This is a genomic window from Candidatus Allofournierella merdavium (genome assembly GCF_944382735.1).
Taxonomy (GTDB): Bacteria; Bacillota; Clostridia; order Oscillospirales; family Ruminococcaceae; genus Allofournierella_A; species Allofournierella_A merdavium.
This window is the reverse complement of sequence record NZ_CALWND010000008.1, coordinates 114,155-169,032: the sequence shown is the minus strand read 5'-3', so window position 1 is coordinate 169,032 and position 54,878 is coordinate 114,155. Positions and strand designations below refer to the sequence as shown.

The 54,878-nt window shown below is 65.3% G+C and carries 56 protein-coding genes, 4 tRNA genes and 1 pseudogene (2 of these 61 running past the window's edge); 39 read left to right on the top strand and 22 right to left on the bottom strand.

Going from position 1 to position 54,878, the window contains the following annotated elements; genetic code table 11:
- Positions 1–398, top strand: partial view of a hypothetical protein gene (locus tag ACH2A7_RS08650; protein ID WP_394961397.1) — the 3' portion only. The gene continues 286 nt to the left of window position 1, outside the view; only the last 398 of its 684 coding nucleotides appear in the window; its start codon lies off the left edge, out of view; its stop codon occupies positions 396–398.
- A 117-nt stretch (positions 399–515) separates the two neighbouring features.
- Complete coding sequence (locus tag ACH2A7_RS08645; RefSeq protein ID WP_394961396.1) at positions 516–1,799, top strand: hypothetical protein; 1,284 nt, start codon at positions 516–518, stop codon at positions 1,797–1,799.
- A 59-nt stretch (positions 1,800–1,858) separates the two neighbouring features.
- Here ACH2A7_RS08645 and ACH2A7_RS08640 read toward each other — a convergent pair whose 3' ends face one another.
- From ACH2A7_RS08640 to ACH2A7_RS08625, 4 genes are read right to left on the bottom strand one after another with little or no spacing between them, the layout of a single operon-like run.
- A complete protein-coding gene (locus ACH2A7_RS08640; protein ID WP_394961416.1) occupies positions 1,859–3,232 on the bottom strand; it encodes an aldehyde dehydrogenase in 1,374 nt (457 codons plus the stop codon).
- Positions 3,233–3,237: 5 nt separating this feature from the next.
- On the bottom strand, positions 3,238–4,422 hold the full coding sequence (locus tag ACH2A7_RS08635) for an iron-containing alcohol dehydrogenase (RefSeq protein WP_394961395.1): 1,185 nt from the start codon (positions 4,420–4,422) through the stop codon (positions 3,238–3,240).
- A 13-nt stretch (positions 4,423–4,435) separates the two neighbouring features.
- On the bottom strand, positions 4,436–4,933 hold the full coding sequence (locus tag ACH2A7_RS08630) for a hypothetical protein (protein ID WP_394961394.1): 498 nt from the start codon (positions 4,931–4,933) through the stop codon (positions 4,436–4,438).
- A 37-nt stretch (positions 4,934–4,970) separates the two neighbouring features.
- A complete protein-coding gene (locus ACH2A7_RS08625) occupies positions 4,971–5,348 on the bottom strand; it encodes a hypothetical protein (RefSeq protein WP_394961393.1) in 378 nt (125 codons plus the stop codon).
- Positions 5,349–5,569: 221 nt separating this feature from the next.
- Here ACH2A7_RS08625 and ACH2A7_RS08620 point away from each other — a divergent pair, with 221 nt between their 5' ends.
- The 5 genes from ACH2A7_RS08620 to ACH2A7_RS08600 are packed head-to-tail and all read left to right on the top strand — an operon-like array spanning position 5,570 to position 9,232.
- Complete coding sequence (locus ACH2A7_RS08620; RefSeq protein ID WP_394961392.1) at positions 5,570–6,268, top strand: L-ribulose-5-phosphate 4-epimerase; 699 nt, start codon at positions 5,570–5,572, stop codon at positions 6,266–6,268.
- Positions 6,269–6,281: 13 nt separating this feature from the next.
- Positions 6,282–6,941 carry a fructose-6-phosphate aldolase gene (fsa, locus tag ACH2A7_RS08615; protein ID WP_394961391.1) on the top strand — a complete coding sequence of 220 codons (660 nt, stop codon included), beginning with the start codon at positions 6,282–6,284 and terminating at the stop codon, positions 6,939–6,941.
- A gap of 1 nt (position 6,942) precedes the next feature.
- Positions 6,943–7,794, top strand: a complete 852-nt coding sequence (locus ACH2A7_RS08610; RefSeq protein ID WP_394961389.1) for a transketolase — start codon at positions 6,943–6,945, stop codon at positions 7,792–7,794.
- On the top strand, positions 7,791–8,729 hold the full coding sequence (locus ACH2A7_RS08605) for a transketolase family protein (protein WP_394961388.1): 939 nt from the start codon (positions 7,791–7,793) through the stop codon (positions 8,727–8,729). The genes ACH2A7_RS08610 and ACH2A7_RS08605 overlap by 4 nt, the downstream gene beginning before the upstream one ends.
- Positions 8,730–8,752: 23 nt before the next feature.
- Positions 8,753–9,232, top strand: a complete 480-nt coding sequence (locus ACH2A7_RS08600; RefSeq protein ID WP_394961387.1) for a YbaK/EbsC family protein — start codon at positions 8,753–8,755, stop codon at positions 9,230–9,232.
- 69 nt (positions 9,233–9,301) lie between these two features.
- Here the strand turns inward: ACH2A7_RS08600 and ACH2A7_RS08595 are convergent, their stop codons facing one another.
- Positions 9,302–10,330: an aldose epimerase family protein gene (locus tag ACH2A7_RS08595; RefSeq protein WP_394961386.1), complete on the bottom strand. Its 1,029-nt coding sequence runs from the start codon at positions 10,328–10,330 to the stop codon at positions 9,302–9,304.
- Between the two features lie 21 nt (positions 10,331–10,351).
- The gene (locus tag ACH2A7_RS08590; RefSeq protein WP_394961385.1) at positions 10,352–11,653 is read right to left on the bottom strand and encodes a galactokinase; all 1,302 of its coding nucleotides are present in this window, start codon (positions 11,651–11,653) and stop codon (positions 10,352–10,354) included.
- 142 nt (positions 11,654–11,795) lie between these two features.
- Between ACH2A7_RS08590 and ACH2A7_RS08585 the strand changes: the two genes are divergently transcribed.
- The 8 genes from ACH2A7_RS08585 to ACH2A7_RS08550 all read left to right on the top strand — a co-directional run bounded on the left by ACH2A7_RS08585 (position 11,796) and on the right by ACH2A7_RS08550 (position 19,643).
- Complete coding sequence (locus ACH2A7_RS08585) at positions 11,796–12,176, top strand: PH domain-containing protein (RefSeq protein WP_394961384.1); 381 nt, start codon at positions 11,796–11,798, stop codon at positions 12,174–12,176.
- Between the two features lie 223 nt (positions 12,177–12,399).
- Complete coding sequence (locus ACH2A7_RS08580) at positions 12,400–13,149, top strand: TIGR00268 family protein (protein WP_394961383.1); 750 nt, start codon at positions 12,400–12,402, stop codon at positions 13,147–13,149.
- Between the two features lie 3 nt (positions 13,150–13,152).
- Entirely contained in the window at positions 13,153–13,914 is a 762-nt protein-coding gene (larB, locus tag ACH2A7_RS08575; RefSeq protein WP_394961382.1) for a nickel pincer cofactor biosynthesis protein LarB, read from the top strand.
- Positions 13,915–13,918: 4 nt separating this feature from the next.
- Positions 13,919–15,271, top strand: a complete 1,353-nt coding sequence (larC, locus tag ACH2A7_RS08570) for a nickel pincer cofactor biosynthesis protein LarC (RefSeq protein ID WP_394961381.1) — start codon at positions 13,919–13,921, stop codon at positions 15,269–15,271.
- Positions 15,272–15,624: 353 nt separating this feature from the next.
- The gene (gene potA / locus ACH2A7_RS08565) at positions 15,625–16,665 is read left to right on the top strand and encodes a spermidine/putrescine ABC transporter ATP-binding protein (RefSeq protein ID WP_394961380.1); all 1,041 of its coding nucleotides are present in this window, start codon (positions 15,625–15,627) and stop codon (positions 16,663–16,665) included.
- Between the two features lie 3 nt (positions 16,666–16,668).
- On the top strand, positions 16,669–17,484 hold the full coding sequence (locus tag ACH2A7_RS08560) for an ABC transporter permease (protein WP_394961379.1): 816 nt from the start codon (positions 16,669–16,671) through the stop codon (positions 17,482–17,484).
- Positions 17,484–18,320 carry an ABC transporter permease gene (locus ACH2A7_RS08555; RefSeq protein ID WP_394961378.1) on the top strand — a complete coding sequence of 279 codons (837 nt, stop codon included), beginning with the start codon at positions 17,484–17,486 and terminating at the stop codon, positions 18,318–18,320. Before ACH2A7_RS08560 ends, ACH2A7_RS08555 begins: the two co-directional genes overlap by 1 nt.
- A gap of 81 nt (positions 18,321–18,401) precedes the next feature.
- On the top strand, positions 18,402–19,643 hold the full coding sequence (locus tag ACH2A7_RS08550) for a PotD/PotF family extracellular solute-binding protein (protein ID WP_394961377.1): 1,242 nt from the start codon (positions 18,402–18,404) through the stop codon (positions 19,641–19,643).
- Between the two features lie 184 nt (positions 19,644–19,827).
- On the opposite strand, the gene ACH2A7_RS08545 is transcribed toward ACH2A7_RS08550, so the two are convergent.
- Positions 19,828–20,217, bottom strand: a complete 390-nt coding sequence (locus tag ACH2A7_RS08545) for a BlaI/MecI/CopY family transcriptional regulator (RefSeq protein WP_394961376.1) — start codon at positions 20,215–20,217, stop codon at positions 19,828–19,830.
- Positions 20,214–22,388 (bottom strand): M56 family metallopeptidase, encoded by a 2,175-nt coding sequence (locus ACH2A7_RS08540; RefSeq protein ID WP_394961375.1) that lies wholly within the window; start codon positions 22,386–22,388, stop codon positions 20,214–20,216. The genes ACH2A7_RS08545 and ACH2A7_RS08540 overlap by 4 nt, the downstream gene beginning before the upstream one ends.
- A gap of 178 nt (positions 22,389–22,566) precedes the next feature.
- Here ACH2A7_RS08540 and ACH2A7_RS08535 point away from each other — a divergent pair, with 178 nt between their 5' ends.
- Both ACH2A7_RS08535 and ACH2A7_RS08530 read left to right on the top strand, forming a co-directional pair.
- Positions 22,567–23,301, top strand: coding sequence for an acyl-[acyl-carrier-protein] thioesterase (locus tag ACH2A7_RS08535; protein ID WP_394961374.1), 735 nt, complete (start codon positions 22,567–22,569; stop codon positions 23,299–23,301).
- A gap of 478 nt (positions 23,302–23,779) precedes the next feature.
- A complete protein-coding gene (locus tag ACH2A7_RS08530; protein ID WP_394961372.1) occupies positions 23,780–25,282 on the top strand; it encodes an IMP dehydrogenase in 1,503 nt (500 codons plus the stop codon).
- A gap of 99 nt (positions 25,283–25,381) precedes the next feature.
- On the opposite strand, the gene ACH2A7_RS08525 is transcribed toward ACH2A7_RS08530, so the two are convergent.
- The 3 genes from ACH2A7_RS08525 to ACH2A7_RS08515 are packed head-to-tail and all read right to left on the bottom strand — an operon-like array spanning position 25,382 to position 26,854.
- Positions 25,382–26,026, bottom strand: coding sequence for a phosphatase PAP2 family protein (locus ACH2A7_RS08525; protein ID WP_394961371.1), 645 nt, complete (start codon positions 26,024–26,026; stop codon positions 25,382–25,384).
- Positions 26,023–26,469: an ImmA/IrrE family metallo-endopeptidase gene (locus tag ACH2A7_RS08520; RefSeq protein ID WP_394961370.1), complete on the bottom strand. Its 447-nt coding sequence runs from the start codon at positions 26,467–26,469 to the stop codon at positions 26,023–26,025. Before ACH2A7_RS08520 ends, ACH2A7_RS08525 begins: the two co-directional genes overlap by 4 nt.
- Positions 26,470–26,500: 31 nt before the next feature.
- Positions 26,501–26,854 carry a helix-turn-helix domain-containing protein gene (locus tag ACH2A7_RS08515; RefSeq protein WP_394961368.1) on the bottom strand — a complete coding sequence of 118 codons (354 nt, stop codon included), beginning with the start codon at positions 26,852–26,854 and terminating at the stop codon, positions 26,501–26,503.
- A 569-nt stretch (positions 26,855–27,423) separates the two neighbouring features.
- Between ACH2A7_RS08515 and ACH2A7_RS08510 the strand changes: the two genes are divergently transcribed.
- The 14 genes from ACH2A7_RS08510 to ACH2A7_RS08445 all read left to right on the top strand — a co-directional run bounded on the left by ACH2A7_RS08510 (position 27,424) and on the right by ACH2A7_RS08445 (position 40,148).
- Positions 27,424–27,798 (top strand): hypothetical protein, encoded by a 375-nt coding sequence (locus tag ACH2A7_RS08510; protein ID WP_394961367.1) that lies wholly within the window; start codon positions 27,424–27,426, stop codon positions 27,796–27,798.
- Positions 27,779–29,284, top strand: a complete 1,506-nt coding sequence (locus ACH2A7_RS08505) for a hypothetical protein (protein ID WP_394961366.1) — start codon at positions 27,779–27,781, stop codon at positions 29,282–29,284. Before ACH2A7_RS08510 ends, ACH2A7_RS08505 begins: the two co-directional genes overlap by 20 nt.
- Positions 29,285–29,312: 28 nt before the next feature.
- Positions 29,313–29,477: a hypothetical protein gene (locus tag ACH2A7_RS08500; RefSeq protein WP_394961365.1), complete on the top strand. Its 165-nt coding sequence runs from the start codon at positions 29,313–29,315 to the stop codon at positions 29,475–29,477.
- Positions 29,478–29,609, top strand: a complete 132-nt coding sequence (locus ACH2A7_RS08495) for a hypothetical protein (protein ID WP_394961363.1) — start codon at positions 29,478–29,480, stop codon at positions 29,607–29,609. It begins immediately after the preceding gene.
- 31 nt (positions 29,610–29,640) lie between these two features.
- Positions 29,641–30,207, top strand: a complete 567-nt coding sequence (locus ACH2A7_RS08490; protein ID WP_394961361.1) for a hypothetical protein — start codon at positions 29,641–29,643, stop codon at positions 30,205–30,207.
- A 4-nt stretch (positions 30,208–30,211) separates the two neighbouring features.
- Positions 30,212–30,595 carry a hypothetical protein gene (locus ACH2A7_RS08485; RefSeq protein ID WP_394961359.1) on the top strand — a complete coding sequence of 128 codons (384 nt, stop codon included), beginning with the start codon at positions 30,212–30,214 and terminating at the stop codon, positions 30,593–30,595.
- A gap of 18 nt (positions 30,596–30,613) precedes the next feature.
- Positions 30,614–31,615, top strand: a complete 1,002-nt coding sequence (locus tag ACH2A7_RS08480) for a hypothetical protein (protein ID WP_394961358.1) — start codon at positions 30,614–30,616, stop codon at positions 31,613–31,615.
- A 64-nt stretch (positions 31,616–31,679) separates the two neighbouring features.
- Positions 31,680–33,581, top strand: a complete 1,902-nt coding sequence (locus ACH2A7_RS08475) for a hypothetical protein (RefSeq protein ID WP_394961357.1) — start codon at positions 31,680–31,682, stop codon at positions 33,579–33,581.
- Positions 33,578–34,186 (top strand): hypothetical protein, encoded by a 609-nt coding sequence (locus tag ACH2A7_RS08470; protein WP_394961356.1) that lies wholly within the window; start codon positions 33,578–33,580, stop codon positions 34,184–34,186. The genes ACH2A7_RS08475 and ACH2A7_RS08470 overlap by 4 nt, the downstream gene beginning before the upstream one ends.
- 1 nt (position 34,187) lies before the next feature.
- A complete protein-coding gene (locus ACH2A7_RS08465; RefSeq protein WP_394961355.1) occupies positions 34,188–36,056 on the top strand; it encodes a hypothetical protein in 1,869 nt (622 codons plus the stop codon).
- Positions 36,057–36,090: 34 nt separating this feature from the next.
- Positions 36,091–37,485, top strand: a complete 1,395-nt coding sequence (locus ACH2A7_RS08460) for a hypothetical protein (RefSeq protein ID WP_394961354.1) — start codon at positions 36,091–36,093, stop codon at positions 37,483–37,485.
- 21 nt (positions 37,486–37,506) lie between these two features.
- Positions 37,507–38,634 (top strand): GH25 family lysozyme, encoded by a 1,128-nt coding sequence (locus ACH2A7_RS08455; protein WP_394961353.1) that lies wholly within the window; start codon positions 37,507–37,509, stop codon positions 38,632–38,634.
- 17 nt (positions 38,635–38,651) lie between these two features.
- Positions 38,652–39,107, top strand: coding sequence for a holin family protein (locus ACH2A7_RS08450; protein ID WP_394961352.1), 456 nt, complete (start codon positions 38,652–38,654; stop codon positions 39,105–39,107).
- An 18-nt stretch (positions 39,108–39,125) separates the two neighbouring features.
- Complete coding sequence (locus ACH2A7_RS08445) at positions 39,126–40,148, top strand: hypothetical protein (RefSeq protein WP_394961350.1); 1,023 nt, start codon at positions 39,126–39,128, stop codon at positions 40,146–40,148.
- A gap of 99 nt (positions 40,149–40,247) precedes the next feature.
- Here the strand turns inward: ACH2A7_RS08445 and ACH2A7_RS08440 are convergent, their stop codons facing one another.
- Entirely contained in the window at positions 40,248–40,508 is a 261-nt protein-coding gene (locus ACH2A7_RS08440; protein WP_394961348.1) for a bacteriohemerythrin, read from the bottom strand.
- On the opposite strand from ACH2A7_RS08440, the gene ACH2A7_RS08435 reads away from it, so the two are divergent.
- Positions 40,485–40,652, top strand: coding sequence for a hypothetical protein (locus tag ACH2A7_RS08435; protein WP_394961417.1), 168 nt, complete (start codon positions 40,485–40,487; stop codon positions 40,650–40,652). The genes ACH2A7_RS08440 and ACH2A7_RS08435 overlap by 24 nt on opposite strands.
- 255 nt (positions 40,653–40,907) lie before the next feature.
- Here ACH2A7_RS08435 and ACH2A7_RS08430 read toward each other — a convergent pair.
- A tRNA-Thr gene (locus ACH2A7_RS08430) sits at positions 40,908–40,983 on the bottom strand.
- A 3-nt stretch (positions 40,984–40,986) separates the two neighbouring features.
- Positions 40,987–41,063, bottom strand: a tRNA-Asp gene (locus ACH2A7_RS08425).
- A 158-nt stretch (positions 41,064–41,221) separates the two neighbouring features.
- Between ACH2A7_RS08425 and ACH2A7_RS08420 the strand changes: the two genes are divergently transcribed.
- A tRNA-Trp gene (locus ACH2A7_RS08420) sits at positions 41,222–41,297 on the top strand.
- A gap of 113 nt (positions 41,298–41,410) precedes the next feature.
- Here the strand turns inward: ACH2A7_RS08420 and ACH2A7_RS08415 are convergent.
- The 7 genes from ACH2A7_RS08415 to ilvA form a co-directional block, all read right to left on the bottom strand.
- The gene (locus ACH2A7_RS08415; protein ID WP_394961347.1) at positions 41,411–42,433 is read right to left on the bottom strand and encodes a hypothetical protein; all 1,023 of its coding nucleotides are present in this window, start codon (positions 42,431–42,433) and stop codon (positions 41,411–41,413) included.
- A 149-nt stretch (positions 42,434–42,582) separates the two neighbouring features.
- Entirely contained in the window at positions 42,583–43,767 is a 1,185-nt protein-coding gene (locus ACH2A7_RS08410; RefSeq protein WP_394961345.1) for an ATP-binding protein, read from the bottom strand.
- Position 43,768: 1 nt separating this feature from the next.
- Positions 43,769–45,424 (bottom strand): dihydroxy-acid dehydratase, encoded by a 1,656-nt coding sequence (gene ilvD / locus ACH2A7_RS08405; protein ID WP_394961343.1) that lies wholly within the window; start codon positions 45,422–45,424, stop codon positions 43,769–43,771.
- Positions 45,425–45,539: 115 nt separating this feature from the next.
- Positions 45,540–46,559 carry a ketol-acid reductoisomerase gene (gene ilvC / locus ACH2A7_RS08400; protein WP_394961415.1) on the bottom strand — a complete coding sequence of 340 codons (1,020 nt, stop codon included), beginning with the start codon at positions 46,557–46,559 and terminating at the stop codon, positions 45,540–45,542.
- A gap of 38 nt (positions 46,560–46,597) precedes the next feature.
- Positions 46,598–47,104, bottom strand: a complete 507-nt coding sequence (gene ilvN / locus ACH2A7_RS08395; protein ID WP_394961341.1) for an acetolactate synthase small subunit — start codon at positions 47,102–47,104, stop codon at positions 46,598–46,600.
- Entirely contained in the window at positions 47,101–48,774 is a 1,674-nt protein-coding gene (gene ilvB, locus ACH2A7_RS08390; RefSeq protein WP_394961340.1) for a biosynthetic-type acetolactate synthase large subunit, read from the bottom strand. Before ilvB ends, ilvN begins: the two co-directional genes overlap by 4 nt.
- A 48-nt stretch (positions 48,775–48,822) precedes the next feature.
- Positions 48,823–50,013, bottom strand: a complete 1,191-nt coding sequence (gene ilvA / locus ACH2A7_RS08385; protein ID WP_394961338.1) for a threonine ammonia-lyase — start codon at positions 50,011–50,013, stop codon at positions 48,823–48,825.
- A gap of 736 nt (positions 50,014–50,749) precedes the next feature.
- Between ilvA and ACH2A7_RS08380 the strand changes: the two are divergent.
- The 3 genes and pseudogenes from ACH2A7_RS08380 to ACH2A7_RS08370 all read left to right on the top strand — a co-directional run.
- Positions 50,750–51,343 (top strand): annotated as a pseudogene (locus ACH2A7_RS08380) (hypothetical protein); the annotation flags it as partial.
- 33 nt (positions 51,344–51,376) lie between these two features.
- Positions 51,377–51,754: a hypothetical protein gene (locus ACH2A7_RS08375; RefSeq protein ID WP_394961337.1), complete on the top strand. Its 378-nt coding sequence runs from the start codon at positions 51,377–51,379 to the stop codon at positions 51,752–51,754.
- Positions 51,755–51,993: 239 nt separating this feature from the next.
- Positions 51,994–52,281 carry a hypothetical protein gene (locus ACH2A7_RS08370; protein WP_394961335.1) on the top strand — a complete coding sequence of 96 codons (288 nt, stop codon included), beginning with the start codon at positions 51,994–51,996 and terminating at the stop codon, positions 52,279–52,281.
- Between the two features lie 68 nt (positions 52,282–52,349).
- Here the strand turns inward: ACH2A7_RS08370 and ACH2A7_RS08365 are convergent.
- Positions 52,350–52,432, bottom strand: a tRNA-Leu gene (locus ACH2A7_RS08365).
- Positions 52,433–52,654: 222 nt separating this feature from the next.
- On the opposite strand from ACH2A7_RS08365, the gene spoIVB reads away from it, so the two are divergent.
- The 3 genes from spoIVB to ispF form a co-directional block, all read left to right on the top strand.
- Positions 52,655–53,875 carry a SpoIVB peptidase gene (gene spoIVB, locus ACH2A7_RS08360; RefSeq protein WP_394961334.1) on the top strand — a complete coding sequence of 407 codons (1,221 nt, stop codon included), beginning with the start codon at positions 52,655–52,657 and terminating at the stop codon, positions 53,873–53,875.
- A 137-nt stretch (positions 53,876–54,012) separates the two neighbouring features.
- Positions 54,013–54,759 (top strand): sporulation transcription factor Spo0A, encoded by a 747-nt coding sequence (gene spo0A, locus ACH2A7_RS08355; RefSeq protein ID WP_394961332.1) that lies wholly within the window; start codon positions 54,013–54,015, stop codon positions 54,757–54,759.
- Positions 54,760–54,870: 111 nt separating this feature from the next.
- Positions 54,871–54,878: the beginning of a 2-C-methyl-D-erythritol 2,4-cyclodiphosphate synthase gene (gene ispF / locus ACH2A7_RS08350; protein ID WP_394961331.1), read on the top strand. It continues 1,108 nt past the right edge of the window; 8 of the gene's 1,116 nt are visible here — the first part of the coding sequence; the start codon lies at positions 54,871–54,873; its stop codon lies off the right edge, out of view.

The window sequence follows — 54,878 nt, the reverse complement described above, 5'->3', positions numbered from 1 at the left end:
GGCAAACGCTGCTGGAACTGTCCGGCATGGAACATCTGAGCGGCGAGACCCGGCGGGTGCTGGGCGAGGCGCTGGCGATGAGCGACCTGGGCCAGGCCTGGCGGGACGAGATGGGTTTTGTGCGGGTGCGGCTGGGGGATGTGTACCTCATCACCGAACCGGTGACCGGCCTGCCCGTTCGGCTGGCGGTGTACGGGCCGGCGGACGCGCCCGCCGACCCGCTGGCGCTGCTGGAGGAGTGGCGCGCCCTGCTGGGGGTGGACGCGCTGCCCGACTGGGAAGAGGCGGAAACGGTACAGGCCGGGGCGACGGAACTGCGCTCCCAGCAGGGGCGGCTGCGGCTGCAGATTTGCGCCGCCCACGAGACATTTTTGCTGGAAGCGGCCTCTTTTTCCTGAAAAATGCCCCCGGGGAAACGATCCGGCTGCAAGTTGGATAAAAGTGGGGGCTACAATGAGGGCAGTATCAAGGCAGAGGCGGCAACCGCCCTGCCGGAAAAAGGAGGCTGTTCAACAATGGAACGGTTTTTGAAGCGAACCACCCGCGCTGCCCTGGGCGTGGCGCTGGTGGCGTTTTTGCTGGCAGGCTGCGCGGGGCAGGAGACGGGGCAGAGCGCATCCGCCCCGCCGGCGAGCGAAAGCGCGACCCAGACAAACGGGAGCACCGTGGAAAAGCTGCTGGACGGGGAACATACCCTCACCAGCACGGTGGCGCGGGCCTACATGGGCACGCCGGCGGCGGAGACCGACAGCGGATTTTATGAATGTGTGGGCCAGGGCGAGCACTTCCTGCTCTGCCGCATCGACTACGCCGCCCGCACTCGCACGCCGCTGTGCGGTGTGGAGGGCTGCGCCCACGGGGATGAGAGCTGTCCCGCCTGGCGCGCAGGCTGGCGGGAACTGGCGGTGGCCGGCGACTGGCTGCTGGAGGGCGGTATGGAACAGGACGGCACCTGGTCGCTGGACGCGCAGCCGCTGGGCGGGGGCGAGCGGAAGAACGTCCTGTCCGGCGTGCAGGAATACACCTCCCTCATCCCCATGGCCGAGGAGGAGGGCAGCCTGTGGATCGCCGTGGAGGGCAAGGCCGCCCGGGTAGACCCCGCCGCCGGCACGGTGGAGTACGGCGCGGCGCTGCCGGAGGGATTTCAACCCGTGGGGGCACTGGGCGGCTGCATCCTGCACCGCACCAGCGACGGCGACGCTCTGCTGAACGAGTATTACAAGGCCACCGGCGACCTGACGGCGGACGAGCAACAGCAGCAGGACATCCTGAACCGCGCCACCGCCACCCTCGCCGCCTGGGACCCCCGCACCGGCGAGGACACCCCGCTGGCCCAGTGGGCGGCGGAGGAGTATGACCTCGCCCTTGTGTGGGACGGCAAACTCCTCCGCCACGGCGCGGGCCGGAGCAACTTTGAAGTGACCGACCTCGCCACCGGCGGGACCACGGCCCTGGGCGAAAACTGGCCGGCGGAGCAGACCATCCAGACGGCCTATGTGCGGGACGGCCGCCTGATGGTGGAGACTGTCTGGAAGCCCGAGCCGGACAACAGCGATACCTGGAAGGAGTGCCTGTTCGCGCTGGACCTGCAAAGCGGTGAACTGACCGAGATCACCCTGCGCAATCACGGGGGCCAGGGCACCGCGCTGGCCCGCATTCTGGGGGAAAACGCGGACAATTTCTATGTGGTCTGTTCCACGGCCTGGGAGGGAAAGCCGGAAAGTCTGATGGCCATGGTCTCCAAAGCCGACTACTACGCCGGGGTGGACTCGATGGAGCCCATCCGGGACGTATTCTGAACAAAAAACGCCCCCGGGCCGCGAAACTGCGGCCCGGGGGCGCTGTGCATTTAAAAAACTTATTTCAGGAACTTGCGCACCATTTTCTCGTTCTTTTCGGTGTAGGGCATATACCGCATGGCCAGGTCCAGCCAGAGGGCCTTCTTCACGATGCTCTTCTCGTGGCTGAAGGCGTCGAAGCTGCGCTTGCCGTGGTAGTTGCCCATGCCGCTCTGGCCCACGCCGCCAAAGCCCATGTCGTGTGTGGCCAGGTGGATGATGGTGTCGTTGACGCACCCGCCGCCAAAACTGCACCGGGCGAGGACCTTGTCCTCGGTGGCCTTGTCCCGGGTGAAGAGGTAGAGCGCCAGCGGCTTCTCCCGCCCGTTCACAAAGGCGATGGCCTCGTCCATGTCGCCCACCGGGATGATGGGCAGGATGGGCCCGAAGATCTCCTCCTGCATGGGCTTGCAGTCGGCGCTGCCCTCCACCAGGGTGGGCTCGATCCAGCCGGAGACCTCGTCCGCCCGGCTGTTGCCGCCCGCCAGGATGGTTTCGCCCTCCAACAGGCCGGTGATCCGCTCGAAGTGCTTGCGGTTGATGATGCGCACATAGTCCGGGTTGTGCAAGGGGTCCGGCCCCAGCATGGCGGCGAACTGTTTTTTCAATTCCTCCACCAGCTGATCCTTCACCGTGCGGTCCACCAGAACATAGTCCGGCGCCACGCAGGTCTGGCCGGCGTTGAGCACCTTGCCGAAGGCCAGCCGCCGGGCGGTGAGGGGGATGTTGGCGGTCTTATCCACCAGCACCGGGCTTTTGCCGCCCAGTTCCAGAATGACGGGGGTCAGCCAGTGGCTGGCTTTCTCCATCACCAGCTTGCCCACCGTCACGCCGCCGGTAAAGAAGATGAAGTCGAAGCGCTGGTCCAGAAGGGCGCTGTTCTCCTTGCGGCCGCCCTCCACCACCGTGACCCAGCCGGGGTCGAAGGTGTCGGCGATGAGCTTTGCCATGGCCGCGCTGGTGGCCGGGGCGTAGGCGCTGGGCTTGAGGATGACACAGTTGCCCGCCGCCACCGCGCCGATGACCGGGTCCATGCTGAGCAGGAACGGGTAGTTCCAGGGAGCCATCACCAGCGCCACGCCGTAGGGCTCGGACAGGATGAAACTTTTGGCGGCGAACTGGGACATGGGGGTGCGGGCGTGCTTGGGCCTGGCCCAGGCGGGCAGCTTTTTGATGGTGTGGCCCACCTCATCCAGCACCATGCCGATCTCGGCCATATAACTCTCAAAGCCGCTCTTGTTCAGGTCCTGCTTCATGGCGGCCTGCAGCTGCTTTTCCTGGGCGCGGATGTTCGCCTGCAGCCGCCGCAAAGCGGCCAGGCGGGCCGCCACCGGGCGGGTCTTGCCGGTGGCGAAATATTCTCGCTGACGATTGACGATCTGTTCGATCTCCATGGTTTTTACCACACTTTCTCCAGAATGGCCAGGACCTGTTCAAAGTCGGCCTGGCGGGGATTGACGATCATGGCGCCATCGTCCAGGGCGGTGCGGGCCACCGCCTCGAAGGCGCTCTTTTCCACCCTGCCGGTGTCCCGCAGGGTGACGGGCAGGCCGCAGGCCTCGTGCAGCCGCCCGCGCAGGGCTGCCACCGCGGCGATGGCGGCGCCGGCCCGGTCGGGGGCGGGGGTGGCGGCGTACTCCTCCGGCCCGGTGAGGGCCAGCAGCAACTCGCCGTAGCGCTCGCCGCACTTTTCCAGGTTGAACTCCATCACCGCCGGCAGCAGGATGGTCATGGCGTCGCCGTGGGCCACCCGGCACACGCCCCCCAGGGCATGACCGATGGCGTGCACCAGGCCCACCATGCTGTTGGAGAAGGCCGCCCCCGCCAAAAGGCTTGCGTTGGCCATGGCAAGGCGGGCGGCCTTGTCCTGGCCGTTCTTCACCGCGGCGGGCAGGTTCTTCATCACCAGGCTTATGGCCTTTTCGGCAAAGGAGTCGCTCACCGGGTTGCGCTGCAGGCAGCTGGCCGCCTCGATGGCGTGGCACAGGGTGTCCATGCCGGTGGAAGCGGTGATGCGGGGCGGCAGGCTCGAGGTCATGCGCACGTCCAGCACCGCCGCGTCGGGCAGCAGGTGGTAGCTGATGAACTCCATCTTCACATGCTGTTCCGGGTTTGCCACCACGGCCACCAGGGTGGCCTCGCTGCCGGTGCCGGCGGTGGTGGGCACCGCGATGAAGGGCACATGGGCGCCCCGGCCCAGCACCTCGCAGCCGGCGTTTTGCAGCAAATCGCCGCTGCCCTGGGCCAGCACCATGCCCACGCCCTTGGCGGTGTCGATGACGCTGCCGCCGCCCACCGCCACCAGGCCGTCGCAGTTTTTCTCCCGGTAGAAGGCGGCGATCTCGTTCACCGTCTGGATGGAGGAGTCCGGCGGGATGCGGCAGAACTGCGCCGCGAAGGCGCCGCCGCCCTGGGCCATGGCCCCCTCCACGACGGCCACCGCCCCGGCCCTGACCAGGCCCTCGTCGCTCAGCAGCAGAGGCCGCTTGCAGCCAAGGCCCTCCAGCTCATGCGGAATGTGCTCCAGCGCGCCGTCGCCCGAGAGGATCTTGGCGGGAAGCTTGAACTCGTAGTAACTCGGCATGAAAACGACCTCCTTACCGGCCCAGCAGCACCGCGGCATAAAGGCGCAGGCTGCCAAGCTGCTTTTCAGGCAGCTGTTTCAGGATGTATTTTGCCCAGAAGGGCGGGAAGAGATACCCCTCCGCCAGGTCCACACAGCGGACAAAGCTCATGGTCGCGCTCACGTTGCCCCGCACGGTGAACCGGTGCTGGGCATAGGCCGCGGCCACCCCCATCTGCCCGGTAAAAACATAAAAGGCGTCCCGGACGCTTTTGAAGCGGATGAGGATGTCCGGCGCGGCGCCGGCTTTCAGCCGGGCGAGGCGTTTGCCCCGCCGGGCCATGTACAGCGCCGGCCCGCCGGGGATCTCCAGCCCCAGCACCCGCTCTTCGGGCCAGGGGGCGATCTCGGCGGCGACGCGGCTGTCCCGCACCGAGAGGGCGTTTAAGGCGCGGAACAAGAAAAAGAGCACCACCCGGCACACCGCGCGCCGGCCGCCGGCGGCCAGCCGATACCGGAATTTGACACCCATGGACACGACCTCCTTTGCTTCCAAGAGATAAAATCGTTCAGCGGCCGGTCAGCCGATGCGCAAGCATCCGCAGCCGGGTATAGCCGTTCTTTTTGTCCAGCGCAAGGTCCGCCGCGAGCTCCCACTTCCAGCGGGCATTGTCGAAATAGAGCACGTCCCCCTCGACGGCGGTGAGCCTTTGGGGCAGGTCGGCGGCCGCGGCCAGGGGCGGCAGCGGCTGGCGATAGCGCAGCGTGCCGTCCGCCTCCAGCGCCGCCCAGACGCCGAACACAAAACAGGCGCCCTCGCCGTAGCAGTAGCGCTCGAAGCGCGCTTTTCCGTCGCAGTAAAAGAGCATGCAGTCCCGGTATTTGTTGAGGTATTCCTTTTCATACCGCCTGCCGCAGCCCCTTCCCGCCAGCTGTTTTGCGTCCACATCGACCACCCGCTTTCCGCAAAAAGTCTCAAGTTTGCCTTCAGTATACCATGGCCCCGCGAAGGGTGTAAAGCGGGTGGCGGAAGTTAAGTTTTTCACGGGGAGAAAGGGGGAAAACGGCCGCATTTTGTGTGGACGGGCCGGGGGAACTGTGATACAATCAGAGGGTGAGAAAAACGTTTCGCCGCCGGCGCGGCGAAAAAAGGGGGCTGAAGAGACGGATGCTGGAAGCGCTGAAGAAGGCTGTCTGGGAGGCAAATATGGAACTGCCCCGGCGCGGGCTGGTGACCTACACCTGGGGCAATGTGTCCGGCATCGACCGGGAGAAGGGGCTGGTGGTCATCAAGCCCTCCGGCGTGGCCTATGAGGAGCTGACCCCCGACAAGCTGGTGGTGGTCGCCCTGGACGGGCGGCGGGTGGAAGGAGAGCTGAATCCCTCCAGCGACACCAGGACCCATCTGGAGTTATACAAGGCGTTTGCCGCCCTGGGGGGCATCGTGCACACCCACAGCCCCTTCGCGGTGGCCTGGGCCCAGGCGGGGGAGGACATCCCCTGCTACGGCACCACCCACGCCGATTACTTTTACGGCCCGGTGCCCTGCGCCCGCGGGCTGACCAAAGAGGAGCTGGACGAGGACTACGAGAGGAACACCGGCAGGGTCATCGTGGAGACCTTCCGCGGCCGGCACATCGACCCGGTCCATGTGCCGGGCGTCATCTGCCGCAGCCACGGGCCCTTTGCCTGGGGCAAATCTGCTGCCGAGGCGGTGTATCACGCGGCGGTGCTGGAGGAGGTGGCCAAAATGGCCCTCTACACCCGGCAGGTGAAGCCGGACGCCTCGCCTGCCCCCGGGTATCTTGTGGAAAAGCATTTTTTGCGCAAACATGGACCGAACGCCTATTACGGCCAAAATATTTAGGGAGGTAGAGGAAATGAAGTTCTTTATCGACACGGCCAATGTGGAGGAGATCCGCAAGGCCAACGACATGGGCGTCATCGCGGGCGTCACCACCAACCCCAGCCTCATCGCCAAGGAGGGACGGGACTACGCCGAGACGCTGGCCGAGATCGCGTCCATCGTGGACGGGCCCATCTCCGGCGAGGTGAAGGCCACTACCACCGACGCGGCGGGCATGATCGCCGAGGGCCGGGCCATCTACGCCCTGGACCCCAAACACATGGTGGTGAAGATCCCCATGACCGCCGAGGGCCTGAAGGCCATCAAGGTGCTTAGTGCCGAGGGCATCCCCACCAACTGCACCCTGATCTTCTCCGCCAACCAGGCGCTGCTGGCGGCGCGGGCGGGGGCTGCCTATGTGTCCCCCTTCCTGGGGCGCCTCGATGACATCAGCCAGCCGGGCATCGACCTGATCCAGACCATCAGCGCCATCTTCAACAATTACCCCGATCTGCACTGCGAGATCATCGCCGCCAGCGTGCGCAATCCCATCCATGTGACCGACTGCGCCCTGGCGGGGGCGGACATCGCCACCGTGCCCTACAAGGTCATCGACCAGATGACCAAACACCCGCTCACCGACGCGGGCATCGAGAAATTCAAGGCGGACTATGTAAAGGTGTTTGGTGAATGATATGACGAAACAGGAACAATTGGAACTGAAAAAGATCGCCTGCAAGGTGCGCATGGGGGTGCTCACCTCCACCCACGGGGCGAAGGCGGGCCACCCCGGCGGCAGTCTCTCCGCCGCTGACGTGCTGACCTATCTGTATTTCAAGGAGATGCGGGTGGACCCGGCGGACCCCCACTGGGAGGGCCGGGACCGGTTCGTGCTCTCCAAGGGGCACGCGGCGCCGGGGCTCTACTCGGTGCTGGCCCAGAAGGGGTTTTTCCCGGTGGAGGACCTGCCCACCCTGCGCCACATCGACAGCTACCTGCAGGGCCATCCCAACATGAACACGGTGCCGGGGGTGGATATGTCCACCGGCAGCCTGGGGCAGGGCGTCTCGGCGGCCTGCGGCATGGCGCTGGGAGCGAAGTACAAAAAACAGGATGTGCGGGTGTACACCCTGTTGGGCGACGGCGAGCTGCAGGAGGGCGAAGTGTGGGAGGCGGCCATGTTCGCCGCCCACTACAAGCTGGACGACCTCTGCCTGCTGGCCGATCTGAACGGTCTGCAGATCGACGGCGCGGTGGCCGACGTGATGAGCCCCGCTCCGGTGGACGAGAAGTTCAAGGCCTTCGGCTTCTTTGTGCAGGCGATCGACGGGCATGACTTTGAGGCCCTGGAAGCGGCGTTCGCCGCCGCGAAGGCGGAAAAAGGGCGGCCCAGCGCCATCCTGCTCAAGACCACCAAGGGCAAGGGCGTGAGCTTTATGGAGAACAACGTGGGCTGGCACGGCAAGGCCCCCAACGACGCGGAGTATGAGCAGGGCATGGCGGAACTGACCGCGGCGCTGAAAGAACTGGAGGGGGAGACGGTATGAGCGAAGTAAAGATGATCGCCACCCGCGACAGCTACGGCGCGGCGCTGGTGGAACTGGGCAAGGAGCATGACGACCTGGTGGTGCTGGACGCGGACCTGGCGGCCGCCACCAAGACCGGCGTGTTCAAAAAGGCGTTCCCGGAGCGCCATTTCGACTGCGGCATCGCCGAACAGAACATGATCGGCGTGGCGGCGGGGCTGTCCACCATGGGGCTGGTGCCCTTTGCCTCCAGCTTTGCCATGTTCGCCGCGGGGCGCGCCTTTGAGCAGGTGCGCAACTCGGTGGGCTACCCCCACCTGAACGTGAAGATCGGCGCCACCCACGGGGGCATCTCGGTGGGCGAGGACGGCGCTTCCCATCAGTGCTGCGAGGATTTCGCGCTGATGCGCTCCATCCCCGGCATGGTGGTGCTCTGCCCGGCGGACGACGTGGAGGCCAAGGCGGCGGTGCGGGCGGCCTATGCGTACAAGGGCCCCGTCTACCTGCGCTTCGGGCGGCTGGCGGTGCCGGTGTTCCACGACGAGGCGACCTATACGTTCGAGATCGGCAAGGGCGAGGTGCTGCGCCAGGGCAGCGACGTGGCCATCCTGGCCACCGGCCTGATGACCGCCGAGGCCCTGGCCGCCGCCGAGCAGCTGGCCGCCGAGGGGGTGAACGCCCGGGTGATCAACCTGTGCACCATCAAGCCCCTGGACACCGAGCTGGTGCTGAAGGCCGCGGCCGAGTGCGGCAAGCTGGTCACCTGCGAGGAGCACAGCGTCATCGGCGGCCTGGGCGAGGCGGTGTGCGCCGCCATCGCCGAGGCGGGCGTGGCCTGCAAGGTCAAGCGGGTGGGCGTGAACGACGAGTTCGGCCACTCCGGTCCCGCCAAGGCGCTGCTGGCCCAGTTCGGGCTGGACGCCGCCGGCATCGCCAAGGCCTGCCGCGAACTGTAAACAAGGGAAAAGGAGAGACGAGCGTGTCCATTGAGCGGGTGAAGGAATATTTCAAGTCGGTGGGCCTGGAGGACCGTGTGCGGGAATTTGACGTCTCCAGCGCCACGGTGGAACTGGCCGCCCTGGCGCTGGGCTGCGAGGGCAAACGCATCGCCAAGACCCTCTCCTTCATGGGTCCGGCGGGGCCGCTGCTGGTGGTGGCCGCGGGCGACGCCCGCGTGGACAACCACAAGTTCAAGGCGCAGTTCGGCCTCAAGGCCAAGATGCTCACGCCGGAACAGGCGGTGGAACTGGTGGGTCACGCGGTGGGGGGCGTTTGCCCCTTCGCGGTGAACGAGGGCGTGGAGGTGTGGCTGGACGAGTCGCTCAGGCGCTTTGAGACGGTGTTTCCCGCCTGCGGCAGTGCCAACAGCGCCATCGAACTGACCATTCCGGAACTGGAACGGTACGCCGCCCCCAAGGGCTGGGTGGACGTGTGCAAGGGCTGGAACGACCCGGCCTGAACCCCGTGAAACGAACAAAAAAGGCCGCCCCCGCGCGTTTGCGCGGGGGCGGCCTTTTTGAAGCAGGGGTCAGAAGGTAAAGCGCCAGCGGATCGCGTCCCGCCGAGTTTCACCCGGGCGCAGGATGACGTCCTGGCCGAAGGCGGGCTGGTTCACCGCGTCGGGGAAGGTCTGGGGCTCCAGGCAGAAGCCGCTGCGGCGGGGATGCCCCTGCATCCCGTTGCCCGAGTAGAACTGCACGCCGGGCAGCGTGGTGTCGATGGACATGGCCACACCGGTGGCGGGGCTCATCACCTGGGCCAGGGGGCGCAGCCCGTCGGGGCCGGCGGCCTCGTCCAGCGCGAAGTTGTGGTCGTAACCGCCGGCCAGGGCCAGCTGGGGGCAATCCTGCCCGATGCGCTCGCCGATGGGATGAAAATCGGTGAAGTCGAAGGGGGTGCCCTCCACCTTTGCCAGTTCGCCGGTGGGGATGAGGTCTTCGTCCACCGGGGTGTAGCGGTGGGCAAAAATGCGCAGCCGGTGGGCCAGCATGGCATCGGGGCCGGCGTCCCTGCCCGCCAGGTTCCAGTAGGCGTGGCAGGTGAAGGCGGCGGGGGTGGGCTTGTCCGCCGCGGCCTCCCACTCCAGGGAGAAGCCGTCTTCCAGCAGCGTCCAGCGCACCGTCAGGTCCAGCTTGCCGGGGTAGCCCTGGTCGCCGTCGGGGCTGGTGAGCGCCAGTTCCAGCAGGTCGTCCTCCGCCCGCGCCAAACGGAACATCCGCTTGTCAAAGCCGTCCACCCCGCCGTGCAGATGGTTCGCCCCATCGTTGCAGGCCAACTGGTATTCCTTGCCGTCCAGGGTGAAGCGCCCCCCCGCGATGCGGTTGGCCACCCGGCCCACAAAGGCACCCAGATAGTCCGGGCAGGTGAGGACGGCGGCGGGTTCGTCGTAGTGCAGCAGCACCTCCACCGGCTTGCCGCCGGGGCCTTGCAGCGCCACCCGCTGCAGGGTGGCGCCCCGGTCCAGCACCGAGAAGGAGACGCGTGCGTTCGCCAGCGTGTACCGGTGAACGGGAGTTCCGTCCGGCAGGGTGAAAAACAACTCTTTCGTCATAGACATGGGTACAGACCTCCCTTTCGCTCAGCCGTCTTCGGCCAGATGGACGCCGCCCACCGGGCGGATGGACACCACATGGCACATCCCCTCGCCCAGCAGCGCCTCCATGCCGGCCTTGAACTGGCCCACAAAATCCAGCGGGACGTAGGCCTGGATGGTGCCGGCAAAGCCGCCGCCGTGCACCCGGCAGACGCCCCGCCCTTCCAGCAGGGTGCCGGCCAGCGCCAGCGCCAGCGCCACCGGCTGCTCCTCGGCGGGCTTGGAGCGGCAGAACACATTCTGCAAAAGGGTAAAGCTGGACACGCCGCTCTCGTTCACCAGCTGCAAAAAGCGGTCAAACTCGCCGTTCTCCAGCGCGTTGGCCTGCAAGGCGGCCCGCTCGTCGTCGGCGTAGAAGTGGAAGGCCCGCAGCAGCGCCCGGTCGCCCAGCGATCTGCGCAGGGCGGGCAGGTTTTGGAAAAAGGTCTCTTTGGGCACGTCCCGCAGCACCTGGCCGCCGCAGGCGGCGGCCACCGCCTTCATCTCGGCGGGGATGGCGGCGTACTCGTCGGTGAGGTCCGCGTGGTCGGCGCCGGTGTCCACGATACACAGCGCGTACCCCTGGCCCGCCAGGTCCAGGGTGAGGGGCCGCACCAGCGGCGCGGCGGGGTCGGCAAAGTCCATGGCCACCACGCCGCCCACCGAACTGGCCATCTGGTCCAGCAGGCCCGAGGGCTTGTCAAAAAAGACGTTCTCGGCGTACTGGCCGATCTGGGCGATGGTCACCGGGCTCTCGGCGCTGCCGGCAAACAGGTGGTTCGCAATGTTGCCGATGAGAACCTCAAAGGCCGCCGAACTGGAGAGGCCGCTGCCCTTCAGCACCGCTGAGGTAGTATATGCGTCGAAACCCCGCAGCGGCCAGCCCTTCTTGGCGAAGGCGGCGCACACGCCCCGGATCAGCGAGGCGGAATGGCCCGTCTCCTCCGGCACCGGCTCCAGGCGGGCCAGGTCCACCACGTCCATCTCAAACCCTTCGCTGAGCACCCGCACCGTGTCGGTGCCGTTGGGTGCGGCCAGGGCGATCACGTCCAGGTCCACGCTGGCGGCCAGCACCCGGCCGTGCTGGTGGTCGGTGTGGTTGCCGCCCAACTCGGTGCGCCCGGGCGCGGAGTAAAAGGCGTAGTCCCGCTTTTCGTCGCCGAAGGCGGCGGTGTAGCCCTCCACCAGGCGGGCGTAACGGGCGCGGCAGTCGGCGGCGGAGCGCCCCGCGCAGCCGTAAAGGCTGGCAAAGGCGGCGTCCCACCGGCCGGCGGAAAGGTCTGCTTTGAGCTGCTGTGCGTTTCTCATTCGTTCATACCCCTTTCACGGGCGGTTTTAACTGGATTATACCATGAAAGGCACGCCGCGTACAGGGCCGGAAACGGTTCTTGTAAAGAAAAGCCGGGCCTTGTATAATAAAGAAAACAAGAATGAGATAGGAGGCACCGCCATGGAGCGACCCGGCGTCGTATGGCAGGACCGCAAGCGCATCGCCTTCGGCCTGCCCTGGACCTTTACCAAGTACATCCTCACAAAGGAAAAGCTGCTCATCCAGACCGGCATCCTGAACACAAAAGAGGAGGAGGTGCGCCTCTACCGCATCATGGATATGACCCTCCGACGCTCGCTGTTCCAGCGGCTGTTCGGCCTGGGCACCATCCATTGCTGCTCGGCGGACAAATCCACCCCCGAGTTCGACATCAAGTGGGTGCCTCGTTCCGCCGAGGTGAAGGAAACGCTGTCCGGCCTGGTGGAGGCCGAGCGGATGGCCAAGCGGGTGAGCGGCCGGGAGTTCATGACCGACGAGGACGACGGCGAGGATCTGCTGTGAACCGCGCTTTACACCCGGCGGGCTTTGTGCTACAATAAAATGTGATAAGTCCGCGCCAGGAAGGCGCGGCGACAACGATCATAAACCATGAGAGAATGCCACGAAGGCAGTTCGCCCCGCCAGCGGGCGGGCACGGGCCGGGGGACGCATCCCCTTGTCCGGGCCCGCGGCAAGGCGCAGGGCGGTGCTTTCGCGGCTTTTTTTGATAGGTGAGGTGCGGAGGATGGAACTGAACGAATTTTTGTGGGGCAAAAGCGCCGCGCTGGCTTTTTCCGGCGGGACGGACTCGGCCCTGCTGCTGGCGGCGGCGGTGAAGGCGGGCTGCCGGGTGCAGCCCTATTTTGTGGACAGCGCCTTTCAGCCGCGCTTTGAGCGGCGGGACGCCGAGCGTCTGGCCAGCCAGCTGGGGGTGGAATTGCGGGTGATCGAGGCCCGGCCGCTGGAGGAGGAGCCGGTGCGGGCCAACGGGCCGCTGCGCTGCTACTATTGTAAGAAGATGATCTTCACGGCGCTCGTCAAGGCCGCCGCGGCGGACGGCTTTGCTGAAGTGTGGGACGGCACCAACGCCAGCGACGACGCAGCCGACCGGCCCGGGATGCGGGCGCTGGCGGAACTGAAGGTGACAAGCCCCCTGCGGCTGTGCGGGCTGACCAAGGCGGACGTGCGGCGCATGAGCGGCGAGCTGGGCCTGTTCACCGCCCAAAAGCCCGCCTATGCCTGCCTTGCCACACGGGTGCCCACCGGCACGCCGCTGGACGCCGACACCCTCGGCCGGGTGGAACAGGCGGAGGGCGCGCTGATGGCCATGGGCTTTTCCGATCTGCGGGTGCGGGTGCTGGGGCGGCTGGGCCGTTTGCAGTTGCCCGCCGGCCAGCTGGAGGAGGCGGCGCGCCGCCACAAAGAGATCACCGGGACGCTGGCGCCCTGGTTTGACGGGGTGCTGCTGGACCTTGCGCCCCGGAAGGAGGAGTGAGGGATGGAACAGCAGGAGATGCTGGAGCTGCTGGAGCAGGTGAAGGCGGGGACCACCAGCCCCAAAGAGGCCCTGCTCCGGATGAAGATGCAGCCCTTCGAGGACCTGGGCTATGCCAAGGTGGATCACCACCGGGGCCTGCGCCAGGGCGCTCAGGAAGTGGTTTACGGCGCGGGCAAGACCCCGGAGCAGATCGCGGGCATCCTGCGGGCCATGGCCGGGCGGGGGTCGAAGAACATCATCGTCACCCGCATGAGCGCCGAGGCGGCGGAAACGGTGAAGGGGGAGGGCATCCCGCTGGACTACGACCCTCTCTCCCGATTCGGTCTGGCCGACCCGGCCCCCATCGACGACCCAAAGGGCCTCATCGCCGTGGTGAGCGGCGGCACCAGCGACATGGCTGTGTGTGAGGAGGCCGCCCGCACCGCCCTGGCCATGGGCAACCGGGTGGAACGGGTGTACGATGTGGGGGTGGCCGGGCTGCACCGGCTGCTGGCAAGGCTGGACGTGCTGATGCAGGCCAAGGTGGTGGTGGCCGTGGCGGGCATGGAAGGGGCGCTTGCCAGCGTGGTGGGCGGCCTTGTGGACTGCCCGGTGATCGCCGTGCCCACCAGTGTGGGCTACGGGGCCAACTTCGGCGGCCTGTCCGCCCTGCTCTCGATGCTCAACTCCTGCGCCAGCGGGGTGAGCGTGGTGAACATCGACAACGGCTTTGGCGCGGGCTACCTTGCCAGCATGATCAACCATATGGCGAAGGAGGACTGACGGCATGAAAACGCTGTATCTGGAGTGCAACATGGGCGCGGCGGGGGATATGCTCACCGCCGCGTTGCTGGACCTGCTGCCGGAGGAACGGCAGCGGGAATTTTTGCGGGTGATGAACGCCATCCCCGGCGTGCAGGTGAGTGCCGAGCCCGCCGCGCGGTGCGGTGTGCGGGGCCTGCACATGACCGTGCTGGCCCACGGCACAGAGGAGCACAGCCACGATGTGCCCTGCGCCGGGCCGGACGGGGCTCATGCGCACGCGCATGACCACGGGCATGAGGATGCCCATGCGGGCCATCATGACCACGGGCAGGACCACGCGCATGACCACGACCACGAGCATGAGCACGACCACGAGCATGACCATGAGCACGGCCATGATCACAGCCACCCCCACGGCCATCGCCATGCCAGCCTGGCGGATATCCGCGCCATCGTGGAGGGGCTGCCGGTGCCGCAGCCGGTGAAGGAGAAGACCATGGAGGTGTACGGCCTCATCGCCCAGGCGGAGGCCCACGCCCACGGGCAGCCGGTGGAACTGGTGCACTTTCACGAGGTGGGGGCGCTGGACGCGGTGGCGGACGTGACGGCGGTGTGCCTGCTGCTGGACTGGCTGGCGCCCGACCGCATCGCGGCCAGCCCGGTGAACCTGGGCGGCGGCCAGGTGCGGTGTGCCCACGGGGTGCTGCCGGTGCCCGCCCCCGCCACCGCCTGGCTGGTACAGGGCATCCCCTGCTACGGCGGCAGCGTGCAGGCGGAGCTGTGCACCCCCACCGGGGCGGCGCTGCTGCGCACCTTTGCCTCCTCCTTCGGGCCGATGCCCGCCATGACGGTGGAGAAGGTGGGTGTGGGCGCCGGCAACAAGGAGTTTGCCTGCGCCAACGTGGTGCGGGCCTTCTGGGGTGAGAGCGGGGACGGCAAAAGCGCCGATACCATCTGCGAACTTGCCTGCAACCTGGACGACATGACCGGCGAGGCCATCGGTTACGCCGCCGGCATGCTGCTGGCCGCCGGCGCGCTGGACGTGTACACCGAGGCCATCCAGATGAAGAAGAACCGCCCGGCGGTGAAGCTGTGCTGCCTGTGCCGCCCCGCCGACGCGGACCGCCTGTGCGATCTGATGCTCGCCCACACCTCCAGCTGGGGGGTGCGCCGCTGTGAGATGGCGCGCACGGTGCAGCACCGGGAGTGCCGCCGGGTGGACACCCCCTACGGCCCGGTGGAGGTGAAGTTTTCACCGGCTTCGCCCGGCAAGGCCAAGGCGGAATTTGACCAGGCGGCGGCCGCCGCGGCGGCCGCCGGCGTGCCCCTGGAAACGGTGCTGGAGGCGGCCAGACGCGCTTTTGAAAAACGGTGAGAGACGGCGTTTTTTAAAGCATTTGCAAGGAAATTTTAAAATAAATCGAAAAAATGCCGGAATATAACGCCCCAGTGGGATATATTCCGGCATTTTTCAAAAGAATTTGCGCAAACCTATTGACATAGGGGGGTATGCCTGTATAATAACAATCGTGTGTTGCATCTGAAGGCGGGAGTGTGCCCGCCAGACACATTGGCGTTGTATGTATCGCTGTAGCTGCCGTGGCAAGGAGGCTCTAACGGATTGTAAGGCCCACAGGCAGTGTAACAAACCTTTTGCGGGGCGATATAATTGGCGCTGACCCGCCGGCTTTGGCCCCGGGAAATTCCGCAAAGGGGGATGCATGAAAAATGAATGAGATCGTATCGCTGAAAAACATTGTTGTCGACTTTGACGGTGAGCCGGTGCTGACCGGCCTGTCGCTGGACATCCACGACAAGGAGTTTGTGACCTTCCTGGGGCCCTCGGGCTGCGGCAAGACCACCACGCTCCGGGTCATCGGTGGATTTGTGCAGCCGAAGTCGGGCAATGTTTTTTTTAATGGCAAGGACATCACCGCCCTGCCGCCCTACAAGCGGCAGGTGAACACGGTGTTCCAGAAGTATGCCCTGTTCCCGCACCTGAACGTGTTCGAGAACGTGGCCTTCGGCCTGCGGCTGCAGAAGCTGCCGGAAAAGGAGATCCGCACCCGGGTGCTGGAGATGCTGGAAGTGGTGGGCCTCAAGGGCTTTGAGCGCCGCCACACCGACCGGCTCTCCGGCGGCCAGCAGCAGCGGGTGGCCATTGCCCGGGGCCTGGTGAATCACCCGAAGGTGCTCTTGCTGGACGAGCCGCTGGGCGCGCTGGACCTGAAGCTGCGCAAGGAGATGCAGCTGGAACTGAAACGGCTGCAGCAGGCCATGGACATCACCTTTATCTACGTCACCCACGATCAGGAGGAAGCCCTGACCATGAGCGACACCGTGGTGGTGATGAACGACGGCGACATCCAGCAGATCGGCAGCCCCGAAGACATTTATAACGAGCCGAAGAACGCCTTCGTGGCGGACTTCATCGGCGAGAGCAACATTCTGGACGGCATCATGCTCAAGGACTTCCGGGTGGAGTTCGCCGGCAGCGAGTTCACCTGCGTGGACAAGGGCTTTGAGCGCAACCAGCCGGTGCAGGTGGTGGTGCGCCCCGAGGACATCCAGGTGGTGCCCGCCATCCAGGGCCAGCTCACCGGCATCGTGAAGGAGGTCATCTTCAAGGGGGTGCACTTCGAGATGCATGTGGAGCAGGCCGGCTACGAGTGGATCATCCACTCCACCCAGGCCAGCGCCCCCGGGGAGCTGATCGGCATGCGCATCGGGCCGGATGAAATTCACATCATGGCCCGCATGGAGGAATGAGCCATGCTGAAAAATAAGAGCCTCGCCTTTCCGTATCTCGTTTGGATGACCGTGTTCATCGCCGTGCCGCTTTTGATCGTGGTGTACTTTGCCTTCACCACCAAAAGCGGCGCTTTCACGCTGGAAAATATCACCGCCCTGGGCGACTACTCCACCGTGTTCGTGCGCAGCCTGCTGCTGGCCGCCATTGCCACGGTGGTATGCCTGGTGCTGGCCTTCCCGGTGGGCTACTGGCTCAGCCGGCTGCCCGTTTCCAGCCAGCGGATGATGCAGATGCTGGTGATCCTGCCCATGTGGATGAACTTTTTGCTGCGCACCTACGCCTGGATGAGCCTGCTCGAAAACAACGGCCTCATCAACCGCTTCCTGGGCCTGTTCGGCATCGGCCCCTTTGAGATGATCAACACCCAGGGGGCTGTGGTGTTGGGCATGGTGTACAACTACCTGCCCTACATGATCCTGCCGCTCTACACCGCCATGGTGAAGATCGATTCCAGCATCATCGAGGCGGCGCAGGACCTGGGCGCCGACATCTTCCGGGTGCTGGGCCGGGTGCTCATCCCCCTGGCCATGCCCGGCATCGCCACCGGCATCACCATGGTGTTTGTGCCCAGCGTGTCCACCTTCATCATCAGCCGCATGCTGGGCGGCGGCGACACCATGCTGGTGGGCGATCTGATCGAGCTGCAGTTTTTGGGCAACAGCTACAACTACAACCTGGGCAGCGCCATGAGCCTGGTGCTGATGGTCATCGTGCTTTTGTGCATGAGCCTGACCAACACCAGCGGCAACAAAGACGGTGTGGAGGGGGTCATGTGATGAAACAGTCTCATCTTCGCGCATTGCAGCGGGTGTATCTGGTGCTGCTGTTCTCCTTCATGTATGTGCCCATCGCCGTGATGGCGGTGTTCAGCTTCAACGAGAGCAAAAGCCGCACCATCTTTACCGGATTCACCTTTAAATGGTATAAGAGCCTGTTCCAGAACGAGATGATCCTGGACGCGCTGGCCTTGAGCCTGGTGGTGGCCTTTGTGGCCGCGGTGGTGGCCACCGTGGTGGGCACCGCCGCCGCCATCGGCATCAACGCCATGGGCAAACGCAGTCAGGCGGTGGTGAACAACGTCAGCTACATGCCGGTGGTCAACCCCGAGATCATCACCGGTGTCTCGCTGATGCTGCTCTTCGTGGTGGCCAAGGACGGCATCGCCTGGGCCAACGAGACCCTGGGCTGGAGCCTGCCGGAAAATATCTTCGGCCTGCCCACCCTGCTCATTGCCCACATCTCCTTCTGCCTGCCCTATGTGATCTTCAACGTATCGCCCAAACTCCGCCAGCTGGATGTGCGGGTGTACGAGGCGGCGCTGGACCTGGGCTGCAATCCCCGGCAGGCCTTCTTCAAGGTGGTGCTGCCGGAACTGGCCCCGGCCATCCTCTCCGCCTTCCTGATCTGCCTGACCTACTCCATCGATGACTTTTTGATCTCCTACTTCACCAGCGGCACCACCCAGACGCTGCCCATCGTGATCTACAGCATGACCCGCAAGAAGGTCAGCCCGGAGATCAACGCCCTTTCCACGGTGATGTTCCTGGTGATCCTGGCCATCATCCTTTTCTACAATTATCTGGACGGACGCCGGGAGCGGCGCAAGTCCTGATAATACACAATGCCCGAGGGGCGGCCGGGGTGGCCGCGGGGCAAATCATAAGCGGCAAAACGCCGCGAACGGAGGAAATCAATGAAAAAACTGTTCTGCACCCTGCTCGCTGTACTGCTGTGCGCGGGCGCTATGGCCATGCCCGCCGCCGCGGCGGACGAGGAGATGATCGTGGTCAACGACGACATCTCGGTGAGCGCCGACTACGACTGGACCCGGCTTGCCGACCAGGGCATCACCCTGAACGTCTACAACTGGGGCCTGTACATCTCCGACGGCAGCGATGACAGCGTGGACATCCTGTCCGCCTTCACCGACCTGACCGGCATCGAGGTGAACTACACCACCTACGACACCAACGAGAGCCTGTACGCCAAGCTGAAGAGCGGCGGCGCGGACTACGACGTGATCATCCCCAGCGACTACATGATCGGCAAGATGATCAACGAGGGTATGCTGGAGAAACTGGACTTCGACAACATTCCCAACATGGCCAAGATCGGCGCCCAGTACAAGGGCCAGGCCTACGACCCGAACGATGAGTACAGCGTGCCCTACACCTGGGGCGTGGTGGGCCTTGTGTACAACAAGACCATGGTGGAGGAGACCCCCACCAGCTGGGACGCCATGTGGGACGAGCGGTATGAAAATTCCATCCTGATGTTCAACAACAGCCGCGACGCCTTCGCCATCGCCGCCAAGCGCCTGGGCATGAGCATGAACCCCACCACCGTGGAGGAGGTGGAGACCATCGCCGAGGAACTGAAGGCCCAGAAGAGCCTGGTGCAGGCCTATGTGATGGACGAGATCTTTGACAAGATGGAGGGCGGCGAGGCCGCGCTGGCTCCCTACTACGCCGGCGACGCCCTGGTGATGATGGACGAGAACCCCGACCTGGGCTTCGTGATCCCCGAGGAGGGCACCAACTACTTTGTGGACGCCATGTGCATCCCCGCCGGCAGCAAGAACAAGGAAGCCGCGGAGATGTTCATCAACTACATGTGCGAGACCAGCGTGGGCGTGGCCAACTGCGACTACATCGGCTACTCCACCCCCATCACCGAGGTGTGGGAGCAGCTGGACGACGACCTGAAGTACAGCGAGGTGGCCTATCCCAGCGCGGAAGTGCTGGCCAACACCGAGGTGTTCACCGTGCTGCCCGACGAGATCAACGCCGCCATGGACAAGGCCTGGAGCGACATGAAGAGCTACAGCGAGGGCGGCAACGGCTGGGTGATCCCCCTGGTGCTGGTGCTGGCGGTGGCCGTGGTCGTGGTGCTGTTCTGGACCCGCAGCCGTAAGAAGCAGCGCGAGGATTACTAAACCCTTTTTTGAAACAGAAGAGGATCGCCCCCGCGGCCGTTGGCCGCGGGGGCGATTTTGCGTGCTGAGGGAGAGCGTGTGTACCGGGCCGCGGGGAACGATGGGGCGGGGAAGGCCCGCGGGCTTCGGGGCGCGCGGCACGCCGCGGCGGGGTTGGCGGGCAGCTGGGCAAGGGCCCGGCCGGTCAGCGCCCGCCCTGTTTCAGCTGCTCCAGATAGGCCGCCAGCTCGTCGATGTCCTCTTTGGTGAGGTCACGGGTCTCGGCCATGGCGGCGATGAGGTTTTTGGCGCTGCCGCCGAACATCCGCTCCAGCGCCGAGCGGCTCTCCACCGGCAGGTAGTCCTCCCGGGCCAGGGCGGCGGTGTAGAGGTACCCCTTGCCCTGCTTTTCCCGGGTGACGTACCCTTTGGCCTCCAGCCGGCCCAGCAGGGCCAGCAGGGTGGTGCTGGCCCAGCGGCGGCGGGCAAGCCTCTGTTCCAGTTCGGCCCGGGTCAGGGGACCGGAGGCGGCCCACAGCTCTTTCATGATGTCCAGTTCCGCGTCGGGCAGACGCTTGATCTCGTTTTCGCTCATTGGTCGTTCACCTCCTGTGATGTGCTGTCTGCCGGGGTGCGCTTGATCCACTGCCAGCTTTCACCGTAGTCCCGAGTGTAGAATACTACGCGGTCATAGCTGTCATCTCCCCAGGCGGTGAAGGCCGCAAAGCCGGGCTGGGCGTCGGCGAAGATATCCGGCTCGTATTCCGGCCCGCCCAGGCCCAGGGCGCTGCACACATGACGGTTTTTCCAGGGAGCGCCGGGCAGGGTGGAGGCCACCTCGTCAAGGTTCAGCAGCTGCCAGGTCTGGCCGCCGTCCACCGTGCGCAGCAGGTTGAACTGGCTGTTTGTGCCGTAATCGCCACCATGGGCGCACAAAAAGCCCACCTTTCCGTTCAGGAACAGGAAGGGCCGGGAGGCGTAGAAGGAAAGCCCTTCGCCGGTGCCGCCCACAAAATCACTGCAATCGCCGCTGTACATCTCCTTCCATGTTTGGCCTCCGTCGGTGGTGCGCAGCAGCACAAAGCCGGGAGCGTAGGTGGTGTGGGGGTCATGGGCGGGGCCATAGTTCCAGCCGCCGTAATAGGCAAGGAAACCAATGTTGGGGTTTACAAACTGGTAGGCGCCGGGCATCACCCGGGCGCTACCGTTCCCCACGCCGTCCGCTTTCAGCGAAGCCCAGTCGTTTTCCTTTGCCATCTCCTCCAGCCAGGCGGAGCAGTCCAGGGTGGTGGAGGTCCAGGTTTCGCCGCCGTCAGAGGTGTTCCACAGGGTCAGACGTTTTTGCGCCTCGCCCTCAAGACCGTACTGTACCACCCCGGCGTACTGCAGGTCGGGGGAGGCAAAGCCAAAGGGGGTGACGGGCGGGAATTCTTCCCCCTCGGGCAGCGGCAGCGGGCCCGCGTCGTTGTAATATCCCACCGGCCAGATCTCCTCGTCGGAGGCGTAGTCCGGCGCGGGGCTGGCGGCAGGTTCGGAGGCAGGGGTGGGGGCCGGCGGTTCACTGCCGCTCTCGGCGGGCGCGGCATTGCAGGCTACCAGCGCCCCCGCCAGGGCGGCTGCCAGGCAGAATACCGCCAGCGCCGCCGCGCCCCGCCGCTTGGGGCTCAGGTCCCACAGGCGGGCAAAGCGGGCCTTTACGTCCTTTTTGGTCAGGGAAAAGCAGGTGGTCAGCGCCGGGGCGCGGCCCCGGTTCACCGCGCGCAGCAGCGCGTCGCAGTAGGCTGCCCGGTGCTGCGTTCCGAGCGCGGCCAGGGCCGCCTCGTCGCAGGCGGTCTCCATGTCCCGCCCGGCCCGCTTGGCCAGCAGCCAGACGGCGGGATTGTACCAGTGGAGCGCCAGCACCAGGCTGAACAGCGCCTTGCGGGCCAGATCCCGCCGTGCCAGGTGGGCCAGTTCGTGGGCCAGCAGGCAGACCCCGTCCGGGCCGGGCTGTGTGCCCTCCGGCACCAGCAGCACCGGACGGAAGAAGCCCGCCGCCATCGCGCCGGTCACGTCGGGGCTGGCCAGCAGCCGGGGCCGCCCTGCCAGCGGCTGCCGGGAGAGGGACACGTCCAGCGCGGCCTGCCAGTCCCCGCCGGCGGGCAGCGCGCGGCGCAGCGTGCGCCGCCGCCAGATAAAGTAGCCGAGCCACTGCCGGCCCGCCACCCCCAGCGCCCCGGCCAGCCAGGCAAGGGCCAACCCGTCCAGCGGGGCCAGGGCCGCCGGCAGGGTGAAGGCGGAAACCACGGGTGTCTCCTCCCCGCCGGACACGGCGGGCGTTTGGAGCCTTCCGCCGGCGTCAGCGGAAGGGCCCGGTTGCCCGCTGCTCTGGCCGGGCTGGGCGTTTGGACTGGTGGAGAGCGCCGCCTGACCGCCCTGCGCGGCTTGGCCGGAGGAAGGGACGGCCTGGCCGCCCTCATCCCCCGCGGAAGGGGCGGTCCGCTCCGTTCCGGGCGCGGTGTCCGCCCCGATGGCGGGCGTTTCATCGCGGGAGCCGACGGAGACCAGCAGCGCCGGCGGGGGCGTCAGTGTGACAGGGGCCGGAGCGGCCGCGGGCAAAAGCATCCGCAGGGGCAGCGCCAGCAGCGCCGCCAGCGCCAGCCAGGCCCGGCAGAACCAGCGGGCGCTGTACCGCTTTTGTAAAAGGGGCGCGGCGGCGAGCAGCGCCAGCGCCGCCAGCCCCAGTACGAGCCCCTGGGCGAAATAGAGCAAAAAGAGGGTGCGCACAGGATCACCTCCAAATGTTTGACAGATGTAGAAGGAATATCTATATTCTACATGTGTCAAATGTCGCTGTCAACCCCGTTTGTGGATTTTCGAAAACTGTGGTATAATACCCACCAAACCGTTGTATTCCGCCGCCCGCTTTGCGGGCGGCTTTGGCTTGAAAAGGAGGCGCGGCCCCATGGACCGGAAGGAATTTTACACCGAACAGTTTCGGGTGACCGACTGCGACTGCGACATGAACCGGCGGCTCACCGCCGGCGCATTTTTGCGCATGGCCCAGCAGATCTCCACCGACCAGTGTGTGCGGTTGGGGATGGACGATGCCTTTTACCGGGAAAACCACGCGGTGTTCCTGCTGGCAAAACTGGCGCTGCAGGTGGAGCGGACGCCGCAAAACGGCGAGGTGCTCACCCTCACCACCATGCCGGAGCAGCCCCGGCGGGCGGTGTACAAGCGCGTGACCGAGGCGCGGGACGAAAAGGGCGAGCGGGTGGCCCTGCTGGACAGCCGCTGGGTGCTGGTGGACACCGATACCCGCCACATCCTGCGCCGGGCCCCTGCCGCGTTCGACGCCTTCCCCTTTGCGGAACAGGTGCCGTTTGCCCTGGATGTGTCCATCCGCAAGCCGGAGCAGGAGTGCCCCGCCGGTTCCGTGCAGGCCACCTACAGCCGGTGCGATTCCAACGGCCACATGAACAACACCCGCTATGCCGACGCGGCCGCCGACGCGCTGCCGCTGGAGGTGCTGCAAGGGGGCGAGGTGAAGGGCCTTGTCATCGCCTACCACAACGAATTGCCCGCCGGCCAGTGCGCGCGGCTGACCCGCGGCCAAAACGAGGATGGCAGCTGGTATGTGTCCGGCCAGCGGGAGGACGGCCGGCCCTGCTTTGAGGCGACGTTCACGGTAAAGTGAGCCCGCGGCGGGCAGCCGGCGGCCCAAACCGGCCGCCGGAGAGGGGGATGTGCCCGGGGTTTGTAATTTTTTGAAATTTTTTCAAAAAAATCCCCCGAAAGGGTTGACAAAAGATTTCAAAAAAGTTACAATAAAGTTGCAAGAAAGCAACAGCCTTTTTCATGTGTTGCGGAGCGTTCGCCGTTTTTTCCTCCTCCTGCCGGGCCTGCCGGTCCGGTTTTCAAAAACGGGTGCAACGGGCGTTCCGAAAGTCCTGTGACAAAATCCCCGCCGTCCCTCCGGCGGGGATTTTGTTATCGCCGGGGAGCGTAGTCGTACTTCTGGAGCCGCTTTTGACGTTATGCCCAGATTGCGCAAAAAGCCCGCACAAAGTTTGTGGCAGCCGCATTTTGCAATTTGTGTGCGAATGTGGTACACTTTTTTAAATCCACCCAGAAAACGGAAAATGAAAATTGTGTGACGATAAAGGAGATGCGTTATGGCCTACTATTTCGATCAGCCCAGCCGAACCTTTGGGGAATATCTGCTGGTGCCGGGGTATTCCTCTTCCGCCTGCGTGCCCGAAGCGGTGAGCCTCAAGACCCCGCTGGTGAAGTACCGCAAGGGGCAGGAGGCGTGCCCCATGACCATGAACATTCCCATGATCAGCGCCATCATGCAGTCGGTCTCCGGGCCGGATCTGGCCATCGCCCTGGCAAAACAGGGCGGCGTGTCCTTCATCTACGGCTCCCAGAGCATCGAGAGTGAGGCGGAGATGATCCGCAAGGTGAAAAGTTACAAAAAGGGCTTCGTCACCAGCGACTCCAACCTGAAGCCCTCCGCCACCCTGGCGGATGTGCTGGCCTTGAAGGAAAAGACCGGCCACTCCACCGTGGCTGTGACCGAGGACGGCACCGCCAACGGCAGGCTGCTGGGCATCGTGGCCAGCCGTGATTACCGCGTCAGCCGCATGGATCCCAGCGAGAAGGTGGCCAACTTCATGACCCCGCTGGACAAGCTGGTCATCGCGCCGGACACCACCACCCTGAAAGAGGCCAACGATATCATCTGGGACAACAAGATCAACTCCCTGCCGCTGGTGGACGAGGCCGGCTGCCTGAAGTACATGGTCTTCCGCAAGGACTACGACAGCCACAAGGAGAACGTGAACGAACTGCTGGACGCCGGCAAGAGCTATGTGGTGGGCGCGGGCATCAACACCCGCGACTACGCCGAGCGGGTGCCCGCCCTGGTGGACGCCGGTGTGGACGTGCTGTGCATCGACTCCTCCGAGGGCTTTACCGAGTGGCAGAGCCGCACCATCGCCTGGATCCGCGAGCGTTACGGCGACAAGGTCAAGGTGGGCGCGGGCAACGTGGTGGACAAGGACGGCTTCCGCTTTTTGGCCGAGGCCGGCGCCGACTTTGTGAAGATCGGCATCGGCGGCGGTTCCATCTGCATTACCCGCGAGACCAAGGGCATCGGCCGCGGCCAGGCCACCGCCGTGATCGAGGTGGCCCAGGCCCGGGACGAGTACTACAAGGAGACCGGCATCTATGTGCCCATCTGCTCCGACGGCGGCATCGTCCACGATTATCACATCACCCTGGCGCTGGCCATGGGCGCGGACTTCGTGATGCTGGGCCGGTACTTCGCCCGCTTCGACGAGAGCCCCACCAACAAGGTGCGCATCAACGGCCAGTACATGAAGGAGTATTGGGGCGAGGGTTCCAACCGCGCCCGCAACTGGCAGCGCTACGATCTGGGCGGCGCGGCCAAGCTGAGTTTTGAGGAGGGCGTGGACAGCTATGTGCCCTACGCCGGCAGGCTGGCCGACGGTGTGACCAACACCCTGTACAAGGTGCGCAGCACCATGTGCAACTGCGGCGCGTTGAGCATTGAGGAACTGCAGCAGAAGGCCCGTCTCACCGTGGTGTCCTCCACCAGCATTGTGGAGGGCGGCAGCCACGATGTTGTGCTGAAAAACAACACCAACGCCTGAACCGTTCTACAGGAAGGGCCCCGGCCGCTTGGCCGGGGCCCTTCTTTCATAGGCAAAGCGCCCGCGCGCTCTCATTTCGAGAAGCGCGCGGGCGCTTTTTTATTTGTGTTGGGGCCAGATGCGGTAAGCGGGGATCATCAGGGCCAGGCTCAGCGCCGCGCCGGCCAGCACATCCCACACCGAATGCTGCTGGATCACCAGCGTGCCCACGCACACCAGCAGGCAGAACACCAGAAGAGACGCCCGCACCATCCGCCGCCCGGCGAACAGCCGGCTGCGCAGCGCCACGATGGCGATGCCCACCGTGCTGGACACATGGATGGAGGGGCAGACGTTGGTGGGGGTGTCGATGCGGCGCAGCAGCGCCACCGCAAGGCAAAGGAGATTGTCCCGGGGAATGGGGTGGCGCAGCTCCAGGCCGGTGGGCAGCAGGTAGTACAGCGCGAGGCAGATGGTCATGCCCACATACATGATAAAGCACAGCCGCAGATAGTCTGCCTTATCCCTGCACAGATAGAAAAGCAGCATCCCGGGCACCAGCAGATACCAGCAGACATAGGGCACGATGCCCCACTCGCAGAAGGGGATGAGATCGTCCAGCCGGCAGTGTATGATGAACCGCGGTTCCGTCACCCGTTCCAGTGTGAAAAAGCTGATCAGGTATACCACAAAGTAGGCCACCGAGATCCAGATCTCCGGCCGCTGGCGCACAAAGGCGGCAAGGCCGCCTTTTGTCTTGTTCATTGGTCTTCCTCCGTTTGGGCGCCGGGGGCAAAACGCAGCCCCTTCACGCGCAGGTAATAGGTCAGCGCACGGCGCACCGCGGCCTCCGGAAGCTGGAAATATTCCGCCAACTGCCAGGGTTCGGTGTATCCCGCGGACACGGCATCCCGCAGGGTCTCAAAGGGCAGGTACCGCTGGATGGCCCAGCGGTCCGCCTTGTATTCGTGTCGGCTGACCAGGTCGTAAGGGCTGCTCACCCGATGGGTGCAGCCGGTGGCGCAGTGGCCCAGTTCATGAGCCAGCGCGGCCTTGAATTCCTGCAGACTGCCCAGGCAGTCAAAATCCACAAAGATGCCGTAGCAGCCCGCCACCTCGATGGTGGCGGCCCCGGCAAAACCAATCTCGTAGGGATAAATACGCGCGTTCAGGCTCTGCGCGTCGCGATAGAGAACGGATAGATCCATGCTTGATTCCACCCTCCGTGGAAATGAGAGTTCACCGGCCCTCCTTTTCCTGCTGCTGGCGGAAAAAACGGGCCATCTCCAACAATTTCTGCTTGTTCTCCTCGGTGAGGGTCTGGGTCTCATTATACAACGCATAAGTGAAATCGTCCATCCCCATCGAGTCCGAAGCGGGCGTCTCCACCTCCAGCAGGCGATCCACGCTCACACCGAAATAGGCCGCCACCCGGGTGAGAGTCTCCCCGGAAGGCGCGGCGCCTGTCTTCTTCCATTTGGTCACGGTGGCGTTGCTCAGGCCGATCTCGGCGGCGGCACGGCTCAGGCTGATGCCGCGCTGCGTACACAGGGCTTTGTAGACGTCATAGAACACAAAGATCACACCCTTCATTTGTGCAATCTGCCGAAATCTAAAAATAGTTAGAAAATGTCTTGACATTCTAACTTAAGTGAGATATTATGAGGACGAAGCCTAACCGAAGTTAGTAAATCGGCAGAGGAAACAACAGCTTTATAGTACCGCAAATGCTAACCAAAGTCAACACATAACAAAGGAAGGGGGGAGAAAGGCGCTGTCACCGATATCGTATCACAACACGAGCCCGATAAACAGGACTGCAAACCCAAAAGAGACGCCCTGGGCGGTCTGCCCGGTGTGCCGGCGCCCGCTGGGGCCCTTTGACCGGACGGTCTGGGAATGGCGGGCCTGGAAACGGGGCCGCTGCGCGGGCTGTGAAAACTGCGCGCAAGGCCTGCCGGGCGAGGTGCTGTTTTACGAGGTGTGGGAGACGCCGGAGTTGTGGATCTGAAAGGATTGATCCGGGCGGTGCAGGGGCTTTTCCGCCGCCGCGCCGTCCCGAAGCACCAGCCGCCGGCAGACCCCTGCCGCGGCTGCCGCTGGCGGCGGGCGGGGGAGAGCTGTGTGCTGCCCAGCTGTTTCAGGCAAAAGGAGGAGAGGGAATGGACGAGAGCAAAAGACGCACGGTGAGGCGCCGGGGCAAACAGGAGGAGCACACCGCCCGCTCCATCTGCCGGGCGCTGCTGGCCCGCAAGCTGCCCGCCGACGCGGCGGACTTCGGGGTGCTGCAGACGGTGGCGGACGGGCTGGAGCGGGAACAGGGCGGCCAGCCGGACCTGTACCAGCTGATGATGCTGGTGCAGCTGCAGAAGGCGATGGATGGCGACACCCGGGCCGCCACCTTCGTGCGGGACTGCGCGGGGGACAAGCCGGAGGCCGGGGAACCGGGGGCGGGGGGGCTCTCGGACGGGGACCGGGCGCTGCTGCGAAAACTGATGCGCCGGCTGGAGCAGGCGGATGCCGCGCAGGAAGACTGACGGCGCGGCCCAGCTGGCGGCGCTGCGGGCGGCGGAGGCGGAGTATTGCCGCGAGCACCCGGTGTATTTTGTGGAGAACTACTGCCACATCGAGGACAAGGACGCCCCCGACCTGATCGCCCCCTTCACCCTTTGGCCGGGGCAGAAAAAGGCGCTGAAGGCCTTTGCGAGCCACCGGCTGTGCGTGGTGCTGAAGGCGAGGCAGCTGGGCTTCACCTGGCTGGCGCTGGCGGAGGCCGCGCGCCTGCTGGTGCTCTGGCCGGGGCGCACGGTGGTGGGGCTCTCCCGCTCGGAGGAGGAGGCAAAGGAGCTGGTGCGCCGGCTGGGGGTGATGCTGCGGTATATGCCGGAGTTCGCCCAGCCCGCCGCCGCGGCGCCCCCCGGCTGGCGGGGGGCGGTGTTTGAGATCACCGCCCTGCGCGTGACCCTGCGCTTTCCCGATGGGCCGCCGGGGGTGTTCCAGGCGTTCCCCTCGGGGCCCAGCGTGGGGCGCAGCTTCACGGCGGACCTGATCGTCATCGACGAGTGGGCCTTTCAGCAGTTCGCACGGGAGATATGGGCCTCGGCCTTCCCGGTGGTGAACCGCCCGGAGGGCGGACGGGTGATCGGCCTGTCCACCATCAAGCGGGGCACCCTGTTCGAGGAGATCTTCACCGGGCGGGGCAACGGCTTTCACAAGCTGTTCCTGCCCTGGTCGGCGGACCCCCGGCGGAACAAGGCCTGGTATCGCCGCACCCTGGCGGTGCTGGGGCGGGACCGCACCCTGCAGGAGTACCCCGCCAGCGTGGAGGAGGCGCTGACGGTGCCGGGGGGCGCGTTCTTCCCGGAGGTGAGCGAGGCCACACACCGGGCGGGGCCGCTGCCCGAAAAGGCGCGCCGGTATGTGGCCCTGGACTACGGACTGGATATGCTCAGCGCCCACTGGATCGCGGTGGACGAGGGGGGCAGGGCGGTGGTCTACCGGGAGTTCGACGCGCCGGATCTGACCATCGGCCAGGCGGCCCGGGAGGTGCTGCAGCGCTGCAAGGACGAGGAGATCGAACTGGTGCTGGCCCCGCCGGACCTGTGGAACCGCAGCCAGGAGAGCGGCCGCAGCCGGGCCCAGCTGTTCAGCGAGGCGGGCCTTGCCCTCACCCGCAGCAGCCGGGATTTTGCCGCCGGGTGCGCGGCCATGAAGGAGTGGCTGGCCCCGGGAGCGAGCGGCGTGCCCGCCATGACCCTGGGAGAGGTGCCCCGGCTGTGGGAGTGCCTTGCCCGCATCCAGAAGGACGAGCACAACCCCAACGTCTACGCCAAGACCCCCCACGACCTGACCCATGACGTAGACAGTTTGCGCTATTTCTGCGTGTGGTGGAAGGATCCCGCGCCCGCCGCGGAGCAAACACCCCGGGCGGTGTGGGAACCGGACCTCTTTGAGGACTACGAGAACGCCGACGAGGAGGGCAAGGCCTATCTTCTGCGGCGCTACGGCGACCCGTGGAAGTGAGAAGGCGCACGGAAAGGAGGTGATGCGTATGCGCTGCCCGCAGTGCGGCATCGAAATGGCGGTGCAAAGCCGCACCGCCGGCCCCGACGGGGTGCTGCTGCGGCTGGTCTGCCGCAACCGCCGCTGCCCCGCCGCCGGCCGGGTGATGGCGGAAAAACAGACGGCCAATGAACAGCGAAAGGAGGTGAAATGAATGAAGCTGGAGATCAACAACAGGGGCGGCCAGATGGTGAAGGCGCCCAAGGTCTGCCCCGGCAAGAAGCCGGTGAAGGCCAAGGGGGATGACCTGCGCGCCGGCGCCGCCGTCCGCAAGGGCAAACAGTGAAAACAGGGCGCAAGGGAAAGGAGGAGTGCCCATGGAGAGCGAAGAGCGCGCCGCGCCGGCGGAGGACCTGGCCGTCGGGGAGACCGGGGCCGGGGAGAGCCCACGGCAGACGTACATGGAGGAAGCCGGCCCGCAGGCCGGGCAGGAGAACAGCCCGGACATGGAACCGGCGCCGGAGTCCGGCATGCCGGCGCTGGCGGAGTATGCTCTGGAGCAGCAGCTGGCGAGGGGCCGGCGGCTGCTGGAGGCGCAGATGCAGATCATTCAGTCGGTGGACCCGGCGGTGAAGAGCCTGGCGGACCTGCGGGCCCAGCCGGAGTTCAGCCGGTTCGACCGGCTGGTGAAGAGCGGCATGGCCATCAGCGACGCCTACAAGCTGGCCTGCTTTGACCGACTGAGCCGCCAGCAGGCCGCCGCGGCCCGGCAGGCGGCCATCAATGACGCCCGGGCCAAGGAACACCTGGCCCCGGTGGGCGGCGGCCAGGCGGCGGAGGACGGCCTCACCGATGAGATCATCCGCAACTACCGCCAGTACAACCCCCGGTGGACCCGCGCCCAGATCGCGGCCTTCCACCGCAGCTACAAACAAGGAGTGTGAAAGTATGTTTGCGATCTACAAACGGGCCGTGGCCGATGTGGAACCCTTTGAGTATCTGCCCGGCGCGGAGGAACTGACCCCGGGCAGCGCGGCCAAGGTGGCCTCCGGGGTGCTGGCAAAGTGCGCCGCCGCGGACAAGCCGGCCTACATCATCGCCGGCGCCAAGCGGGAGGACGGCAATTACCCGGTCATCCGGGTGCTGCCCACCACCATCTTTGAGGCCCAGGCCTCCGGCGCGGTGGCCGCGGAGAAGCTGGGGACCACCCTGCAGCTGAACGACACCGCCGACGGCGTGACCACCACCGAGGGCGGCCCCTTCACCGTGACCTGGGCCGACGGCGGCACCCTGGTGCGGGGCTACTTTGAACCGGCAGCCGCCTCTGTGTAAGGAAAGGAGAGGGAGAGTATGAGCATTATCTTCAGCCAGGGGTCGGGGGTCGCCGACTCGGTGTTCGGCAAGAGCCAGGCCCCTATCAAGGCCATGATCGAGAGCGGCGTGGAGGCCTTCCAGCAGTTCAGCGCCGTGGACAAGGTGTTCAGCATGGACACCACCAAAAACTACGCCGAGAAGTACACCAGCGAGACGAGCCTGGGCGACTTCGCCGATGTGGGCGAGAACGGCGCCTACCCTAAGATCAGCATGCGGGAGGGCTACTCCAAGGTGATCGAGCCTACCACCTGGAAGTCCAGCTTTGAGATCACGCAGGAGATGGTGGAGGACGCCAAGATCGGCAAGGTGCGCAGCCGTGCCAACATCTTCACCACCAGCTACAACCGCACCCGGGAGAAGTTCGCCGCCAGCCTCATCGCCGGTGGCCTTTCCACCTCGGTGAAGTTCGGCGGCAAGAGCTACTCCACCGCCGCCGCCGACGGCGTGGCCCTCTTTTCCACCGCCCACCCCAGCATCACCAAAAAGAGCCTGGTGCAGTCCAACCGCTTTTCCGGCGCCTTTTCCACCGAGACGCTGGACGCCGTGCAGGAGAAGATGCAGATGTTCTGCGACGACGACGGCAACCTGCTGAACGTGGCCCCGGACACCATCATCATCCCCAATGTGGGCAGCCTCAAGCGGGCGGTGCTGGCCGCCGTGGGCAGCGATCTCGACCCCAACAGCCCCAACAACGCCCTCAACTTCCAGTGCGGGCTGTGGAACGTGATCGTCTGGCCTTATCTGCCCTCGACCCTGGGCGACAAGCCCTATTTCCTGCTGATGGACAGCCAGTTCAAGGACAACTACGAGTGCCTGCCCTGGCTGGACCGGGTGCCCCTGAGCGTGAAGAGCGACATCGACCCCAACACCGACGCCAACGTCATCAAGGGTCGCGCCCGCTTCGGCGCCGGCTTCAACAACTGGCGCTGCATCGCCGTCTGCGGCGAGGGGGTGGAGGGCACTGCCCTCACGGCGTAAGGCCGCCCGTCCAACGGTGCGGCGGGGCGCGAACAGCGCCCCGCCGCTTGCACGGAGGTGAACGATGAAGGACAAAGGACAGGACAGAAAGCGCCGCGCCTTCTGGCAGGCCCGGCTGGACGACGCCCGCCGGCAGTACGCCGAAAAAAGGGCGCGGATGGATCGCCGGGAAGACTGCTACAAGGGCACAAAGCAGATCCCGGCGGCGGGGGGCGGCGCGGCCAAGGCGGCGGGCAACGTGCGCAACATCGTCTACGAGCTGGTGGAGAGCCAGGTGGACGCCAGCGTGCCCCAGCCCAAGGTGACCGCCATCCACCCGGAGGACCGCCCCCTCGCCCGCAAGATCGAGGCGATGCTGCTGGCGCAGATCCGGCAGCTGAACTTCAAGGAGATGAACGATGAGCAGGAGCGCACCGTGCCCATCCAGGGAGGCGATTTCTGGCAGGTGGAGTGGGACCCCGCCGCGGGCTTCCACTGCACCATGGGTGACCTGGCGGTGAGCCTGCGCCACCCCAAGCAGGTCATCCCCCAGCCGGGGGTGTACGAACTGGAGCAGATGGACTACCTCTTTGTGCTGGTGAGCCAGAGCCGCCGGGCGCTGGAGCGCCGTTATGGCGTGCGGCTGCCGGAGGAGAGGGAGAGCGACGTGGCGGCCCGCACGTCGGCGGACGCGGACACGGTGGAGGGCCTGGTGACCCAGAACATCGCCTACTACCGCAACAGCGCGGGCGGTGTGGGCCTGTTTAGCTGGGTGGGGGACGTGACCCTGGAGGACATGGAGGACTACCAGGCCCGCCGCCAGTGGGTGTGTGCCGGGTGCGGCGCGCCGGTGGAACCGCCGAAAAACGGCGAGGCCGCCCGCTGCCCGGTGTGCGGGGCGCGCGGCGCCCGCAGCGTGCCGGTGGAAGAGCAGACCCTGCCCCGGGACGTGACCCTGCCCGGCGGCGAGGTGCTGCCGGCGATGGGCCGGGGACCGGCGCGGCCGGTGGTGAACCCGGACGGCACTCTTCAGCGGGACGAGGCCACCGGCGAGGTGATCCTGATGCCCGGTGAGATGCGGCCCACGGTGCTGCCCGCCTACAGCCCCCGGCACTATCCGCTGGTGCTGCGGCGCAACGTGCGGCTGTTCGGTCAGCTGCTGGGAGCCAGCGACGTGGATGTGATCGAGGACCAGCAGATCGCCATCAACAAGTACGGCACCAAGATCCAGGAAAAGCTGCTCAAGGGGGGCAGCTATGTCACCCTGCCCCAGGGGGTGAACATCGAGACCACCGACCGGGAGCTGAAGATCATCCGGCTGAAAAACCCGGCGGACAAGGCCCTCATCAGCGTGCTCAACATCCAGCCGGACACCAGCCGCGACCAGCAGATGCTGGAAGTGAATTACAGCTGGGCCAAGAGCACCCTGGGCATCACCGACGCGTTCCAGGGCAAATACGACTCCTCGGCGGTGAGCGGCGTGGCAAAGCAGTTCTCGGCCAACCAGTCGGCGGGGCGGCTGCAGTCCAAGCGGGAGATGAAGAACCAGGCCTATGCCCGCCTCTACCGGCTGATGTTCCAGTTCATGCTGGCCTACTCCGACGAGCCCTATCCCATGATCCTCCACGGGCCGGACGGCGCGGTGGAGTACGCCCACTTCGATCGCTATGAGTTTTTGAAGCGGGACGCGGCGGGGGCGCTCTACTGGAACGACGAGTTCCTCTTTGACGTGGATCCGGCCTCGAATCTCGCCTCCAACCGGGAGAATCTGTGGACCATGATCGACCAGAAGTACCAGGCGGGGGCCTTCGGGCCGATGGGGGAGACGAAAAGCCTCTACCGGCTGTGGACGCTGCTGGCCGAGACCGGCTATCCCCATGCCGAGGCGATGAAGGCGAGCATCCGCGGCGAGATGGAGCAGGAGGAACAAAACGGGGCGCAACAGGCCGACGCCGCGCCCCCGCAGGAAGGAGGAGCGGTCCAATGACATGGAAGGATGTGAAGCTGGCAACGCTGCAAAAGATGTTCAGCGCCGAGGGCCTTGTCATCAACGAGGCCGACGACGGCGTGCGGGAATACCTGAACGCCATGCCCCAGGCGGCCAACGAGGGGCTGCAGCTGCTGTGCACCGCCGGCAAATACCTGCGCCGCTGCCACGAGTTCGAGGCGGGCGCCGAGGGGGAGACGCGCACGGTGGACCTGCAGGAGGCGGTGCCGGACCTCTACCGCGTCGAGCAGTTGGAACTGTATTCCTTTGACAGTGCGGGCGCGCCGGTGCCGGTGCGGGGCGCGAAGCTGGTGGCGGGCCGGTATCTGGTGCTGCCAAACGCGCCGGGCGGAAAACTGGCGCTCTATTACAACGCATGGCCCCAGCCGGTGACCAGCGCCACGCCGGACGAGGAGAAACTTCCGCTGGATCCGGAGGTGGCGGTGCTGCTGCCCCTCTACATGGCCAGCCAGCTCTACAAGGACGACGACATCACCCTGGCCACCATGTACCGCAACGAATTTGAGGTGGCGTTCAGCCTGCTGCAGCGGGCGGATTCCGGCGAGGTGGGCGGCGAGTTCACCTGTGTGACGGGGTGGTGGTGAGATGGCCCGGTTCACAGTGCCCGCCCAGCCGTCGCGCAGCGTTTTGTGCGTGGACCGGCTGCTGGGCGTGGACATGACCAACGACCCCGGCAACGTGGCCAAGGAGCAGAGCCCCTGCGGCGACAACATGATCCGGGATGTGCCCGGCAAGGTGCGCAAATGTATGGGGTATCAGCGGGTGGCCACCCTGCCGGGGGCGATCAACGGCTGCCATTTCTTCGGGCAGGACGTGCTGGTGCACGCGGGCGTGGCTCTCTACCGCACCGGGCGGGACTGGGAGGAGGCGCCCAAGCAGATATACACCGGCATGGCCAACGCCGCCAGCCGCAGCTGGCAGCTCAGCGGGAAACTTTTCATTGCCGACGGCAAGGCGCTGCTGGTGTACGACGGCAAAACGGTGCAGCCCGCCGCCAACCTGGCCAAGGTGCCGCTGTTCACCATCGCCCGCCCCCCGGCGGGGGGCGGCGTGCAGTACGAGCCGCTGAACCTGCTGCAGCCCAAATTCACCGAGCGGTTCGCCGGCACCGAGGCGGACACCGTCTATTGTCTGAGCTTTTCGGGCCTGGACAGCACGGCGGTAACGGTGCGGCTGCTGCAGAAAAACGGCAGCTGGAGCCAGATGACCGAGGGGACAGGGTTCACGGTGAACCGGGCGGCCGGCCAGGTGACCTTTACGGCGGCCCCCGGCAAGAGCCCCGTCACCGGCGAGGACAACGTGGAGATCACCGCCGCCCGCACGGTGACGGGCTACGCCGACCGGATCAACCGCTGTGACGTGGGGGCGCTGTTCGGGGTGAGCGGCGCGGCCGACCGGCTGTTCCTCTCCGGCAACCCGGAGTTTCCCAACTATGACTGGTTCAGCGGCCAGAACGACGGCACCTACTGGCCGGATACCGGCTACTCGGTGCTGGGCAGCGGCGCGGGGGCGGTGATGGGCTACTCGGTCATCAACAACTACCTGGCCGCCCACAAGGACGCCGGCGAGACCGAGCGGAACGTCATCCTGCGCCGGGGCGATCTGGTGGAGGACGAGCCCTCGTTCCCCATCGTGAACACCCTGCAGGGTCCCGGCGCGGCGGCCAAGGGCAGCTTTGCCTATCTGGCCTCGGAGCCGGTGTTCCTCACGGCGCTGGGCGTCTACGCCGTCACCCCCAGCGACATCAGCGGCGAGCGCTACAGCCAGAACCGCAGCTATTACCTCAACGGGGCCCTCACCAAAGAGACGGGCCTGGAGGCGGCCACGGCGGCGGTCCACCGCGACCTGTACTGGCTGTGCCTCAACGGAAAGGCATACATTCTGGACGGGATGCAGGATCTGGGCACCCGCAGCGGCGAGCCCTACAGCACCCGCCAGTACGCGGCCTTTTACCGCACCAACCTGCCCGCCCGCACCATCTGGACCCAGGGGGACCAGCTGTATTTCGGTGACGGCAACGGCGGGGTGTTCCGGTTTTATTCCGACCCCACCATGCCCGAAAGTTACAACGACGACGGCGCGGCCATCCAAGCCGTGTGGGAGACGCCGGACCTGGGCGGCAAGCTGTTCTACAAAAACAAAAGCTTCTGCCGCTACGCGCTGCAGCTGACCCCGGCGGTGGCCACCAGCGTGGCGGTGTGGGTGCAAAAGCGTGGCATCTGGCGGCTGGTGCGCCGGGAAGAGCGCAAGGCCCGCTACCTGAGCTACTGCCGGTGGTGCTACTCCAAATTCACCTACTCCAACGACAGCACCACCAAGACCCTGTACGGCAAGCTGCGCATCAAGCGGGTGGACAAGGCCCGTTTCCGCTTTGAGAACGGGGAGAAAAACGAGCCCTTCGGCCTGATGGCCTGGGCGCTGGAGTTCACCGAAAACGGTAATTACAAGGGATGAGGGCCGGGCTTTCCGGCCGGAAAGGAGAAATGCAATGGCATTCGATCGGATCACCGACGGCGACCTTCTGGGCAAGGGCAACATCGGCCGCCCCGACACCCCCGGCGTGGACACCTCCGAGATGCAGCGCATCCTGGACGAACTGCCCCGGGAGGTGATCGTGCCGGCCTTCAACCGGCTGACTGGCCAGCTGGAGGACCCCGGCGCGGCCGCCAGCCTGGGGGCCGCGCCTCCCGCGGGCCTGCCGGAGGGCACCCCCGCCACGGTGCAGGGCGCGCTGGAGGCGCTGAACGCCCGGGCGGAGGAGGGCTTTACCGGCGCGGGCAGCGCGCTGGCGGCCCACACCGGCCGCACGGATAACCCCCACGCGGTCACCGCCGCCCAGACGGGGGCCTACACCAGGGCCGAGACCGACGCCGCCATCGGGCAGCGGGTGGTGGAGATCGGCGCGGGCGATATGGCCAAATCGGTCTACGACCCGCAGGACGGGCGCATCGACGTGACGGTGCAGACCTACGCCCACACCAAGAGCGGCACGGTGCACAACTTTGCGGGCAGCGGGGCCAACGGCCGGGCGAAGATGACCGCGGACGTGGCGGCGGGGGACACCTTCACGGTGAACGGCGCGCCGGTGACGGCCTACATGGGCGCGGAGAGCGCCGCCGACGCCATGGCCGGCGGCAGCTGGAGCGGCCGGTGGGTGAGTTTCGTGTTCGACGGCGCGACGCTGGATTTTAAGGGAGGCGGCGGCAGGGTAACGGTGAGCGGCCTGTCTGCCGGCGCCGTCAAAACAGGGGTCACGGTGGCCGTGAAGCAGGGGGAAAAGACCGTGCAGACCGTGGCCGGCACCTTCACCTCGGACGCGAACGCCGCAGCGGGCCAGATCCTCAGCGGCCGCACCGCCTATGTGAAGGGGGCGAAGGTGACCGGCACCATCCCGTCCAAAGCGGCCGCCACCATTACCCCCAAGACCACCAACCAGACCATCGCCGCGGGGCAGTACCTTTCCGGGGCGCAGACCATCGCGGGCTCGCCCAACCTGGCAGCGGGGAACATCCGCGCCGGGGTGAACATTTTCGGGGTGGTGGGGACGCTGCTGCCGGCAAATGTGGGGTATTATACCCACCTCGTGTCAGCGGCCTGGACACCGTCCGTAAGCTACACGTTTCAATCAAACGTCAACACCGCGATCGTTGTGGCAGCCAGCAGCGCGTCCGACAGCGGCAGCCCTGCCATACCGCCCAGCCTGACCGTATCCGGAGCGACCGTGGTGGGGCTGGGCTCCACCGGTACGGATTACTTTTATACCACGACGTTTGTGATCGCTTACCTCGTGACCGGGATCAAGGCCGGGGCGGTCCTTACCGCCACGGCTACCGGCGGTTCCGGAGGCAGAGCACTTGCCGTGCAGGTGATCCGGATCAATTGACGCGGCATAATGGAGGGAACCATGCAAAAAGCAATCGACGTCTCAAAACATCAAAACACCTTCACGCCGGCGGCGGCCCAGGCGGCGGGCGTTTCCACCGTCATTCTGCGGGCGGCCTACGGCAATTTCATGGATGTGCGCTTCGGGCAGTTCACCGCCGACTGCAAAGCGGCGGGCCTGCGCACCGGCGCGTACATCTTTCTGACGCATCACTACTACAATAAAAACGGGGGCAGCGCAGACGCCGCCCGCGCCATCCTGCACAAGCACCTGGACGTGCTGATGGAGATTTTGGAAGGCCGGGGCATCACCAGCTGGGTGGCGCTGGATCAGGAGCTTGAGAAAGGCCAGGCCATGACACTCACCCCGGCGGAAAACACCGCCCTGCTGAACGAGGCGGCCGCCAGGCTGCGGGCGGCGGGCTACACCCCCTGTGTGTATTGCTCCGCCAGCTGGGCCAAAAGCCGCATCGACACCGACGCGCTGGACTGCCCGCTCTGGCTGGCCTATTACTACGCCGACCCGGGCGATCCGGATTTTGACGACTGCGCGGCCATCGAGGACGTGAACACCGCCTGGGGCGAGTACACCCGCAGCCTGGGGCACAAACTCTGCGGCTGGCAGTTCGGGCGCATCGGCTACGGCGCAAAGTACGGCGTGGGCAGCGCGAACGTGGACCGGGACTGGATCTACTTCCAGCCCAACGACAACGAGGAGGAGGAGAGACCTGTGTTTACTTCTGATACCCTGAAGATCGGCCCCGTTTCCGGCGGCGACCGGGCGGCCGTCCGCACCCTGGCGGAGAGCCTGGCGGTGGCCGCCGTGGATGACGGTGATTTCATCATTGTGGGACCCATGTCCGCCGGCGACCGGGCTGCTGTGAGCAACAAGGCGCTGGCCCTGGGCCTGGGCTGCCAGGACTACACCGCCCCGGCCCAGCAGCCGGAAGAGGGCGAAGAGCAGCGGCCGCCCGTGGAGGAGCCGGCCGGGCAGGAAAAACCCGCCGTGGACCTGACCGGAGTGCTGGAGGCGCTGGAGCGCATCGAGGCGGCCCAGGCGGCCCAGGGCCAGCAGCTGACGGCACTGTCGGCGGGCGTTGCCAAACTGGAGAACAAACTGGCGGCGGCCGGCGGCGCGCTGGCGGGATAAAAAGGGGGAAACGGACAATGGACAACAATATTTTCCTGATGGTAAAAGCCGCCATTGTGGGCGTCTTCGGCGCCTTTGGCGCGGCCTTCGGCTGGCTGGGCTGGCTGGTGCTGGCCTGGGTGGCGTGCATGGTGATCGACTACATCTCCGGCTCCTCGGCGGCCATGAAGGCGGGCCAGTGGTCCAGTGCCCAGGCCCGCAGCGGCATCTGGCACAAGGGCGGCATGATCGTGGTGGTCATCGTGGCGGCGCTGGCGGATGCGGTGCTGGGCATGGTGGCGGCCAAGGTGCCGGGCCTGCCCATCGACTATACGGTGCTGCTGCTGCCGGTGGTGCTGGTGTGGTACATCCTCACCGAGCTGGGCAGCATTCTGGAGAACGCCGCCGCCATGGGCGCCCCGGTTCCGGACTTTTTGATCCGCGTTCTGGCAAGTGCGAAGGAGACGGTGGAGGATGCCGCCGGAGAGGCGTGAGAAAGGAGGCTGTGACAGATGGCATTGGTGGAAGGAACCGGCGGTGCGGTGAACGGCACCGGATGGAAAAACCAGACAAAGAACCAGAACAAGAACAAGACCCAGACCCAGACCACCACCGCGTCGGCCAGCACCGCCGCGACGGGCACAGGCATCGACCTGTCGCTGCTGCAAAGCATCTATGCCCAGCAGCAGGCTGCGGCGGCGGAGGCGGAGCGGCAGAGGCGGGAGGCGGCACAGAGGGCCTATGACCGCAGTATGGCCGCGCTGAACGCCGCGTACAGCGGCCAGATCGAGGCGCTGAAAAACAACTACAACTCCACCCTGGGGCAGCTGCAGAGCGACTATGACCAGGGGGCGGCGGGGGTGGACCGCAACGCGGACAGCGCCCTGCAGCAGGCCTACATCAACCAGATGATGACCCTCAAAAACCTGCCTCAGCAGCTCAGCGCCCAGGGCATCAGCGGCGGCGCGGCCGAGACCACCCTGGCAGGCGTTTACAACAATTACGGCAACAGCCGCAACGAGATCAACACAGCCCGCGGGCAAAACCTGGCGGAACTGATGACCCAGCTGAACGCGGGGAAAAGCCAGGCACAGCAGGCGTACAATTCGCAGCTGTCCGACGCGCAGGCCACGCGTCTTGCCTATGAGATGCAGCTGGAGCAGAACCTGTCCAACGCCGTGGCGGACGCCGCCGCCGTGAACTACGACCGGCAGTTTGACATCAGCAGCGAATACCTCACCCAGGTGGCGAAACTGCAGAGCGAGATGGCCTCCGCCGCCCGCAAAGCGAGCCAGAGCACGATCAGCGCGTCCAACACTCAGCAGACCAAGTCGGCGCAGCAGAGCGACCTGCTGGAACAGGTGTGGCGCAGCGCCTGGAACAACGCGAAAAACGCCGGCGGCAGCCAGGCCGACGCGGTGCAGGCCGCCAACGCCGCGGCCGCCCAGTACATCGTGGAGGGTGTGGGTTCCAAGCTGTTCACCAAATCCGAGGCGAACGGCTGGCTCAAGGAGATCCTGCAAAACCTCACCTGACGCGCCTGCGCTGTACGCGCAGCAAAGAACCCCCGGGCCCTTTTGGGGCCCGGGGGTTCTTTGCTGCCGGGGAAAACGAACCGTCCTGCGCACAGAGGCTCAGGACTGCAGGCTTTGAATGTGTTCTGCCACCCTTGCGTCCTCGCATTTGATGTGGTTGAGCAGCCAGACGACCATCTGCTTGTTGATCTCCGTCATCAGCTGCGGGGTGGCTCCTTCCTCCTTCAGGCGGGCCGCCAGCCTTTCTACCACCTTGATGAAGGTCTCGTGAAAGCGCTTGTGGTTGGCGTAATCCGGATAGCCGTAGCGCACCTGCAACTCTTCCTCGTGAATAAAATGGGTGCGGGTGTACTGGGTCAAAAAGTCGATGGTACCGCTCAGCTCATCCCTCCCTTTGCCGGCGGCGGCCGGGGCGAAGGTACGTTTGAGGTAGTGCCCGGCGGCAACCAGGTCGTCACCGGCGGGGGAAATGGGGACGGCTCCGGCAACGTGGACAACTGGTGAAGAGGACGCAAAGCAGCGCTTTACACAACAAAGAGGCAGTCCCCCGGGGACTGTCTCTTTTGCTGTCTGCGCCCGGGCGGCATGAACGCGATGTCCGAAAACAAAAAGCCGCCCCGCAGCGCGGGGCGGCCGGGAGGGGCGGGCTCTGGCCCGCCCCCAGGCTGTTTCTTCATACCCAACGTGCGCCAAACGCGGGGCGGCGTCCGGCGCGGGGAAAAGCAAAAGCCGCTTGAACATTGCGTTCAAGCGGCTTTTTGGAGCTGTTAATGCGATTCGAACGCACGACCTCATCCTTACCAAGGATGTGCTCTGCCGACTGAGCTATAACAGCAAATGGCGACCCGGATGAGGCTCGAACTCACGACCTCTAGCGTGACAGGCTAGCGTTCTAACCGACTGAACTACCGGGCCACATCGCGATTGGCGACGTGTATTATTATATCCAAGGAAGCGGCGAATGTCAACACTTTTTTTCAAAAAATGAGAGGACAAAAAAACAGGGCCGAAACCCGCCGGGAGGGCTTGACTTTCTCGGCGTTTTTTTGTATAGTAAATGAGTGCTCAAATTTAGGGGTATAGCTCAGCTGGTAGAGCAGCGGTCTCCAAAACCGCGTGCCGAGGGTTCGAATCCTTCTGCCCCTGCCAAACAAAAAGGGTGCTGCGTGTGCGCAGCACCCTTTTTGTTTGGCAAAGACGGAACTTTTTCACCCGAGACACGCGTCACCCTTTTTGGCGCGGCGGGCTTTTTCGGGCGGGGGTTAAAGGGACAGGCTGTATTCCGCCACCCGCCAGCCGCTGTCGCTCAGCACCAGCCGCACCGGCGTGACATACGCCTCCACCGGGGTGTACTGCCTGCCTTCGCCCCATCCCACAAAGTTTTCATCCTCCTCGTCCAGATGAAGCGACAGCTGCCAGAACAGCAGGCTGCCGTCCGGCTGAAGGGCGGGCTCGGTGTACGCCGTGCCGCAGTGGGAGATATCGCTGCCCGCGTCGCTCATCATAAAGCGGATGGTGTCGCCCTCCCCCTGGTAGAACAGGGATGGCTCGGGACGGGCGTCCGCGGCAAGGGGGCCGCCCAGCATCCCGCCGCCCATGGCGGGGGTGAACACGCAGCCGAGGAACTGCTCCAGCTCGCTGTAACGAACGTACATCGCCCCCGCCGTGGAGGTGTAGCTCCAGGTCGCCTCGTCGTATTCGCTGGGGTCAAGGCCGTGGTGCAGCCCGTGATGGTGATACAGGAAGTATTGGGCCGCGGCCAGCGCGCAGGCGGCCTGCTCGTCCAGAGCGGCGGGCACGGTGTAGGCGGCGGACCGGTCGAAGCGGGATTCCACCCAGGGCACGTCCACCGTGACCCGCTGCACCGGGGTCTTCGGCGGCGCATAGCCCCCGGCGCGGATGGCGATGGTCCCCTCCGAGGGGTGAAAGTATGAGTCTTCCCACACAGTGAAGGAGCCCGCCGGCAGGCCGAAGGCCGCGTCCGCCTCCTCCAGGGTGCCCTCCCAATACGGGATGAAGAGTTCTACCTGGTCGGGCCAGAGCACATTTTCATCCAGCGTGGGCTCGACGTCCTCGAGGGAAAACGACGGGGCGTTCGGGGGCATGGCGGCCCTCCATTCCTCCAGGCTCACCTCTCTGGGAGCCGGGCTGGGGGAAGGCGCGGGCGTCGCCTTTGGCAGGGAAGCAGCGGGCGTGCTGCCCGGCACGCCGGCGGTGGAAGCGGGGGCGGCGCAGCCCGCCAGCAGAACGGCGCAGGCCAGCGCGGTGGTGAGGGTGCGTTTCATGGAATGACCTCCTTTGACGGCGGCCTCACAGCGGCCACACACCCTTTATACGGCGCAGACGGGGCATTTTGTTTCGTGCTTTATGGAGAAGAAACGAGGTCTGCTTTGTGCAATGGGGCACAAAGCAGACCTCGTTTTTGCGTATCGTGTCACATGCCGGCCAGCAGGCCGTCCACAAACTGACGGGCCAGGCGGGCCGAACGCCCGCCCCGCTCCAGCGCGTAGCGCTCGGCGCGGCGCTCCAGTTCATCGGTGGGCAGCTGCACCCCGCCCGCCGCGGCCAGATGCCGCACGATGTGCAGGAAGGTGGCCTTGTCGGGCTTGGAGAAGGTGATGTGGATGCCGAACCGCTCCGACAGGCTCACCAGCTCCTGCATGGTGTCGTTGCGGTGCACCTCGTCGCCCTCCCGGTCGCTGAATTTCTCCTTGATGATGTGCCGCCGGTTGCTGGTGGCGTAGATCACCACGTTTTTGCTTTTGGCGGTCACCGAGCCCTCCAGCACCGCCTTCAGGGCGCTGTAATTGTCGTCGTCTTTCAAAAAGGAGAGGTCGTCGATGAAGAGCACGAACTTGAGGGGGTTGGCCGCCAGTTCGTCCAGCACCCGGGGAATGGCCCGCAACTGGTCCTTGCGCACCTCGATGATGCGCAGCCCCTCGGCGAACAGGGCGTTGCCGATGGCCTTCACCGCCGAGGATTTGCCGGTGCCCGCGTCGCCGGTGAGAAGAATGTTCGCCGCCGGCTTGCCCGCCAGCAGCGCCCGGGTGTTGCGCAGGATGATCGCCCGCTGGGCCTCGTAGTCCACCAGATCGTCGAGACTGGTGGCGTCCGGGTGGCTCACCGGGGTGATGCGGCCCGCCTCGTCCAGATAGAACATCCGGTTGGCGGCCCAGATGCCGTAGCCGTAGCGGTGGATGTTCTCCACCCGGTGCAGGTAGCTGCCGGGCAGGTCCACCCCGCCAAAGGCGTAGCGGGGCAGGGGGGCCGCCGGCTGGGGCAGATCCTCCAGCAGCGCTTCGGGGGCAAGGTCCGCCAGCCGCTGCAGGCTGGTCAGCTCCGCCGTCAGCGCCGCGGCCAGATGCTCCGGCACGGGCCTGCCCGCGCCCACGGTGCGCACATAGACGTTGTCGCTGTCCTCGCACAGGCGCAGGATGTGCCGGCCCAGTTCGCCCCCGTTCGCCTCGTACAGCGCCGCCACAAAGGCGGCGTAGCGCCCGGCGGCGGGAGCGTCCAGATACTCCTTCAGCGCCGCCAGCACCGGGTCGGCCAGCAGGGGGCGGAAGATGGCCAGCGCGTCCAGGCCGGCGGCCAGCGTTTTGCGTTCGGTGTTGTCCATATCAGTTCAGGATCGCCCCGTAAGCGCCGCCGGAGACCAGCGAGGCATAGCGCTTGAGGTATCCCGTGACCTCCTTTTTCTTGGGCACAAAGTGCTTCATCCGCTCCTCCAGCACCGCCTGGTCCACCAGCAGTTCGATGGAGTGGCCGGGGATGTCGATGCGGATGGTGTCGCCCTCCTCCACCACGCCGATCAGGCCGCCGGAGGCCGCCTCGGGGGTGATGTGGCCCACGCAGGCGCCACGGGTGGCGCCGCTGAAGCGGCCGTCGGTGATGAGGGCCACGCTGCTGCCCAGACCCATGCCCATGATGGCGGAGGTGGGGTTGAGCATCTCCCGCATGCCGGGGCCGCCCTTGGGCCCCTCGTAGCGGATGACCACCACGTCGCCGGGGTGGATGAGGCCGGCGTTGATGGCCTTCTGGGCCTCCTCCTCGCCGTCGAACACCCGGGCGGGGCCCTCGTGCACCAGCATCTCGGGGGCCACGGCGCTGCGCTTGACCACGCTGCCCTCGGGGGCCAGGTTGCCCCGCAGCACCGCGATGCCGCCGGTCTCGCTGTACGGGTCTTCCACCGGGCGGATGACCGAGTGGTCCAGGTTGGGGCACTCGGCGATGCACTCGCCGATGGTGCGGCCGGACACGGTCATGCAGTCGGTGTGAAGCAGGCCCTTCTTGGAGAGTTCGTTCATCACCACATACACGCCGCCCGCCTCGTCCAGCTGCTCGATGTAGGTGCGGCCGGCGGGGGCCAGGTGGCACAGGTTGGGGGTTTTCTCGCTGATGGCGTTGGCCACGTCCAGGTTCAGCTCCACGCCGCACTCGTGGGCGATGGCCGGCAGGTGCAGCATGCTGTTGGTGGAGCAGCCCAGGGCCATGTCCACCGTCAGGGCGTTCATCAGCGCCTCTTTGGTCATGATCTGGCGGGCGGTCACGCCCTTGCGCACCAGGTCCATCACCGCCATGCCGGCGTGCTTTGCCAGTTCCAGCCGGGCGGAGTAGACGGCGGGGATGGTGCCGTTGCCCTTGAGGCCCATGCCCATGGCCTCGGTGAGGCAGTTCATGGAGTTGGCGGTATACATCCCCGAGCAGGAGCCGCAGGTGGGGCAGGTCTTGTGCTCGTACTCCCGCAGCTTTTCCTCGGTGATCTTGCCGGCGTTGTACTGGCCCACCGCCTCCGAGATGGAGGAGAAGCTGGTGCGTCCGCCGTCCACATGGCCGGCCAGCATCGGCCCGCCGCTGACGAACACGGTGGGCAGGTCCAGCCGGGCGGCGGCCATCAGCAGGCCGGGCACGTTCTTGTCGCAGTTGGGCACCATCACCAGCGCGTCGAAGCCGTGAGCCAGGGTCATGGCCTCGGTGGAGTCGGCGATCAGGTCGCGGGTGACCAGCGAGTATTTCATGCCGGTGTGGCCCATGGCGATGCCGTCGCACACGGCGATGGCGGGGAAGACGATGGGGGTGCCGCCGGCCATGGCCACGCCCAGCTTCACCGCCTCCACGATCTTGTCCAGATTCATGTGGCCGGGCACGATCTCGTTGTAGCTGCTCACGATGCCCACCAGCGGGCGGCTGACCTCCTCCTCGGTGAGGCCCAGGGCGTGATAGAGGGCGCGGTGCGGCGCGTTCTGGGCGCCGCATTTCAAAGAATCGCTTTTCATTGGTTCGGTCTCCTTTCAAAGGAGCGCCGCCGCCCGGTGGGCAGCGGCGCCCGGCGCTGTGTCGGCCCGCGCGGACCGACACAGGCCGCGGGGGAGGGCGGCGCGAAGGCCGCGATCAGTTGTTGATGAGTTTGTCCTCGTCGCTCCAGCTGTACAGCTTGCGCACCTCGCGGCCCACCACCTCGCTGGGATGCTCGGCGGCCAGCTTGCGCATGGCGTTGAAGTGCACCTGGCTGCCCGCGCTGGACATATCCAGCAAAAAGTCCTTGGCGAAGGTGCCGTCCTGAATGTCCTTCAGGATCTTGCGCATGGTCTTCTTGGTCTCCTCGGTGATGATCTTCGGGCCGGTGATGTAGTCGCCGTACTCGGCGGTGTTGGAGATGGAGTAGCGCATGCCGGCAAAGCCGCTCTGGTAGATCAGGTCCACGATCAGCTTCATCTCATGGATGCACTCGAAGTAGGCGTTGCGGGGGTCGTAGCCGGCTTCCACCAGCGTCTCGTAGCCCGCCTGCATCAGGGCGCACACGCCGCCGCACAGCACCGCCTGCTCACCGAACAGGTCGGTCTCGGTCTCGGTGCGGAAGGTGGTCTCCAAAACGCCGGCGCGGGCGCCGCCGATGCCCAGGGCGTAGGCCAGGGCGATGTCCAGCGCGTCGCCGGTGGCGTCCTGCTCCACCGCCACCAGGCACGGCACGCCCTTGCCCGCCAGGTACTCGCTGCGCACGGTGTGGCCGGGCCCCTTGGGGGCGATCATGATGACATTCACGTTCTTCGGGGGCTTGATGCAGCCGAAGTGGATGTTGAAGCCGTGGGCAAAGGCAAGGGTCTTGCCCTCGGTCATGTAGGGTTCGATGCTCTCTTTATAAAGGGCGGCCTGCTTCTCGTCGTTGATGAGGATCATGATGATGTCGGCGATCTTGGCGGCCTCGGCGCTGGTCATCACCTTCATGCCCTGGGCCTCAGCCTTGGCCCAGCTCTTGGAACCCTCGTACAGGCCCACCACCACGTTCACGCCGCTCTCCTTCAGGTTCAGCGCGTGGGCGTGGCCCTGGGAGCCGTAACCGATGACGGCCACGGTCTTGCCCGCCAGTTTTTGAAGGTCGCAGTCCTGCTGATAAAAGATCCTTGCCATGATGTAGTTACCCCTTTTCTTTTATAAATAGTATAAACACATCAGAAATTGATGGCTTGCCGAATGGTAGTGCTGCCCTTGTGCAGCGAGACGCAGCCGGTGCGGCAGATCTCCAGGATGGCGTAGTCCCGCATGAAGTTCAAAAAGTCGTCGATGCGGCGGGTGGTGTCCGCCAGGCGGAAGATCATCGAGTCCTTGGAGTAATCCACCGTGTCGGCCCCGAAGGCGGAGGCGGCGGCCCGGATCTCCTCCCGGGTGCCCGGCTCGTTGACCATCTTGATCAGCAGCAGTTCGCAGCTGATGGAGTCGTCGTCGGAAAACTCCTCGATGGACACCACGTCCGGCAACTTGTACAGCTGGTTGACCAGCTGCTGCTTTTTCACCTCCTCGCCGTCAAAGACGACGGTGATGCGGGAGTACTCGTTGGATTCGGTCTCGCTCACGGTCAGCGCGCTGATGTTGAACTGACGGCGGCGGAACATGCTGGTCACCCGGTTCAGAACGCCGAACTGGTTGCGCACCAGCACCGCGATGGTGTATCGGTTCATCTGTCGTCACCCACCTTTACAATGATGTCGTCCACGCTGCCGCCGGGGGGCAGCATGGGAAGCACAAATTCGTCCTTTTCGATGGCGCAGTCGATCAGGTAGGGGCCGTCGGCGGCGAAGGCCCGGCCCAGCGCGGCGTTCAACTCCTCCAGCGTGCCGGCGGCCTCACCCTCGGCTCCGAAGGCCTTGGCCAGCGCCACAAAGTCGGTCTTGCGGTTCAGGATGGTGTTGGAGTAGCGCTTGCCGTAGAACAGAGTCTGCCACTGGCGCACCATGCCCAGCACCCCGTTGTTCATCAGCAGGATGACCATGGGCACCCGGTAGGTCACGGCGGTGGCCAGTTCGTTGAGGCACATCCCGAAGGAGCCGTCGCCGGTCACCAGCACACTGCGCTCCCGGGTGCCGAAGGCCGCGCCGATGGCCGCGCCCATGCCGTAGCCCATGGTGCCGAGCCCGCCGCTGGAGACAAAGCGCCGCGGCCGTTTGAAAGCCAGGTTCTGGGCCGCCCACATCTGGTGCTGGCCCACGTCGGTGGCCACCGGGGTGTTCTCGCCCAGGAATTTGTTCAGCGCCAGGATGGCGTTGCGGGGGGTGAGGCCCTCCCGCCGGTCAAGGCTGGCGGCTTCTTCCGCCCGCAGCCGGGCGATCTTGTCCTGCCATTCGGGGTTCTTGACCTCGTGCACCAGGGGCAGCAGCCGCTGCAGCGTCTGCTTTACGTCCCCCCGCAGGCCCACCGCGGCGGGCACGTTTTTGGAAAGTTCCGAGCCGTCCACGTCGATCTGCACGATCCGCGCGCCGGGGGCGAACCGGGAGCGGTCGCCGGTGACCCGGTCGTTGAAGCGCACGCCCAGAGAGATGATCAGGTCGGCGTTGTGCAGGGCCAGGCTGCTGGCGTAGTGGCCGTGCATGCCCTGCATCCCGAGAAAGCGGGGATGGTCGGTGGGGATGCCGGAGACGCCGATGAGGGAGCAGCCGATGGGCGCGTCCAGCTTGTCGGCCAGCGCCAGCATCTCCTCCTGGGCCCCGGCGGCCACAAGGCCGCCGCCAAAGTAGACAAAGGGCTGGCGGGCGGCGTTGATCAGGGCGGCCGCCTGCTCTACCCGCAGTTCCTTGGCGGCCATGGGCTCATCCGCCTTCACCGGCGGCTGCGCCTCGTACTCGCACAGGGCGGTCTGCACGTCCTTGGGCACGTCGATGAGCACCGGCCCCGGTCGGCCGGACTGGGCCAGGCGGAAGGCCTCGCGCACGGTGTCCGCCAGTTCGTCCACCGAGCCCACAAAGTAGTTGTGCTTGGTGATGGGCAGCGTCACGCCGGTGATGTCGATCTCCTGGAAGCTGTCGGTGCCGATCTGGGTGGTGGACACGTTGCCGCACAGCGCCACCATGGGCACGGAGTCCAGGTAGGCGGTGGCGATGCCGGTGACCAGGTTGGTGGCGCCCGGGCCGGAGGTGGAGATCACCACCCCCACCTTGCCGGTGGTGCGGGCGTAGCCGTCCGCCGCGTGGGCGGCGCCCTGTTCGTGGGCGGTGAGTACATGGGTGATCTCGCTCTGGTATTTATACAGGCTGTCGTAGACGTTCAGGATCTGGCCGCCCGGGTAGCCGAAGACGGTGTCCACCCCCTGTTCGATGAGGGCCCTCACAAGAATGTCTGCGCCGGAAAGGATCATGGTGTTTCCTCCTTTGTTGTGGTCTTATCCGCCGGAAGGCGGGGGATGTCAAACGATCTTGAAGTGTTCGGCCTTGAGAGAGTCGGTGATGAGCTTCACATGGTCGAAGTCGCGGGTCTCCATGTCGATGCGCAGGAACACCCCGTGCACGCTCTCGGTGGCGCCTTTTTCGTAATGCACGCCGGTGACGTTGCCGCCGCAGTCGGCGATGATGCGGGAGATGTCCTTCAGCTGGCCGGGCTTGTCGATCAGCTCGATCAGCAGGCTGGAGGACCGGCCGCTGTTGAGCAGGCCCCGGTCGATGACCCGGGAGAGGCTGGTCACGTCGATGTTGCCGCCGGATACAACGCTCACCACCCGCTTGCCCGCCAGCGGGAACTTGCCGAACATGGCCGCGGCCACCGAAACGGCGCCCGCGCCCTCGGCGATCATCTTCTGCTTTTCCATCAGCGCCAGGATGGCCGAGGCCACCTCGTCGTCGCTGACCAGGGCGATGTCGTCCACATAGTCGTGCACCAGCTGGAAGGTGTTTTCGCCCGGCTGCTTCACCGCGATGCCGTCGGCGATGGTCTGCACGCTGTCCAGGCACTCGATGGCGCCGTCCCGGATGGAGTTGAACATGCTGGGCGCGCCCGCCGCCTGCACGCCGTACACCTTCACCGACGGGCGGATCTGCTTGGCGGTGTAGGCGATGCCGGAAATGAGGCCGCCGCCGCCCACCGGCACGATGATGGCGTCGATGTTGTCCAGATCGGCCAGGATCTCCAGGGCAACGGTGCCCTGGCCGGCGATGACGTTCTCGTCGTCAAAGGGATGTACGAAGGTGTAGCCCATTTCCTCCTTCAGCTCCAGCGCCTTCTGGTAGGCGTCGTCGTAGCAGCCTTCCACCAGGCAGACCTCCGCGCCGAAAGCTTTGGTGGCCTCCACCTTGGAGATGGGGGCGCTGTCCGGCAGGCAGATCAGCGACTTGATGCCGTTTTTGGAAGCCGCCAGCGCAACGCCCTGGGCGTGGTTGCCCGCCGAGCAGGCGATGACGCCCCGCGCCTTTTCCTCTTCGGTGAGCATGGCGATCTTGTAGCCCGCGCCCCGCACCTTGAAGGAGCCGGTGATCTGCAGGTTTTCCGGCTTTAGGTACAGTTCGCATTCCGGCGCGATGCCGTAGGCCCTGACCACCGCCGTTTCCCGCACGATGCTTTTCAGCACCCGCTGGGCGTCGAATACTTTGTCGAGAGATAACATGTTTTTTCCCCTTTCCACACTGCCCTGAAACGAAAAACACCCATCTCAAAGCGAATTTTGCTTTGAGACGGGTGTAAGTTCTACACTCGCGGTACCACTCAAATTGCGGATACAAAGATCCGCCACCTCTTCGAAGTCCACAAACTTCTATGCACTGACGCAGCACTCTCGGGGGGCGCCTACTCGGCTCTTCGCCTTTGGGGCCTCCGGCTCGGAAGGGATGGGAGCGCCGCAGTCCTTTACCGGGATCACACCACCCCCGGCTCTCTGGGAAATTCGTTGCGGGTCCGTCTTCGTCACAGCCTTTGCTTTTGTTCGAAGTCAAACAACCTCTATGCGTTAACGCAGCATTCGCGGGACACCCTACTGACCCCATGGGGGAGGTTCAGGCTCCGGCTCGGAAGGGAGAGGCATTGGGGGGTACCGCGCCGGTTCACACCGACCACCGGCTCTCTGCAGCGGGCCAACCCCGGCCATTCTTCGTCACAGCCTTCATATTCAATTTCGTCAAATATACCACTCCGAAAAGAGGATGTCAATATTTTTCTGGACATAGTTAAATAAAAAATTTATCACTTTAGCAGATTGCACTGCAAAACTAAAAAACGGGCCGGTGTGTTTGTGGAAAGTGCACTTTTGCCGGCGGTGGGGGCGGCGCAGGCGCTGCGGGCGATCCGCGGGGGGAGGGGTGCGCTTTTGAAAAAGCGGCAGGGGGCACGGGGGTCATGCCCCGGACATATACTGTAACAAAACATTCTGGTTATGGGGTGAGAGCAGTATGGAAAAGGACAAAACCGGACGCAGATCCTGTGCGTTCAAGACATATTGGGAACGTCCGCATGACTGCTGCGGATGCGGCTGTACACAGGGAAAACCGGGGCCTCAAGGCCCGCAGGGAGAACAAGGTCCCCAAGGCCCGCAGGGGGAAACGGGGCCTCAGGGCCCGCAGGGCGAACAAGGTCCCCAGGGCCCGCAGGGCGAGCAGGGGCCTCAAGGCCCGCAGGGCGAACAGGGGCCTCAAGGCCCGCAGGGCGAACAGGGGCCTCAAGGCCCGCAGGGAGAACAAGGTCCCCAGGGCCCGCAGGGTGAACCGGGGCCTCAGGGCCCACAGGGCGAGCAAGGCCCCCAGGGCCCACAAGGAGAACAAGGCCTCCAGGGCCCGCAGGGCGAACAAGGTCCCCAGGGCCCGCAGGGAGAACAAGGCCCTCAGGGTCCGCAGGGCGAACAAGGTCCCCAGGGCCCGCGGGGCGAACCGGGGCCTCAGGGCCCGCAGGGCGAGCAAGGCCCTCAGGGCCCGCAGGGCGAACAGGGACCCCAGGGCCCGCAGGGCGAGTCTGCGGAGGACTGTTTTGCATCGTTCTTCATGTTCGAACGGCGGTTTGAAAACGGGCAGCCCATCCCGCTGCTGCCCGGCACGGAAGACCCCACGGGGAACATCGTGCTCGGGGACGAGAGCCGGATCGAGCTTGCCCCGGGGTACTATTGCGTCACCTACAGTGTGTCGGCGATCCTGGAAGAAGCTGGATACATGCAGGTCACCCCGTCTTACAATGGCACCTCCAATCTGCTGTACGGCGTTTATTTTAAAACAGGCGCTGCGCTTTCCAGCGCCTGCGGCTCCAACTCCATCATCATCCAGGTGCCGGCGCAGACAAGTTTTACCCTGACCTACAACAGCAACGTGATGAGTCGGTCCGGAGCGGCCACGGTGTCCGTTTTAAAACTGGAACGGGAGAGGTGATCCGGCCGGGGCGCCGGTAACAGGAGGTGCGGCGAGAAAGACCGGCGGCACCCGGGCGGCGGAGGCGCCCCCGGCTTTCGGGCGCCGCATCTCTTTGCCCGTCACAACAGAAAGGACGGCGGCGTCGGGACCGCACAGAGGGAAAAATCCCGGGAAATCCGTCCCGGACGCTTGACAGAAGGGATGACGGGCATATACAATAAATTTATCGACAAGGAGTTGAGAAACGGGGTTATACTATGGCGAAGAAATGCGCGCGCTGCGGCCACCTGAACGATGAAGAGCGCTTTTTCTGCGAGCAATGCGGTGAGGCGCTGGACGAGAACGTCCGGGTGATCATGGGCTACGAGAAGATGAAGAAGTCGGCTTCGCAGCCGGCACAGGCCAAACGGAAGCAGGATGACGACGACGATTATGTCCCGGTCCGGCGGCAAAAGAAAAAGAACTCCTACGCCGCGCTGTGGGTGGTGCTGGGCTGCCTTGTGGTGGTCGGCGTGGTCGCCGCGCTTCTTTTGCTGCCCCGCTGAAAACGCCGCATCATAAGCATCATAACATAATAAAGAAAAAAGGACGTGCCGCAAAGCACGTCCTTTTTTGGTGCGGGTAACAGGGGTCGAACCTGCACACCGAAGTACCAGATCCTAAGTCTGGCGCGTCTGCCAATTCCGCCATACCCGCGCGATGGTTCGCGGCCTGTTTTTCGGCCCCCAAACGTATTTTTCAGTGTACCAGCCCCCGGCGGGTTTGTCAATCGGCAAAGCCCGGGAGCGTCCGCCCTTCTTTGCCGGGGCCGCAATAATCCGCCGGAAGCTGCGCATACTAATCACCAGGGCCCGGCGGCGTCTGCCGCCGGGCCGATCAACCGGGGCGAAGGCTGCCCCGGCGGGGAGGTCGATTCGTATGCTCACATTCCTCAGGCGCTGCCTGACGCTGGCGGCAGGCGCAGCCGCGCTGGCCCTGGGCTGCCTTACCTATCTTTACACCCAGCTGCCCGATACATTTATGGTGCCCCAGGGGCAGACGCTGTCGCTGGCACAGATGCCCTGGATCGTGCCGCTGGAGCCCAAGGGCGCCGCCGCCGCCCAGGCGGTGCCCGCCGGCGGCAGCTACAACGTGACCCTGTCGGTGCTGGGGGGCATCCCGGTGAAGACGGTGCGGGCGGTGGTGGTGGACCGCCGGGCAGTCACCGTCTGCGGCACGCCCTTCGGCATCAAGATGTTCTCCGACGGCGCCATGGTGGTGGCCTTTACCGACATCCGCACCACCGGCGGCATGGCGAACCCGGCCAAGGCGGCGGGCCTGAAGATGGGGGATGTGATCGTGAGCATCGACGGGCAAAAAACCGTGGACAACGACGATGTCAGCGCCGCCATCCAGGCGTCGGAAGGCCGGTCGGTACAGCTGGTCTACACCCGGGACGGCGCGCAGCACACCGCCGCGCTGCAGCCCGTGCAGGACGCGGACACCGGTTCCTGGCGGGCGGGGATGTGGGTGCGGGATTCCTCCGCCGGCATCGGCACCCTCACCTTTGTGGACAATTCCACCGGCATCTACGGCGGCCTGGGCCACTCCATCAGCGACGCCGACACCGGCCAGTCCATCACGCTGCTCAGCGGCGAGGTGGCGCCGGTCACCATTACCGGCTACGCGGCGGGCGCGGCGGGCGCGCCCGGCGAACTGAAGGGCCGCTTCACCGGCGAGCCGGCCATGGGCGACATCCTCATCAACGGGGCCACCGGTGTTTACGGTACCATCCGCCGGGTGCTGGACGGTCAGGACATGGTGGTGGCCCAGGCGCAGGAGGTGTACGAAGGCCCCGCCCGCATCCTCACCACCATCGACGGCCAGGAGCCCGCCTGGTACGACGCCGTCATCGAGCGGGTCTCCCTCACCGAGGAGGACCCCAACCGGAACATGGTGCTGCGCATCACCGACCCCACACTGCTGGCGGCCACCGGCGGCATCGTGCAGGGCATGAGCGGCAGCCCCATCGTGCAGAACGACCGGCTGGTGGGCGCGGTGACTCATGTGCTGGTGAACGATCCCACCCGCGGTTTTGGCATTTTTGCCGAGAATATGCTGGCCAGCGCCGACGCGGCCGCCGCGCGCAAAGCCGCATAAAAAGACGCTTTGCAGCGCATTTGGCCCGCAAAGGGGCGCGTTTGGTGGCGCAGGGACGAAAAAAGTCTTGCATAAATTGGTAATATATGGTAAAATTGGTTTCGTTAAGGGAAATACACAATTTGGAGGAAGAGAAAATGGAACCGATCAAATTCCTGATGACGGATACCGGCGCGGGCTGTACCGCGGCCTGCAAGGCGGCCCTGGAGGCCAAGGGCGTGGAGGTGCATGTGTGCGAGAAGAACGGCGCGGCGGCATTGGAAGCGCTGCGCAGCCAGCGGCCCCAGGCGGTGCTGCTGGACGCCTTCATGCCCGGGCTGGACGCCATCTCGGTGAAACAGCGCTATGAACAGGAGGGCGGCCACGCCCAGTTTTACGTCACCGGCGCGTTTCAGAACGAGCAGCTGGAGCAGGAACTGCTGGACAGCGGCTTCGCCTTTTACTTCCTCAAACCCTTTGACGAGACCAGCCTGGTGAGCCGGGTCACCCGCGCCGGCACCGCCGCCGCAGCGAGCCGCGCCGGCGGCAGTGACGAGATGGTGGTCACCGAGATCCTGCACCAGATCGGGGTGCCCGCCCACATCAAGGGCTACCAGTTTTTGCGGGACGCCATCCTGCTCACCGCCGCCGACCCGGACTACATCAACGCCGTCACCAAGCGCCTTTATCCCCAGATCGCCAAGCAGAACGGCACCACCGCCAGCCGGGTGGAGCGGGCCATCCGCCACGCCATCGAGGTGGCCTGGGACCGGGGTGACGTGGAGGTGCTGAACAGCTACTTCGGCTACACCATCCACAACCTGCGGGGCAAGCCTACCAACTCGGAGTTCATCGCCATGATCGCCGACAAGATGCGTCTGGACAAAAAACAGCGCCGGGCGTGAGACATCCGAACAAGGAACGCCCTGTCCACCGGCAACCGCCGGTGGATTTTTTTGTGTATATCCATTATAATAATATACAAAAGACAACGGATCAAAGCGGAGGGCTGCACAATGAAACA

Coding starts and splice junctions, on each gene's coding strand:
- ACH2A7_RS08525 (WP_394961371.1), bottom strand. CDS start 26,026: ATGAACAAGACAAAAGGCGGCCTTGCCGCCTTTGTGCGCCAGCGGCCG.
- ACH2A7_RS08460 (WP_394961354.1), top strand. CDS start 36,091: ATGGCATTCGATCGGATCACCGACGGCGACCTTCTGGGCAAGGGCAAC.
- ACH2A7_RS08485 (WP_394961359.1), top strand. CDS start 30,212: ATGTTTGCGATCTACAAACGGGCCGTGGCCGATGTGGAACCCTTTGAG.
- ilvD (WP_394961343.1), bottom strand. CDS start 45,424: ATGAAAAGCGATTCTTTGAAATGCGGCGCCCAGAACGCGCCGCACCGC.
- ACH2A7_RS08415 (WP_394961347.1), bottom strand. CDS start 42,433: ATGAAACGCACCCTCACCACCGCGCTGGCCTGCGCCGTTCTGCTGGCG.
- ACH2A7_RS08535 (WP_394961374.1), top strand. CDS start 22,567: ATGGACCGGAAGGAATTTTACACCGAACAGTTTCGGGTGACCGACTGC.
- ACH2A7_RS08545 (WP_394961376.1), bottom strand. CDS start 20,217: ATGAGCGAAAACGAGATCAAGCGTCTGCCCGACGCGGAACTGGACATC.
- ACH2A7_RS08550 (WP_394961377.1), top strand. CDS start 18,402: ATGAAAAAACTGTTCTGCACCCTGCTCGCTGTACTGCTGTGCGCGGGC.
- ACH2A7_RS08630 (WP_394961394.1), bottom strand. CDS start 4,933: ATGGGTGTCAAATTCCGGTATCGGCTGGCCGCCGGCGGCCGGCGCGCG.
- ACH2A7_RS08470 (WP_394961356.1), top strand. CDS start 33,578: ATGACATGGAAGGATGTGAAGCTGGCAACGCTGCAAAAGATGTTCAGC.
- ACH2A7_RS08465 (WP_394961355.1), top strand. CDS start 34,188: ATGGCCCGGTTCACAGTGCCCGCCCAGCCGTCGCGCAGCGTTTTGTGC.
- ACH2A7_RS08620 (WP_394961392.1), top strand. CDS start 5,570: ATGCTGGAAGCGCTGAAGAAGGCTGTCTGGGAGGCAAATATGGAACTG.
- ACH2A7_RS08520 (WP_394961370.1), bottom strand. CDS start 26,469: ATGGATCTATCCGTTCTCTATCGCGACGCGCAGAGCCTGAACGCGCGT.
- ACH2A7_RS08530 (WP_394961372.1), top strand. CDS start 23,780: ATGGCCTACTATTTCGATCAGCCCAGCCGAACCTTTGGGGAATATCTG.
- ACH2A7_RS08585 (WP_394961384.1), top strand. CDS start 11,796: ATGGAGCGACCCGGCGTCGTATGGCAGGACCGCAAGCGCATCGCCTTC.
- ACH2A7_RS08645 (WP_394961396.1), top strand. CDS start 516: ATGGAACGGTTTTTGAAGCGAACCACCCGCGCTGCCCTGGGCGTGGCG.
- potA (WP_394961380.1), top strand. CDS start 15,625: ATGAATGAGATCGTATCGCTGAAAAACATTGTTGTCGACTTTGACGGT.
- ilvB (WP_394961340.1), bottom strand. CDS start 48,774: ATGATCCTTTCCGGCGCAGACATTCTTGTGAGGGCCCTCATCGAACAG.
- spo0A (WP_394961332.1), top strand. CDS start 54,013: ATGGAACCGATCAAATTCCTGATGACGGATACCGGCGCGGGCTGTACC.
- ilvN (WP_394961341.1), bottom strand. CDS start 47,104: ATGAACCGATACACCATCGCGGTGCTGGTGCGCAACCAGTTCGGCGTT.
- larC (WP_394961381.1), top strand. CDS start 13,919: ATGAAAACGCTGTATCTGGAGTGCAACATGGGCGCGGCGGGGGATATG.
- ACH2A7_RS08475 (WP_394961357.1), top strand. CDS start 31,680: ATGAAGGACAAAGGACAGGACAGAAAGCGCCGCGCCTTCTGGCAGGCC.
- larB (WP_394961382.1), top strand. CDS start 13,153: ATGGAACAGCAGGAGATGCTGGAGCTGCTGGAGCAGGTGAAGGCGGGG.
- ACH2A7_RS08490 (WP_394961361.1), top strand. CDS start 29,641: ATGGAGAGCGAAGAGCGCGCCGCGCCGGCGGAGGACCTGGCCGTCGGG.
- ACH2A7_RS08375 (WP_394961337.1), top strand. CDS start 51,377: ATGTTCGAACGGCGGTTTGAAAACGGGCAGCCCATCCCGCTGCTGCCC.
- ACH2A7_RS08555 (WP_394961378.1), top strand. CDS start 17,484: ATGAAACAGTCTCATCTTCGCGCATTGCAGCGGGTGTATCTGGTGCTG.
- ACH2A7_RS08605 (WP_394961388.1), top strand. CDS start 7,791: ATGAGCGAAGTAAAGATGATCGCCACCCGCGACAGCTACGGCGCGGCG.
- ACH2A7_RS08370 (WP_394961335.1), top strand. CDS start 51,994: ATGGCGAAGAAATGCGCGCGCTGCGGCCACCTGAACGATGAAGAGCGC.
- ilvA (WP_394961338.1), bottom strand. CDS start 50,013: ATGTTATCTCTCGACAAAGTATTCGACGCCCAGCGGGTGCTGAAAAGC.
- ACH2A7_RS08515 (WP_394961368.1), bottom strand. CDS start 26,854: ATGAAGGGTGTGATCTTTGTGTTCTATGACGTCTACAAAGCCCTGTGT.
- ACH2A7_RS08455 (WP_394961353.1), top strand. CDS start 37,507: ATGCAAAAAGCAATCGACGTCTCAAAACATCAAAACACCTTCACGCCG.
- ACH2A7_RS08435 (WP_394961417.1), top strand. CDS start 40,485: ATGGGTGCGGGTGTACTGGGTCAAAAAGTCGATGGTACCGCTCAGCTC.
- ACH2A7_RS08640 (WP_394961416.1), bottom strand. CDS start 3,232: ATGGAGATCGAACAGATCGTCAATCGTCAGCGAGAATATTTCGCCACC.
- ACH2A7_RS08480 (WP_394961358.1), top strand. CDS start 30,614: ATGAGCATTATCTTCAGCCAGGGGTCGGGGGTCGCCGACTCGGTGTTC.
- ACH2A7_RS08590 (WP_394961385.1), bottom strand. CDS start 11,653: ATGAGAAACGCACAGCAGCTCAAAGCAGACCTTTCCGCCGGCCGGTGG.
- ACH2A7_RS08505 (WP_394961366.1), top strand. CDS start 27,779: ATGCCGCGCAGGAAGACTGACGGCGCGGCCCAGCTGGCGGCGCTGCGG.
- ACH2A7_RS08580 (WP_394961383.1), top strand. CDS start 12,400: ATGGAACTGAACGAATTTTTGTGGGGCAAAAGCGCCGCGCTGGCTTTT.
- ACH2A7_RS08450 (WP_394961352.1), top strand. CDS start 38,652: ATGGACAACAATATTTTCCTGATGGTAAAAGCCGCCATTGTGGGCGTC.
- ACH2A7_RS08410 (WP_394961345.1), bottom strand. CDS start 43,767: ATGGACAACACCGAACGCAAAACGCTGGCCGCCGGCCTGGACGCGCTG.
- ACH2A7_RS08610 (WP_394961389.1), top strand. CDS start 6,943: ATGACGAAACAGGAACAATTGGAACTGAAAAAGATCGCCTGCAAGGTG.
- ACH2A7_RS08445 (WP_394961350.1), top strand. CDS start 39,126: ATGGCATTGGTGGAAGGAACCGGCGGTGCGGTGAACGGCACCGGATGG.
- ACH2A7_RS08495 (WP_394961363.1), top strand. CDS start 29,478: ATGAAGCTGGAGATCAACAACAGGGGCGGCCAGATGGTGAAGGCGCCC.
- ACH2A7_RS08635 (WP_394961395.1), bottom strand. CDS start 4,422: ATGCCGAGTTACTACGAGTTCAAGCTTCCCGCCAAGATCCTCTCGGGC.
- ACH2A7_RS08560 (WP_394961379.1), top strand. CDS start 16,669: ATGCTGAAAAATAAGAGCCTCGCCTTTCCGTATCTCGTTTGGATGACC.
- spoIVB (WP_394961334.1), top strand. CDS start 52,655: ATGCTCACATTCCTCAGGCGCTGCCTGACGCTGGCGGCAGGCGCAGCC.
- fsa (WP_394961391.1), top strand. CDS start 6,282: ATGAAGTTCTTTATCGACACGGCCAATGTGGAGGAGATCCGCAAGGCC.
- ACH2A7_RS08595 (WP_394961386.1), bottom strand. CDS start 10,330: ATGTCTATGACGAAAGAGTTGTTTTTCACCCTGCCGGACGGAACTCCC.
- ACH2A7_RS08500 (WP_394961365.1), top strand. CDS start 29,313: ATGCGCTGCCCGCAGTGCGGCATCGAAATGGCGGTGCAAAGCCGCACC.
- ACH2A7_RS08510 (WP_394961367.1), top strand. CDS start 27,424: ATGGACGAGAGCAAAAGACGCACGGTGAGGCGCCGGGGCAAACAGGAG.